Annotated in this window: 57 protein-coding genes (2 of these 57 running past the window's edge); 26 read left to right on the top strand and 31 right to left on the bottom strand. The window is 71.5% G+C overall.

Features of this window, described 5'->3' with window-relative positions; genetic code table 11:
* Positions 1–411, top strand: the end of a protein-coding gene (locus ACIBG7_RS23190) for a DNA polymerase ligase N-terminal domain-containing protein (protein ID WP_357926702.1). It extends 510 nt beyond the left edge of the window; the window shows 411 of its 921 coding nt (coding positions 511–921); the start codon falls outside the window, past its left edge; it ends in the stop codon at positions 409–411.
* Here ACIBG7_RS23190 and ACIBG7_RS23185 read toward each other — a convergent pair.
* From ACIBG7_RS23185 to ACIBG7_RS23140, 10 genes are all read right to left on the bottom strand, one after another.
* Positions 347–742, bottom strand: a complete 396-nt coding sequence (locus ACIBG7_RS23185) for a hypothetical protein (protein WP_397337555.1) — start codon at positions 740–742, stop codon at positions 347–349. The genes ACIBG7_RS23190 and ACIBG7_RS23185 overlap by 65 nt on opposite strands.
* 48 nt (positions 743–790) lie before the next feature.
* A complete protein-coding gene (locus ACIBG7_RS23180) occupies positions 791–1,117 on the bottom strand; it encodes a hypothetical protein (RefSeq protein WP_357926707.1) in 327 nt (108 codons plus the stop codon).
* Between the two features lie 94 nt (positions 1,118–1,211).
* Entirely contained in the window at positions 1,212–2,129 is a 918-nt protein-coding gene (locus ACIBG7_RS23175) for an aldo/keto reductase (protein WP_397337553.1), read from the bottom strand.
* Complete coding sequence (locus ACIBG7_RS23170) at positions 2,126–2,431, bottom strand: L-rhamnose mutarotase (protein WP_357926713.1); 306 nt, start codon at positions 2,429–2,431, stop codon at positions 2,126–2,128. Before ACIBG7_RS23170 ends, ACIBG7_RS23175 begins: the two co-directional genes overlap by 4 nt.
* The gene (locus ACIBG7_RS23165) at positions 2,431–3,414 is read right to left on the bottom strand and encodes an ABC transporter permease (RefSeq protein WP_357926716.1); all 984 of its coding nucleotides are present in this window, start codon (positions 3,412–3,414) and stop codon (positions 2,431–2,433) included. The genes ACIBG7_RS23170 and ACIBG7_RS23165 overlap by 1 nt, the downstream gene beginning before the upstream one ends.
* A complete protein-coding gene (locus ACIBG7_RS23160) occupies positions 3,411–4,889 on the bottom strand; it encodes a sugar ABC transporter ATP-binding protein (RefSeq protein ID WP_357926719.1) in 1,479 nt (492 codons plus the stop codon). Before ACIBG7_RS23160 ends, ACIBG7_RS23165 begins: the two co-directional genes overlap by 4 nt.
* Positions 4,890–5,912 (bottom strand): sugar ABC transporter substrate-binding protein, encoded by a 1,023-nt coding sequence (locus ACIBG7_RS23155; RefSeq protein WP_357926720.1) that lies wholly within the window; start codon positions 5,910–5,912, stop codon positions 4,890–4,892.
* A gap of 2 nt (positions 5,913–5,914) precedes the next feature.
* Positions 5,915–6,637 (bottom strand): SDR family NAD(P)-dependent oxidoreductase, encoded by a 723-nt coding sequence (locus ACIBG7_RS23150; protein WP_397337552.1) that lies wholly within the window; start codon positions 6,635–6,637, stop codon positions 5,915–5,917.
* Complete coding sequence (locus tag ACIBG7_RS23145; protein WP_357926725.1) at positions 6,634–7,911, bottom strand: L-fuconate dehydratase; 1,278 nt, start codon at positions 7,909–7,911, stop codon at positions 6,634–6,636. Before ACIBG7_RS23145 ends, ACIBG7_RS23150 begins: the two co-directional genes overlap by 4 nt.
* Positions 7,908–8,747: a fumarylacetoacetate hydrolase family protein gene (locus tag ACIBG7_RS23140; protein WP_397337551.1), complete on the bottom strand. Its 840-nt coding sequence runs from the start codon at positions 8,745–8,747 to the stop codon at positions 7,908–7,910. Before ACIBG7_RS23140 ends, ACIBG7_RS23145 begins: the two co-directional genes overlap by 4 nt.
* A gap of 234 nt (positions 8,748–8,981) precedes the next feature.
* On the opposite strand from ACIBG7_RS23140, the gene ACIBG7_RS23135 reads away from it, so the two are divergent.
* From ACIBG7_RS23135 to ACIBG7_RS23115, 5 genes are all read left to right on the top strand, one after another.
* Entirely contained in the window at positions 8,982–11,255 is a 2,274-nt protein-coding gene (locus ACIBG7_RS23135; protein ID WP_397337550.1) for a glycosyl hydrolase family 95 catalytic domain-containing protein, read from the top strand.
* A 137-nt stretch (positions 11,256–11,392) separates the two neighbouring features.
* Entirely contained in the window at positions 11,393–12,526 is a 1,134-nt protein-coding gene (locus ACIBG7_RS23130) for a cytochrome P450 (RefSeq protein WP_397337549.1), read from the top strand.
* Positions 12,527–12,530: 4 nt separating this feature from the next.
* Positions 12,531–12,968: a GNAT family N-acetyltransferase gene (locus tag ACIBG7_RS23125; RefSeq protein WP_357926737.1), complete on the top strand. Its 438-nt coding sequence runs from the start codon at positions 12,531–12,533 to the stop codon at positions 12,966–12,968.
* Between the two features lie 189 nt (positions 12,969–13,157).
* Complete coding sequence (locus ACIBG7_RS23120) at positions 13,158–13,976, top strand: hypothetical protein (RefSeq protein ID WP_397337548.1); 819 nt, start codon at positions 13,158–13,160, stop codon at positions 13,974–13,976.
* A 646-nt stretch (positions 13,977–14,622) separates the two neighbouring features.
* Positions 14,623–15,138 carry a GNAT family N-acetyltransferase gene (locus tag ACIBG7_RS23115; protein WP_397337547.1) on the top strand — a complete coding sequence of 172 codons (516 nt, stop codon included), beginning with the start codon at positions 14,623–14,625 and terminating at the stop codon, positions 15,136–15,138.
* A 241-nt stretch (positions 15,139–15,379) separates the two neighbouring features.
* Here ACIBG7_RS23115 and ACIBG7_RS23110 read toward each other — a convergent pair whose 3' ends face one another.
* Positions 15,380–16,402, bottom strand: a complete 1,023-nt coding sequence (locus ACIBG7_RS23110; protein WP_397337546.1) for a GDP-mannose 4,6-dehydratase — start codon at positions 16,400–16,402, stop codon at positions 15,380–15,382.
* Positions 16,403–16,644: 242 nt separating this feature from the next.
* Between ACIBG7_RS23110 and ACIBG7_RS23105 the strand changes: the two genes are divergently transcribed.
* From ACIBG7_RS23105 to ACIBG7_RS23090, 4 genes are all read left to right on the top strand, one after another.
* A complete protein-coding gene (locus ACIBG7_RS23105) occupies positions 16,645–17,892 on the top strand; it encodes a glycosyltransferase family 4 protein (RefSeq protein WP_397337545.1) in 1,248 nt (415 codons plus the stop codon).
* Between the two features lie 43 nt (positions 17,893–17,935).
* A complete protein-coding gene (locus tag ACIBG7_RS23100) occupies positions 17,936–18,646 on the top strand; it encodes a methyltransferase domain-containing protein (RefSeq protein WP_357926750.1) in 711 nt (236 codons plus the stop codon).
* Positions 18,643–19,692 carry a prenyltransferase gene (locus ACIBG7_RS23095; RefSeq protein ID WP_397337544.1) on the top strand — a complete coding sequence of 350 codons (1,050 nt, stop codon included), beginning with the start codon at positions 18,643–18,645 and terminating at the stop codon, positions 19,690–19,692. The genes ACIBG7_RS23100 and ACIBG7_RS23095 overlap by 4 nt, the downstream gene beginning before the upstream one ends.
* A 157-nt stretch (positions 19,693–19,849) precedes the next feature.
* On the top strand, positions 19,850–20,851 hold the full coding sequence (locus tag ACIBG7_RS23090; RefSeq protein ID WP_397337543.1) for a DUF1702 family protein: 1,002 nt from the start codon (positions 19,850–19,852) through the stop codon (positions 20,849–20,851).
* A gap of 32 nt (positions 20,852–20,883) precedes the next feature.
* Here ACIBG7_RS23090 and ACIBG7_RS23085 read toward each other — a convergent pair whose 3' ends face one another.
* Complete coding sequence (locus ACIBG7_RS23085; RefSeq protein ID WP_397337772.1) at positions 20,884–21,501, bottom strand: class I SAM-dependent methyltransferase; 618 nt, start codon at positions 21,499–21,501, stop codon at positions 20,884–20,886.
* Positions 21,502–21,562: 61 nt separating this feature from the next.
* On the opposite strand from ACIBG7_RS23085, the gene ACIBG7_RS23080 reads away from it, so the two are divergent.
* The 4 genes from ACIBG7_RS23080 (at position 21,563) to ACIBG7_RS23065 (ending at position 24,819) form a co-directional block, all read left to right on the top strand.
* Complete coding sequence (locus tag ACIBG7_RS23080) at positions 21,563–22,006, top strand: pyridoxamine 5'-phosphate oxidase family protein (RefSeq protein ID WP_357926761.1); 444 nt, start codon at positions 21,563–21,565, stop codon at positions 22,004–22,006.
* Positions 22,003–22,194, top strand: a complete 192-nt coding sequence (locus ACIBG7_RS23075) for a ferredoxin (protein WP_357926764.1) — start codon at positions 22,003–22,005, stop codon at positions 22,192–22,194. Before ACIBG7_RS23080 ends, ACIBG7_RS23075 begins: the two co-directional genes overlap by 4 nt.
* 6 nt (positions 22,195–22,200) lie before the next feature.
* Positions 22,201–23,286: a Zn-dependent alcohol dehydrogenase gene (locus ACIBG7_RS23070; protein WP_357926767.1), complete on the top strand. Its 1,086-nt coding sequence runs from the start codon at positions 22,201–22,203 to the stop codon at positions 23,284–23,286.
* Between the two features lie 102 nt (positions 23,287–23,388).
* Entirely contained in the window at positions 23,389–24,819 is a 1,431-nt protein-coding gene (locus tag ACIBG7_RS23065) for an alpha/beta hydrolase (RefSeq protein WP_397337542.1), read from the top strand.
* On the opposite strand, the gene ACIBG7_RS23060 is transcribed toward ACIBG7_RS23065, so the two are convergent.
* Both ACIBG7_RS23060 and ACIBG7_RS23055 read right to left on the bottom strand, forming a co-directional pair.
* Positions 24,752–25,297: a DinB family protein gene (locus ACIBG7_RS23060; protein WP_397337541.1), complete on the bottom strand. Its 546-nt coding sequence runs from the start codon at positions 25,295–25,297 to the stop codon at positions 24,752–24,754. The two genes, ACIBG7_RS23065 and ACIBG7_RS23060, sit on opposite strands and share 68 nt — an antisense overlap.
* Positions 25,298–25,303: 6 nt before the next feature.
* Positions 25,304–25,708, bottom strand: a complete 405-nt coding sequence (locus ACIBG7_RS23055) for a VOC family protein (protein WP_357926776.1) — start codon at positions 25,706–25,708, stop codon at positions 25,304–25,306.
* Positions 25,709–25,787: 79 nt separating this feature from the next.
* Here ACIBG7_RS23055 and ACIBG7_RS23050 point away from each other — a divergent pair, with 79 nt between their 5' ends.
* Positions 25,788–26,720, top strand: a complete 933-nt coding sequence (locus ACIBG7_RS23050; RefSeq protein WP_397337540.1) for a helix-turn-helix transcriptional regulator — start codon at positions 25,788–25,790, stop codon at positions 26,718–26,720.
* A gap of 9 nt (positions 26,721–26,729) precedes the next feature.
* Here the strand turns inward: ACIBG7_RS23050 and ACIBG7_RS23045 are convergent, their stop codons facing one another.
* Positions 26,730–27,602 (bottom strand): alpha/beta hydrolase, encoded by an 873-nt coding sequence (locus ACIBG7_RS23045; protein ID WP_357926780.1) that lies wholly within the window; start codon positions 27,600–27,602, stop codon positions 26,730–26,732.
* Between the two features lie 153 nt (positions 27,603–27,755).
* On the opposite strand from ACIBG7_RS23045, the gene ACIBG7_RS23040 reads away from it, so the two are divergent.
* The 3 genes from ACIBG7_RS23040 to ACIBG7_RS23030 all read left to right on the top strand — a co-directional run bounded on the left by ACIBG7_RS23040 (position 27,756) and on the right by ACIBG7_RS23030 (position 32,736).
* On the top strand, positions 27,756–28,475 hold the full coding sequence (locus ACIBG7_RS23040) for an ABC transporter ATP-binding protein (RefSeq protein WP_397337539.1): 720 nt from the start codon (positions 27,756–27,758) through the stop codon (positions 28,473–28,475).
* Entirely contained in the window at positions 28,472–30,922 is a 2,451-nt protein-coding gene (locus ACIBG7_RS23035; protein WP_397337537.1) for an FtsX-like permease family protein, read from the top strand. The genes ACIBG7_RS23040 and ACIBG7_RS23035 overlap by 4 nt, the downstream gene beginning before the upstream one ends.
* Before the next feature lie 77 nt (positions 30,923–30,999).
* Positions 31,000–32,736 carry a GNAT family N-acetyltransferase gene (locus ACIBG7_RS23030; protein WP_397337536.1) on the top strand — a complete coding sequence of 579 codons (1,737 nt, stop codon included), beginning with the start codon at positions 31,000–31,002 and terminating at the stop codon, positions 32,734–32,736.
* Between the two features lie 151 nt (positions 32,737–32,887).
* Here ACIBG7_RS23030 and ACIBG7_RS23025 read toward each other — a convergent pair whose 3' ends face one another.
* Positions 32,888–33,250, bottom strand: a complete 363-nt coding sequence (locus ACIBG7_RS23025; protein WP_397337535.1) for a toxin-antitoxin system YwqK family antitoxin — start codon at positions 33,248–33,250, stop codon at positions 32,888–32,890.
* Positions 33,251–33,317: 67 nt separating this feature from the next.
* The gene (locus ACIBG7_RS23020) at positions 33,318–34,139 is read right to left on the bottom strand and encodes an NAD(P)H-binding protein (RefSeq protein ID WP_397337534.1); all 822 of its coding nucleotides are present in this window, start codon (positions 34,137–34,139) and stop codon (positions 33,318–33,320) included.
* A gap of 108 nt (positions 34,140–34,247) precedes the next feature.
* Between ACIBG7_RS23020 and ACIBG7_RS23015 the strand changes: the two genes are divergently transcribed.
* On the top strand, positions 34,248–35,027 hold the full coding sequence (locus tag ACIBG7_RS23015; protein ID WP_397337533.1) for a hypothetical protein: 780 nt from the start codon (positions 34,248–34,250) through the stop codon (positions 35,025–35,027).
* Here the strand turns inward: ACIBG7_RS23015 and ACIBG7_RS23010 are convergent.
* Positions 35,016–35,666 (bottom strand): Type 1 glutamine amidotransferase-like domain-containing protein, encoded by a 651-nt coding sequence (locus ACIBG7_RS23010; protein WP_397337532.1) that lies wholly within the window; start codon positions 35,664–35,666, stop codon positions 35,016–35,018. The genes ACIBG7_RS23015 and ACIBG7_RS23010 overlap by 12 nt on opposite strands.
* Before the next feature lie 66 nt (positions 35,667–35,732).
* On the opposite strand from ACIBG7_RS23010, the gene ACIBG7_RS23005 reads away from it, so the two are divergent.
* Positions 35,733–35,942 carry a hypothetical protein gene (locus ACIBG7_RS23005; protein ID WP_397337531.1) on the top strand — a complete coding sequence of 70 codons (210 nt, stop codon included), beginning with the start codon at positions 35,733–35,735 and terminating at the stop codon, positions 35,940–35,942.
* 9 nt (positions 35,943–35,951) lie between these two features.
* On the opposite strand, the gene ACIBG7_RS23000 is transcribed toward ACIBG7_RS23005, so the two are convergent.
* From ACIBG7_RS23000 to ACIBG7_RS22970, 7 genes are all read right to left on the bottom strand, one after another.
* On the bottom strand, positions 35,952–36,953 hold the full coding sequence (locus ACIBG7_RS23000; RefSeq protein ID WP_357926802.1) for a sugar phosphate isomerase/epimerase family protein: 1,002 nt from the start codon (positions 36,951–36,953) through the stop codon (positions 35,952–35,954).
* Entirely contained in the window at positions 36,950–38,056 is a 1,107-nt protein-coding gene (locus tag ACIBG7_RS22995) for a Gfo/Idh/MocA family protein (RefSeq protein WP_397337529.1), read from the bottom strand. The genes ACIBG7_RS23000 and ACIBG7_RS22995 overlap by 4 nt, the downstream gene beginning before the upstream one ends.
* Positions 38,056–39,120, bottom strand: a complete 1,065-nt coding sequence (locus tag ACIBG7_RS22990; RefSeq protein WP_357926808.1) for an ABC transporter substrate-binding protein — start codon at positions 39,118–39,120, stop codon at positions 38,056–38,058. Before ACIBG7_RS22990 ends, ACIBG7_RS22995 begins: the two co-directional genes overlap by 1 nt.
* Positions 39,117–40,112 (bottom strand): ABC transporter permease, encoded by a 996-nt coding sequence (locus tag ACIBG7_RS22985; protein ID WP_357926811.1) that lies wholly within the window; start codon positions 40,110–40,112, stop codon positions 39,117–39,119. Before ACIBG7_RS22985 ends, ACIBG7_RS22990 begins: the two co-directional genes overlap by 4 nt.
* Positions 40,109–41,593 carry a sugar ABC transporter ATP-binding protein gene (locus ACIBG7_RS22980; RefSeq protein ID WP_397337528.1) on the bottom strand — a complete coding sequence of 495 codons (1,485 nt, stop codon included), beginning with the start codon at positions 41,591–41,593 and terminating at the stop codon, positions 40,109–40,111. Before ACIBG7_RS22980 ends, ACIBG7_RS22985 begins: the two co-directional genes overlap by 4 nt.
* A gap of 8 nt (positions 41,594–41,601) precedes the next feature.
* Positions 41,602–42,780, bottom strand: a complete 1,179-nt coding sequence (locus ACIBG7_RS22975) for an ROK family transcriptional regulator (protein ID WP_357926817.1) — start codon at positions 42,778–42,780, stop codon at positions 41,602–41,604.
* Positions 42,781–42,875: 95 nt separating this feature from the next.
* Positions 42,876–43,742 carry an SDR family oxidoreductase gene (locus ACIBG7_RS22970; protein WP_357926819.1) on the bottom strand — a complete coding sequence of 289 codons (867 nt, stop codon included), beginning with the start codon at positions 43,740–43,742 and terminating at the stop codon, positions 42,876–42,878.
* A 191-nt stretch (positions 43,743–43,933) separates the two neighbouring features.
* Between ACIBG7_RS22970 and ACIBG7_RS22965 the strand changes: the two genes are divergently transcribed.
* Positions 43,934–44,944 (top strand): dihydrodipicolinate reductase, encoded by a 1,011-nt coding sequence (locus tag ACIBG7_RS22965; protein WP_357926822.1) that lies wholly within the window; start codon positions 43,934–43,936, stop codon positions 44,942–44,944.
* Between the two features lie 25 nt (positions 44,945–44,969).
* Here the strand turns inward: ACIBG7_RS22965 and ACIBG7_RS22960 are convergent, their stop codons facing one another.
* The 5 genes from ACIBG7_RS22960 to ACIBG7_RS22940 form a co-directional block, all read right to left on the bottom strand.
* Entirely contained in the window at positions 44,970–45,461 is a 492-nt protein-coding gene (locus ACIBG7_RS22960) for a flavin reductase family protein (protein WP_357926825.1), read from the bottom strand.
* The gene (locus ACIBG7_RS22955; RefSeq protein WP_357926828.1) at positions 45,458–45,967 is read right to left on the bottom strand and encodes an NAD(P)H-dependent oxidoreductase; all 510 of its coding nucleotides are present in this window, start codon (positions 45,965–45,967) and stop codon (positions 45,458–45,460) included. Before ACIBG7_RS22955 ends, ACIBG7_RS22960 begins: the two co-directional genes overlap by 4 nt.
* A gap of 107 nt (positions 45,968–46,074) precedes the next feature.
* Positions 46,075–47,139 carry an MBL fold metallo-hydrolase gene (locus tag ACIBG7_RS22950; protein ID WP_397337527.1) on the bottom strand — a complete coding sequence of 355 codons (1,065 nt, stop codon included), beginning with the start codon at positions 47,137–47,139 and terminating at the stop codon, positions 46,075–46,077.
* Complete coding sequence (locus ACIBG7_RS22945) at positions 47,136–48,407, bottom strand: MFS transporter (protein WP_357926832.1); 1,272 nt, start codon at positions 48,405–48,407, stop codon at positions 47,136–47,138. Before ACIBG7_RS22945 ends, ACIBG7_RS22950 begins: the two co-directional genes overlap by 4 nt.
* Entirely contained in the window at positions 48,404–48,964 is a 561-nt protein-coding gene (locus ACIBG7_RS22940) for a winged helix-turn-helix domain-containing protein (protein ID WP_357926835.1), read from the bottom strand. The genes ACIBG7_RS22945 and ACIBG7_RS22940 overlap by 4 nt, the downstream gene beginning before the upstream one ends.
* A 73-nt stretch (positions 48,965–49,037) precedes the next feature.
* Between ACIBG7_RS22940 and ACIBG7_RS22935 the strand changes: the two genes are divergently transcribed.
* The 5 genes from ACIBG7_RS22935 to ACIBG7_RS22915 all read left to right on the top strand — a co-directional run bounded on the left by ACIBG7_RS22935 (position 49,038) and on the right by ACIBG7_RS22915 (position 55,285).
* On the top strand, positions 49,038–49,682 hold the full coding sequence (locus tag ACIBG7_RS22935; RefSeq protein WP_397337526.1) for a B3/4 domain-containing protein: 645 nt from the start codon (positions 49,038–49,040) through the stop codon (positions 49,680–49,682).
* A gap of 204 nt (positions 49,683–49,886) precedes the next feature.
* Entirely contained in the window at positions 49,887–53,516 is a 3,630-nt protein-coding gene (locus ACIBG7_RS22930; protein ID WP_397337525.1) for a multifunctional oxoglutarate decarboxylase/oxoglutarate dehydrogenase thiamine pyrophosphate-binding subunit/dihydrolipoyllysine-residue succinyltransferase subunit, read from the top strand.
* Positions 53,517–53,585: 69 nt separating this feature from the next.
* Positions 53,586–53,765, top strand: coding sequence for a DUF6104 family protein (locus tag ACIBG7_RS22925; RefSeq protein WP_357926846.1), 180 nt, complete (start codon positions 53,586–53,588; stop codon positions 53,763–53,765).
* Between the two features lie 51 nt (positions 53,766–53,816).
* Positions 53,817–54,617, top strand: a complete 801-nt coding sequence (locus ACIBG7_RS22920; protein ID WP_357926849.1) for a DUF4097 family beta strand repeat-containing protein — start codon at positions 53,817–53,819, stop codon at positions 54,615–54,617.
* Positions 54,614–55,285 carry a helix-turn-helix transcriptional regulator gene (locus tag ACIBG7_RS22915; protein WP_357926853.1) on the top strand — a complete coding sequence of 224 codons (672 nt, stop codon included), beginning with the start codon at positions 54,614–54,616 and terminating at the stop codon, positions 55,283–55,285. The genes ACIBG7_RS22920 and ACIBG7_RS22915 overlap by 4 nt, the downstream gene beginning before the upstream one ends.
* A gap of 22 nt (positions 55,286–55,307) precedes the next feature.
* On the opposite strand, the gene ACIBG7_RS22910 is transcribed toward ACIBG7_RS22915, so the two are convergent.
* Positions 55,308–55,317, bottom strand: the final stretch of a protein-coding gene (locus tag ACIBG7_RS22910; protein WP_357926856.1) for an oxygenase MpaB family protein. Its footprint extends 773 nt past the window's final position; only the last 10 of its 783 coding nucleotides appear in the window; its start codon lies beyond the right edge, outside the window; it ends in the stop codon at positions 55,308–55,310.

The raw sequence follows: 55,317 nt of genomic DNA, 5'->3' as shown, positions 1-55,317 counted from the left end.
CGGTACGCGGCCGAGTTCGCCTGGGGCGGCCGGCGCACGATCGCCACCATCGACGGCGGCCGGACTAACGTGAAGCTCCTGCGCCCGCTGGCCGAGCGGTTCGGCAGCCGCGCGGCGATGCTGGACGGGGAGCTGGTGACGCTGCAGGGGGTGGAGGTCTTCGTCTGTTTCGACGTGCTCTACGACGACGGCGTGAGCCTGGTCGGCGAGCCGTACACCCGGCGGCGCGAGCTGCTGGAGGAGCTGGACGTGTCGGGTCCCCGCTGGCTCACCGCCCCGGCGTGGGCCGGGGAGTTCGCGGCGGTCCGGCAGGCCGCCCGCGAGCAGCGCCTGCCCGGCGTCGTCCTCAAGCGCCTGGATTCCCCGTACGTCCCGGGCGAGTCGAAGCACTGGCTCCATCTGCCGAGCTGACCGGCTCGTCCACGAACTCGCCGAGCAGGCGCAGCTCGAAGGTCTCCTCCAGCTCCAGCAACGCCTCCGGCGGCACGTGCCCGGCCGGGTAGGTGAGGTTGAGCCAGATGAGCGGCAGGACGCCACCGGTGCCGGCGAGGGCCCGCACCGGGTCGATCAGTTCCTGCTCCAGCTCCGATTCCCGGCTGAAGGCCGCGGCCCGGAAGCGGAGGTCGGGGTGGCGGTCGGTCAGGGCTCGGAGGTGGTCGCGCATCCGCAGCAGGATCTCGTAGTCGGCCGCACGGTCCCCCGTGCAGCGCGTGCTCACGTACTCGCGGCAGGCCAACGGCATAGCTGAGGATAACGGGCGCCCCTGCCAGGCCGGGGCGCCCGTGGACGGTCAGCGGGTGCCGGTGCAGGTGAGGGCGTCGGAGGCGGCCCGGCTGGCGGAGGTGATGGTCACGCCGGGCATGAGGTGGGCACACGCGGCCATGGGACTGCCCGCGCCCACGAACTGGAAGCCGCCGCCCCACTTGGAGGCGTAGCAGTTAAGGCCGTAGACCTCGTAGAAGCCGATCCAGGCCGTGGAGTTGACCTGGGAGCTGCAGTACCCGCCGATGCTGAGCGGGCCGTGGGTGGCGGTGACGGTGTCGGCGTGGGCGGCTGTGGGCAGTGCTAGGGCGGTGAGCGCCCCGGCGGCGAGCAGGGTGAGGATCCGGCGCTTCATGCTGCCTCCCTGGGGGTTGTTGATCAGATTGTTAAATAGGAAACTTTCCTAAGCAATATCTGTCGCACCCCAGGTCGGCGCTATTTTCCTTCACTCACTCACTGGCGACGGAAGAAAGTTCCGGCCACAGCGCCTCGGGCACCGGCGCGGCGGCCAGCGCCGCGTTGGCCCGGATCTCGGCCGCCGACTTGGCGCCGACGACGATCGAGGAGACCGCCGGGTGCCGCAGCGGGAAGGCCATGGCGGCCTGCGGCAGCGAGACGCCGAACCGCTCGCAGGTCTGCGCCAGCCGCCGGGCCCGGTCGAGCAGGGCGGGCGGCGCGGGCAGGTAGTCGAAGGTGCCGGCGGGCTCGGGCGTGGCCAGCAGGCCGCTGTTGAAGACCCCGGCGGCGATCACCTGCACCCCCCGCGCGGCGCACTCGTCGAGCAGGGGCAGGCCGCTCTGGTCGAGCAGGGTGTAGCGGCCGGCGAGCATGACGACGTCGAGGTCGGTCTCCTGGACGAACCAGAGCGGGACCTTCCACTGGTTCATCCCGATGCCGATCGCGCGGATCAGCCCCTCCGAGCGCATCCGGTCGAGCTCGGGGTAGGCCTCCTCCAGCGCCTGCTCCACGTGGTCGTCCGGGTCGTGGATGAGCGCGAGATCGACGGCCGGGACGCCGAGCCGTACCAGCGACTCCTCCAGGGAGCGGCGCACGCCGGCGGCGGAGAAGTCCCAGCGGCGGCGCAGGTCGCTCCGGACGGCGAAGCCGGCGGTGTCGGGCTCGACCGGATAGCCGGGCTCCAGGAGCCGGCCGACCTTGGTGGACAGCACGTACCCGGAACGCTCGCGCAGGGCCGCGCCGAGCCGCCGCTCGGACAGGCCGAGGCCGTAGTGCGGCGCGGTGTCGTAGAGCCGGACGCCGCTGTCCCAGGCGGCGTCCACGGTCGCGCGGGCCTGGGCGTCGTCCACCTCGGCGTAGAGGTTGCCGATGGGGGCGGCGCCCAGCCCGAGCCGGGGCAGGTCGATCACCCGAGCTCCCACACCTGCCGGAGCCCGGTGGACTCCTGGTCGAAGTCGCCGTCGAGCAGCCGGTTCATCTGCCGCTGCCAGGCGATGTCGGCCGGTTCGTGCTTCATCCCGGCCTGGAAGGCGGCCCAGTCCTCGACCTCGACGTAGTGGAAGAGGTCGAGGCCGTCGCGCCAGATGCGCCAGACGTGCACGCCGTGCCGGCGCAGCGCCTCGTCGAGGTCGGCGGGGACGACGGCGTGCTCGCGGTCGTAGATCTCCTCGCAGCCGGGCTTGAGCCGGGTGCGGATGGCCAGGCGTTGCATCAGTCCTGTGCCTTTCCGCCGGCGACCCGGCTGATGATGAGCGCGATCAGGATGATCAGACCGTAGACCACCGGCTGCCAGAAACCGGACACGCCCTTGAGAGTCAGGAGGTTCTGGACCAGGCCGATGACCAGGACACCGGTGAGGGCGCCGAGGATGGTGCCCTTGCCGCCGTCCATGCTCACGCCGCCGATGACCGCGGCGGCGAAGACCATGAAGATCCAGCCGTCGCCCTGGCCGGAGCCGATGGCGCCGAGCCGGCCGGTCTCCAGGATGCCGGCGAGCGCGGCGAGCACGCCGCCGAGGATGAAGACGCCCCAGAGCACCCGGTCCACCCGGATGCCGGCGGCGCGGGCGGCGTCGGCGTTGCCGCCGATGGCGTACAGCGAGCGGCCGACGCGGGTGTAGGCCAGGGCGAAGATGCCGCCGGCGAACAGGATCGCGGCGATCCAGATGGCCGCGGGCAGGCCGAGCCAGGTGGTGCTGCCCAGGTAGAGGATGGATTCCGGCAGCTTGAAGAGGGTCTTGCCCTCGGTCGGCCCGAGCTGCAGGCCGCCGATGACGATCATCATCGCGAGGGTGACCACGAAGGCCGACAACTGGAACCTGAGGATCAGGAAGCCGTTGAACGCGCCGATCGCCGCGCCGATGAGCAGGCAGAGCGGGATCACCAGCGCCGCGGGCAGCCCCAGGCCGAAGCCGCCCGCGGAGGCGGGCACGACCAGCATCACCGCGATGGCCGGGGCCATGCCGACGGTCGCCTCCAGCGACAGGTCGAACTTGCCGGAGATGAGGATCAGCGCCTCGGCCAGGACGACCAGCGAGATCGCGGCCTGCTGCTGCAGGACGTTGGTGAGGTTGCCCGCGGTCAGGAAGAACGGGTCCAGGATCGCGCCCACGATGAGCAGGAGCACGATCACCGGGACCAGCGTGAGGTCCCTGAACCTGGTCAGGCGCAACCTGGGTGCCGTCAGTGTTGTCACTCTTCGATGCCTTCCATCACGGCCACGAGTTCGTGGTCGGTCCATCCACGTGGCACGTCCTTCACGATCCGGCCGTGGAACATCACCAGGACGCGGTCGCAGATGCGCAGGTCGTCGAGCTCGTCGGAGACGACGACCGCGCCGGCCCCGCGCTCGGCGGCGTCCTCCACCGCGCCGAGCAGGGCCTGCTTGGCCTTCACGTCGACGCCGGCGGTGGGGTTCATGACGACCAGCGCGGCGGGCTCGTCCACCAGCGCGCGGGCGAAGACGACCTTCTGCGCGTTGCCGCCCGACAGGTCGCCGACGGGCTGCTCGGGGCCCTCGGTCTTGATGTCCAGATCCTTGATCATCTGTACGGCTCGCGCCCGCCGCCGGGCCGGGCTGATCACCCCGAACCGGCCGAGCTTGCCGGCGATCGGGATGGTGGCGTTCTCCCCCACCGACAGCAGCGGCACGAAGCCCTCGTGGTGCCGGTCCTCGGGCACGAAGCCCAGCCCGGCCGCCAGGAAGGCGGGCACGTCGCCCGGTTTGGGCTGGGTGCCGTTGACCGTGACCGTCCCGGCGTCCGGCCGGCGCAGCCCGACCAGGGTCTCGGCCAGGCCGATCTTGCCGCTGCTGGCGGAGCCGGCCAGGCCGATCACCTCGCCGGAGCGCACCTCCAGGTCGACGCCCTCGTAGCGGCCGGCCAGCGACAGCCCCGAGGCGGCCAGCACCACGCCGGACCCGGGGGTACGGCTGCGCGCCTGGTAGGCCGCGGTGGCCTCGCCGGTCATGGCGTCGACCAGTTCCTGATGCGGCAGGTCGGCGACCGGGCGGGTCATGATGTGCCGGGCGTCGCGGAAGACCGTGACGCTCTGGCAGATCTCGTACACCTCCTCCAGGTGGTGCGAGATGTACATCATCGTCACGCCCTGCGCCTTGAGCGCCCGCATGCGGACGAACAACCGCTCGATCGCCGGGCCGTCCAGCCGGGCGGTGGGCTCGTCGAGGATGATGAAGCGCGCGCCGAACGACAGCGCGCGGGCGATCTCGACGAGCTGGCGCTGCTCCACGCTGAGCTCGCCGGCGAGGCGCTCGCCGTCCACGTCGACCTCGTAGGTGTCGAGCAGCTCGCGGGCCTTCGCGCGCAGGGCCCGCCAGTTGATGATCCTCCCGGTGGTCTGCCGGTGCAGGAAGAGGTTCTCGGTGACCGTCAGGTTCGGGATGATCGTCGACTTCTGGTACACGCAGGCGACTCGTCGCCGCCAGGCGTCCCGGTCGGCGAGGGCGGGCGCGGGCGTTCCGGAGAACAGCACCTCGCCCTCGTCCGGACGCTGGAGCCCGGTCAGGATCGACACGAGCGTGGACTTGCCCGCGCCGTTCCTGCCCACGAGGGCGTGCGTCTCGCCCTCGGCGATCGAGAGGCCGGCGCCGTTCAGCGCCGTCGTGGGACCGAAGCGCTTGGTGATGGACCGGGCTTCAACGTGAATGTTCATCTACTTGACCGTGTTGCCCCAGAGCTTCGGGTCGTCGACGTTCTCCTTGGTGACCAGCGGCGCGGGAAGCTGGTCCTCCAGGCCGTTCGGCAGCTCGATGATCGTGCTGTCGTGGTCGGTCGGTCCCGGCTTGAACGTCTTGCCGTCCACCGCGGCCTTGGCGTAGAAGAGCGCGTACTTGGCGTACAGGTCGGCCGGCTGCGAGACGGTGGCGTCGATCTCGCCCTTGCGGATGGCCTCGAACTCCTGCGGGATGCCGTCGTTGGAGACGACGAAGACGTGCTTGGGGTCCTCCGGCGCGACCAGCAGGCCCTTGGTCTTCAGCACCTGCAGCGTCGGGGCCAGGTGCACGCCGCCGGCGTGCATGTAGACGCCCTTGATGTCGGGGTGCTGCTCCAGGCGGGTCTGCAGCATCGAGGCGGCCTTGCTGCCGTCCCACTCGGTCGGCTCGTCGAAGACCTGGATGCCGGGGAACTTGCCCTTCATGCACTCGTGGAAGGCCTCGGAGCGGTCGCGGCCGTTGATCGAGCCGAGCGCGCCCTGGAGCTGCACGACCTTGCCCTTGCCGCCCAGCTTCTCGCCGAGGAACTCGCAGGCCTTGGTGCCGTAGGCGCGGTTGTCGGCGCGGACGACCATGTAGACCTTGCCGGTGTCGGGGCGGGTGTCGACCGTGATGACCGGGATCTTCTTGGTCTCGAGCTGCTGGAGCGTGGTGGCGATGGCCGCGGTGTCCTGCGGGGCCATGACGATCGCCTTGGCGCCCTGGCCGGTCAGCGTCTGCACGTTGCTGACCAGCTTGGAGACGTCGTTCTGCGAGTTGGTGGCGTTGAGCAGGTCCACCTTGAGCTCGCCGGCCATCGTCGGCACATACTTGATGTAGGAGTTCCAGAAGTCGGAGTCGGCGCGCGGGTGGTCGATGCCGACCTTGCCGCCGCCGGCCGCCGCGGTGCCGTCCGAGGTGGACCCGCAGGCCGCCAGCAACGTCACCATCGCCGCGCCGGCGAGAACGGAAGTGAGCTTCATGCTTACCCTTCCACGGGCCGCAGCCGCAGCCCTTGCATGCCACCGTCGACCGCCAACGCGGTTCCAGTCGTGGCTCCGGATTCAGGACCAGCGAGGAAGGCGATCGCCGAGGCGACCTCCGCCGCGCTGACCAAGCGGCCCATGGGCTGCCTGGCGTTGAGTGCCTTGCGCTCGGCTTCGGGGTCGGTGGCCGAGTCGAGCAGCCTCTGCACCCAGGGGGTGTCGGCAGTGCCGGGGTTGACGCAGTTGACTCTGATTCCTTCGCGGACGTGGTCGGCGGCCATCGCCAGGGTCAGCGACAGCACCGCGCCCTTGGTCGCGCTGTAGAGGGCCCGCATGGGCAGGCCCGCGGTGGCGGCGATCGAGCAGGTGTTGATGATCGCCGCGTGCTCGGACCTCCGGAGGTACGGCAGAGCCGCCCGGCTGACCCGGACCAGCCCGAGCACGTTGACGTCGTAGACCTTGAGCCACTCGGCGTCCGGGTTGTCCTCGACGGTGCCCTGGGCGCCGATGCCGGCGTTGTTCACCACGATGTCGAGCCCGCCCAGGCGCTCGGCGGCCTCAGCGACAGCCGTACGGACCTGCTGGTCGTCGGTCACGTCGCACCGGATGCCGTCGGCGGGCGGGACCAGGTCGAGTGCCACGGCCTGCCAGCCCCGGGCACGGAAGGTCTCCACGACGGCCAGGCCGATGCCCGAGCCGCCGCCGGTCACGATCGCTCTCATTGGTCCCTCCAGACGTCGCCGCCGGGATAGCTGTGGGCCGCGATCGACTCGGCGTGCATCTGCGCGCTGAAGCCGGGGGTGAGCGGCGCGCGGTAGTTGCCGTTCTCGATCACGACCGGGTCGACGAAGTGTTCGTGCAGGTGGTCCACGTACTCGATGACCCGGTTGTCCATCGTGCCGGTGACCGCGACGTAGTCGAACATCGACAGGTGCTGGACCAGCTCGCACAGCCCGACGCCGCCGGCGTGCGGGCAGACCGGGACGCCGAAGCGGGCGGCCAGCAGCAGGATGGCGATGTTCTCGTTGACGCCGCCCACCCGGGCCGAGTCGAGCTGCAGGTAGGACAGGGAGCCCGCCTGGAGCATCTGCTTGAAGATCATGCGGTTCTGGACGTGCTCGCCGGTGGCGACCTTGATCGGGGCGATGGCGCGGGCGATGGTCGCGTGGCCGAGCACGTCGTCGGGGCTGGTCGGCTCCTCCACCCAGTGCGGGCGAAACTCCCGCAGCGCGGTGACCCACTCGATCGCGGTGCCGACGTCCCAGCGCTGGTTGGCGTCGATGGCGATCGGGAAGTCGGGGCCGCAGACCTCGCGGGCGGTGCGGAAGCGGCGGATGTCGTCCTGGAGGTCGGCGCCGACCTTGAGCTTGATCTGGGTGAAGCCCTCGTCGAGGGCCTCCTTGCACAGCCGGCGCAGCTTGTCGTCGTCGTAGCCGAGCCAGCCGGGCGAGGTGGTGTAGGCCGGGTAGCCGTGCCGCTTGAGGTGCTCGATCCGCTCCCGCTTGCCGGGTTCGGCCCGGCGCAGGATCTCCAGCGCCTCCTCCGGGGTGAGGGCGTCGCTGAGGTAGCGGAAGTCGATCAGGTCGACGAGCTGCTCGGGGGTCAGCTCGGCGAGCAGCAGCCACAGCGGCTTGCCCTCGCGCTTGGCCTTGAGGTCCCAGAGCGCGTTGACGACCGCGGAGATCGCCATGTGCATGACGCCCTTCTCCGGGCCGAGCCAGCGGAGCTGGGAGTCGTAGACCAGCTCCTTGTACAGCGCGCCGAGGTCGTCGGCCTCCCGGCCCACGACGTAGGGGCGCAGCGCGTCGATCGCCGCGGTCTGCACGTCGTTGCCGCGGCCGATGGTGAAGGCGAAGCCGTGGCCCTCCAGGCCGTCGTCGCTCTTGAGCACCACGTAGGCGGCGGAGTAGTCGGGGTCGGGGTTCATCGCGTCGGAGCCGTCCAGCTCCCGCGAGGTCGGGAAGCGGATGTCGTGCGTGACCAGCTCAGTGATCATGCCTGGCCCACCGTCTGGCGCTGCCGGCCGAGACCGTCGATCTCCAGTTCCATCACGTCTCCGGCCTTGAGGTAGGGGAAGCCGCCGAGGGCCACGCCCGCCGGGGTGCCGGTGTTGATCACGTCGCCCGGCTCCAGCACCATGAACTGGCTGAGGTAGCGGACGATCTCGGCCACATCGAAGATCATGTTCTTGGAGGAGCCGTCCTGGCGCAGCTCGCCGTTGACCCACAGGCGCAGGCCGAGGTCCTGGGGGTCGCCGATCTCGTCGGCGGTCACCAGCCAGGGGCCCAGCGGGTTGAAGGTCTCGCACGACTTGCCCTTGTCCCACTGGCCGCCGCGCTCCAGCTGGAACTCGCGCTCGGAGACGTCGTTGGAGATGGCGTAGCCGGCGACGGCGGCCAGCGCCTCCTCGCGCGATTCCAAGTAGCGGCAGGTCCGGCCGACGACCACGGCCAGCTCGACCTCCCAGTCGGTCTTCACGCTGCCCCGGGGCACCAGGACTTCGTCATGAGGTCCGATCACCGTGTTGGCCGCCTTCATGAAGACGACCGGCTCCTCCGGGACCGCCGCGCCGGACTCGGCGGCGTGGTCGCGGTAGTTCAGCCCGATGCACACCACTTTGCCGGGACGGGCCACGGGTGCGCCGATGCGCAGCCCCTCGGCCTCGATCACCGGGAGGGACCCCTGCTCCAGTGCCCGGCGGACGCGCTCCACACCGCCGGAGGCGAAGAACGCCCCGTCGAGCTCGGCCTCCCCGATGTCGCGCAGGCGTCCGGCGGCATCCAGCACGGCCGGCCGTTCCTGCCCGGCAGGTCCTACTCGCAGCAACTTCACAACAGCATCCCCTAGCCCATACATCGGATGTCTTGAGGCTTGATGCTGCTATGGTCGGACCAATCATGTCAAGACCCGCACAGGAGATACCTCCGATCTGTGACCTGGGTAAAGTTGGACACATCTGCCCAGGTCGGGGGCTATGTGCGTTATACATCGGATCACAACGCGGGTAACAGCCGTGTTTCCAGGGGCCCCCGCCCGCTGCCCGCTCCCCTGTCGCCGGAGGATTCATTGGCCGCCACGCTCTGGTACGACCAGCCCGCCACGTCGTGGGAGAACCAGTCGCTGCCGATCGGGAACGGGGCGCTCGGCGCGACCGTCTCCGGCGGCGTCGCCGGCGAGCGGCTCCAGTTCAACGAGAAGACCCTGTGGACCGGCGGCCCCGGCTCCCGGGACGGCTACAGCTCCGGCGACTGGACGAGCCCGCGGCCCGGGGCCCTGGCCGAGGTCCAGGCGCGGCTCGACCGCGACGGCCGGATGCCGCCCGAGGAGGTGGCCCGGATGCTCGGCCGGCCGCGCATCGGCTACGGCGCCTACCAGACCTTCGGCGACCTGCACCTCGACACCGGCCACCACGACGCCACCGGCTACCGCCGCGAGCTGTCGCTCGGCGAAGGGGTGGCACGGGTCGCTTACACGGCGGGCGGGGTGCGTCACACGCGCGAGTACTTCGCCAGCCACCCCGGCCACGTGATCGCCGGCCGGCTGGCCGCCGACCGGCCCGGCGGGCTCTCCTTCACCCTCCGGCACACCTCGCCGCGCGACGACCAGCGGGTGACGGCTCGCGACGGACGGCTGACCATCCGCGGGGCGCTGGCCGACAACGGGCTCCGCTTCGAGGCGCAGGTCCAGGTGGTGGCCCTTGGCGGCAGCCGGCGTGACGAGGGCGACCGGGTCGTGGTCGCCGGGGCCGACAGCGCCTTCTTCGTGCTCTGCGCCGGGACCGACTACGCGCCGGTCCACCCCGGGTATCGAGGGGAGGATCCGCATGATCGGGTGACTCGCGCGGTGGACGCGGCGGTGGCGCAGGGGTACGAGGCGCTGCTGCGGGCGCACGTGGCCGATCACCGGGCGCTGTTCGACCGGGTCACGCTCGATCTGGGCGGGGGCTTGCCCGCCGTACCGACCGATCGGCTGCGGGCGGCCTACACCGGCGGCGGCTCGCCCGACGACCAGGCGTTGGAGGCGCTCTTCTTCGCTTACGGCCGCTACCTGCTCATCGCCTGCTCGCGCGCCGGCTCGCTGCCGGCCAACCTGCAAGGGGTGTGGAACGAGGCCACCGACCCGCCCTGGGCGGCCGACTACCACACCAACATCAACCTGCAGATGGCCTACTGGCCGGCCGAACCGGCCAACCTGGCCGAGACGGCCGCGCCCTACGACGCCTACGTGGCCTCGCTGGTCGAGCCGGGGCGGCGTACCGCGGCCGGGATGTTCGGCTCGCGCGGCTGGGTCGTGCACAACGAGAGCAACCCGTACGGTTTCACCGGCGTGCACGACTGGGCCACGGCCTTCTGGTTCCCCGAGGCCGCCGCGTGGCTGACCCAGCAGTTGTACGACCACTACCGTTTCGGGCTCGACCGGGACTACCTGCGCACGGTCTACCCGATCATGCGCGAGGCCGCGCTGTTCTGGGTGGACAACCTGCGCCCCGACCCGCGCGACGGCCGGCTCGTCGTCTCGCCCAGCTACTCCCCCGAGCACGGCGACTTCTCCGCCGGGGCCTCGATGTCCCAGCAGATCGTCTTCGACCTGTTCACCAACGTCCTGGAGGCCGCCGCCGCGCTCGGCGAGGACGAGCCCGAGGTACGGCAGGCGCTGGCCCGGCTCGATCCGGGGCTCCGCGTCGGCGGGTGGGGGCAGCTCCTGGAGTGGAAGGGCGACTGGGACGACCCGGACGACACCCACCGGCACGTCTCGCACCTGTTCGCCCTGCATCCCGGCCGGCAGATCGAGCCCGGCTCCGCGCTCGCCGAGGCGGCACGGGTCTCGCTGGCCGCGCGCGGCGACGGCGGCACCGGCTGGTCGAAGGCATGGAAGATCAACTTCTGGGCCAGGCTCCGTGACGGCGACCACGCCCACCGGATGCTCGCCGAGCAGCTCCGCGGCAGCACCCTGGACAACCTGTGGGACACCCACCCGCCCTTCCAGCTCGACGGCAACCTCGGCGCGACCGCGGGGATCGCCGAGCTGCTGCTCCAGTCGCAGACCGGAGTCGTCGACGTGCTGCCCGCCCTGCCCTCGGCCTGGCCGGCCGGCTCGGTGACCGGGCTGCGCGCCCGTGGCGCGGTGACCGTGGACGTCACCTGGAGCGGGAGTACGGCAAGCGAGATCGTCCTGCGCACGGGATCGACCGGGCCGCTCCGGGTACGGAACTCGATGCTGACCGGCCCCTACCGCCTGCTCGACGACGCCGGCGAGCGGGTCGGGCACACCCGATCCGGCTCGACGATCACCTTCGCCGCGGGCGCCGGGCGGTGCTACCGGATCGTGGCCGGCGCTTGACGGTCGTACAGGACGGAGGTAGAACACGTTACAACGTGGTGAGTCTACCAAGCGCTTGATCAAGTAGCGCGGTGAGGTGGCCCGGTATGCACATCGACCTCGTTGACCAGGACCAATACGCCCACTCTGGCCCACCCTTGGCGCAGCTCGCCTGGCTCAGAGAGCACCACCCGGTCTACTGGCACGAGGGAGAACCAGGTTTCTGGGCAGTCACCAGGCACGCTGACGTCACCCACGTCTCACGCCACTCGGAGCTCTTCTCCTCCGCCAGGAAACTGGCGCTGTTCAACGAGATGCCCGAGGACCAGCGCGAGCTCCAGCGCATGATGATGCTCAACCAGGACCCGCCCGAGCACACCCGCCGGCGCTCCCTGGTCAACCGCGGCTTCACCCCGCGCACCATCGGCGCGCTGGAGCAGCACATCCGCGACATCTGCGACGACCTGCTCGACCAGTGCACCGACGAGGCCGACTTCGTCACCCAGGTCGCCGCCCCGCTGCCCCTGTACGTCATCTGCGAGCTGCTCGGCGCGCCGGTCTCCGACCGCGACAAGATCTTCACCTGGTCCAACCGCATGATCGGCGCCCAGGACCCCGACTACGCCAGCACCCCCGAGGAGGGCGGCGCGGCGGCCATGGAGGTCTACGCCTACGCCGCCGAACTCGCCGCCCAGCGGGCCGCCGCCCCGCGCGACGACATCGTCAGCAAGCTCCTGCGGCCCACCGACACCGGCGAGCGGCTGACCGACAACGAGTTCGAGCTCTTCGTGCTGCTCCTGGTCGTCGCCGGCAACGAGACCACCCGCAACGCCGCCTCCGGCGGCATGCTCGCCCTGTTCGACCACGCCGACCAGTGGGCCCGCCTCGTCGCCGACCCGGGCCTGGCCGGCACCTGCGCCGAGGAGATCGTCCGCTGGGTCTCCCCGGTCAACCTCTTCCGCCGCACCTCCACCTGCGACCAGGAACTCGGCGGCGTGCCCATCAAGGAGGACGACAAGGTCGTCGTCTTCTACTCCTCCGCCAACCGCGACGCCGCCGTCTTCACCGACCCCGACGTCTTCGACATCGGCCGCGACCCCAACCCGCACATCGGCTTCGGCGGCGGCGGCGCGCACTTCTGCCTCGGCAACCACCTCGCCAAACTCGAACTGCGCGTGCTGTTCGAGCAACTCGCCCGCCGCTTCCCCCGCCTGCAGCAGACCGGCGAAGCCCGGCGGCTGCGCTCGAACTTCATCAACGGAATAAAGGAGTTGCCCGTCCGCCTAGGGTGACCTTGTGCACGTCATCGATATCTCGCCCGACCAGCGCCTGCTCGACCTGCAGCGCGCCGCCTACGCCGTCGAGGCCGCCCTCATCGGCGACGACCGTATCCCGCCCCTGCACGAGCCCCTCGCCGACCTGCTCGCCGCGCCGCTCACCTGGGTCGGCGCCTTCGACGGCGACGCCCTGCTGGGGGCCATCGCCTGGGAGGCCGACGAGGACGCGCTGGACATCAACCGGCTCGTCGTCTCACCCGCGGCCTTCCGCCGCGGCATCGGCCGGCTCCTCGTCGCCACCGCCCTGGACCGTGCCGCCGGCCGTACGGTGCTGGTCTCCACCGGCCGCGACAACGCCCCCGCCCGGCGGCTCTACGAGGGGTACGGCTTCACCTGGCTGAACGACGTCGAGGTCATCCCCGGCCTCTGGATCACCAACTACCGCTTGGCTCCCTGACCTTCTTGCCGGGACCCTTCCACCACCTCGGGCCCTGTTCCCCTTTCCTGCCGCCTCGCTCCTGCCTCTTTCCTGGCCAGGCCACCCCCGTTCACTGCTCATCCACAGATCCACCCCGGGTGCCCCCTTATCCCCAGAACCCCGTTCGGCGGCCAGCCCAACCACCCCACTCCCCGCATCCTTGACCGCGTGTCCCTCCTGACCCGAGCCCGCCTCCTCACCACCCTCCTCCCCGAGGCCGTCGCCTGCCGCCAGACAGCCGCCCACGTATGGGGCCTGGCCACCCTCCCTTGGTCCAAGCCCGAAACCGACATCCCCGTAGACCTGATCACCCCCACCCCCCTGGACATCCCCGGCTGCCGCACCCACCAAGACCCCCTCCCGCAAGCCGACGTCACCACCCACACCGGCATCCGAGTCACCACCCAGGAACGCACCGCCCTCGACTGCGCCCGCCACCTCCCCCGCCACACCGCGGTAGCCGCCCTCGACCAGTTCCTCCGCCTGGGCCTCGACCTCGACACGTTGGCCCGCCAGGTCAGCGGCTTCTGGCGCCTGCGCGACACCCTGGCCATGGCCGACGCCGGCGCCGCCTCCCCACGCGAGAGCTGGCTGCGCGTCACCCTGATGGAAGCCTGCCTCCCCCGCCCGACCACCCAGATCCACGTCCCCCTGTCCGCGGACCGCAGCGCCTACCTCGACCTCGGCTGGCCGGACTTCAAGGTCGCCGTCGAATACGACGGCAACGAACACCACTCCACCCCCGGAGCCCGCGCCCGTGACCAACGCCGCCGCGACGCCCTCCGCGCCTTGGGCTGGCGCGTCATCACCGTCGACCGCACCATCCTCCCCGCCCGCACCGCCGACCTGCTCGAGGTCGTCACCGACGCCCTCATGGAACGCGGCTGGCAACCCGGCCCAGCCCGCATGACCGCCATCCTGTCCCGCATCCGCGCCGCCCGCCGCCCCACCACCCACCGCCGCAGAACCTGGCGCACCTTCCGCTAGCCCCCTCGACCCGCACCGCTGCCCCTCGGACAAGCGGGTGACCGTCAGGAAGACAGAGCGGGCCCGTCACCCGCATAGAGCCAGACGGGCCACAGACGGAGTACGGCGGGCCGCTCGGACCCAGGTGGGCCTAAGGTCGCCCACAGCGCGGCTAGCGGAGTACGGCGGAGCGGCCGGAGTGGATGGGCTGGGTGAGCGGGCGAGGTGAGCGGGCGGCTGAGCGGACAGGCATGGGGCGGCGGGGTGGGCGGGCGCTAGTTGGATGGAATTGGGTGCATCCGAGGTGGAGTCGGCTGTATCTGGAGTGGGCCCCAGGTTCGTCGCGGGGAGACAGCGGCTGGCGCGGTCGGGATGATGGTGGCGTGAGAAATGGAGCTTCCCGGTTCACCCACCTGATGCTTGCGAGACAGGACGTGCGACCCGATGTCGGTCGGAAAGGCCGAGTGGCGCCGACCACCAGAGTGCCCGGGGTTACCGGAGTGCCTGAGGTCGTTCGCAAGGAAGGACCCACCCAAGGACCCGCTGCCGGGCGACGGGATGAGGGTGACGCCACCCTGGAGGGCCGCGGCGCAAAGGGCACCGAGGGTTGGCGGTTTCGGCTGATGGGGTGCGGGTGGGTTGGCGGCGGGGACGAGAGGGTGGCGGCGTGAACGGGGTCACAGCCGAGGTCATCAACACGGAGCGATTGGAGTTGCTACCGCTGCGAGTGGAGGACGCCGAGGAGATGGCTGAGGTGCTGTCGGATCCGGCGCTGCACGCCTATATCGGTGGGACGCCGGATGATGCCCAAGCGTTGAGAGCCCGGTATGAGCGCATGACCACGGGCTCACCCGATCCGGCGATCACGTGGTTGAACTGGGTGATCCGGCTCCGCGACGAGGCCCGCCTGACGGGCACCGTACAGGCGACGGTCAGCCCCGCCGGGGAGGAGCGGATCGCGGAGATCGCATGGGTGGTGGGAAGCCCGTGGCAGGGACGCGGCATCGCCAAGGAAGCGGCTCGCGGGCTTGTCGAGTGGCTCGGTCGGCAGGGGGTGCAGGTGGTCGTCGCGCACGTCCATCCCGAGCATGAGGCGTCCGCCGCGGTGGCCGCGGCGTGCGGGCTGGCACCTACGGACATTTGGCACGACGGTGAGGTCAGGTGGGAGCGGACGATCGGGTGACGGGCGAACCACCCAACGGGACTCGGCGGACGGCGGCCCGCTGAGATCGTCCCCGCTTGTCCCGGACTGAGTGGGTAATCAGCCAGCGGGGATCAGCTCCCATGTCCCCTAAGACCAAGCGGGCAGGCCGCCCGCGTCGATCAGGCCGCCCATCCCTCACACCAAGCGGACCGGCGATCCGCCACACCAGGCAGATGAGCAACCCGCCTTCGAGAGGCCCCGCGCATCCAGGTAGCCGAGGTCAGGGCCAGGAGGAGTCCTGGTCGGGGTCGCCGCCGGCGGACAGGAGGCGGAGGTCGGATTCCACCATCATGGCCACGAGCTCGTCGAAGGACACCGTGGGTTCCCAGCCGAGCTGGACGCGGGCCTTCTTGGGGTCGGCGCAGAGGAGGTCGACCTCGGCGGGCCGGTGAAGGGTGGAGTCGCACACGACGTACTGCTCCCAGTCCAGGCCGGCGGCGGTGAAAGCAGCCTCGACGAGTTCGCGGACGGACTTCATCCGGCCGGTGCCGATGACGTAGTCCTCCGGGGTGGCGGCCTGGAGCATGAGGTGCATGGCCCGGACGTAGTCCCCGGCAAAGCCCCAGTCACGACGGGCTTCGAGGTTGCCGAGCCGCAGCTCGGAGGCAAGGCCGAGCTTGATCCGGGCGACTCCGAGGGAGACCTTGCGGGTGACGAACTCGGCCCCGCGCCGCGGGGACTCGTGGTTGAAGAGGATCCCGGAGACGGCGTACATGCCGTAGGACTCACGGTAGTTCTGCGTGAGGAAGTGCCCGTAAGCCTTGGCGACGCCGTACGGAGAGCGGGGGTGGAAGGAGGTGCGCTCGGTCTGCGGGGTCTCGCTGACCTGGCCGAACATCTCGGAGGACGAAGCCTGATAAAAGCGGATCTGTCCGGAGGCGGCCGACCCACGGGAGATGCCGGAACACACCCGGATGGCCTCAAGCATGCGCAACACGCCCATGCCGGTGACCTCGGCGGTGAGTTCGGCCTGCTCCCACGACATGGGGACGAAGGAGATCGCGCCCAGGTTGTAGACCTCGTCGGGCTGGACCCGCTCGACGGCGGAGATGAGCGAGCCCTGGTCGAGCAGGTCGCCACGGACGATCTGCACGTCCGCCAGGAGCTTGCGGGTGCGGGACACGCGGGGGTTGGCCTGGCCGCGGGCGAGGCCCCACACCTCGTAGCCGAGCCCGAGCAGGTGCTCGGCCAGATAGGAACCGTCCTGGCCGGTGATGCCGGTGATCAGAGCGCGCCTGGCCAACGGGGTCCTCCCACTGTCGTCTGTTGGCACGGAATGTACCGGCACCGAGGTCGATCAAGCATCCGGCCCCAGTAGAACCTGTTCCACAGAATAACCCTCGGTCAAGGCAATGTCGCAGTTCGCAAGGGCTGCGACAGCCACTGGGAACAATTCCACGTGACGTACTGAATGGTAGCCTTTTCCGACTAAGGTCATCTTCCACGGTACCCACCCCGGACCCGGGGCCTACCGGTGAGAAAGGGGTGTCCGTGAGCGACGACAAGCTGCGGATCGCACTGCTGTCCTACCGCAGCAAGCCGACCTGTGGCGGGCAGGGCGTCTACCTCCGGCACCTCAGCAGGGAACTGGTCGCGCTGGGCCACCACGTCGAGGTCTTCTCCGGCCAGCCGTACCCCGAGCTCGACGAGGGCGTCCTCCTCACCAAGGTCCCGAGCCTCGACCTCTACCGCGACGAGGACCCGTTCCGCACCCCGAAGCTGGCCGAGTACCGCGACTGGATCGACTGGCTCGAAGTCGGGACGATGTGGACCGCGGGCTTCCCCGAGCCGCTGACCTTCACCCTGCGCGCCTACCGCGAGCTGAAGAAGCGGGTGGGCGACTTCGACGTCGTCCAGGACAACCAGACCCTGGGCTACGGCCTGCTCGGCATCCAGAAGCTGTTCCCCGTGGTCGGCACGATCCACCACCCGATCAGCGTCGACCGGCGCATCGAGCTGGAGGCGGCGCAGGGCTGGAAGAAGCTGACCATGCGCCGCTGGTACGGCTTCGTGAAGATGCAGGCCAAGGTCGCGCCGAAGCTGAGCCCGATCCTGACGGTGAGCGAGTCGTCCCTCGCCGACATCCACCGCGACTTCAACGTGCCGCAGGCCAACATGCGGCTGATCCCGCTCGGCGTGGACACGCGCTACTTCCACCCGCGCCCGCACCTGCCCAAGCGGCCGGGCTCGATCGTCGCCGTGGCCAGTGCCGACTCGCCGATGAAGGGCGTGGCGACGTTGCTGCGCGCGGTGGCGAAGCTGGCCACCGAGCGCGACGTCAACCTGACCGTGGTCAGCAAGCCGACCCCGGGCGGCCCGACGGAGAAGCTGGTGCAGGAGCTGTCGCTGAGCGACCGCGTCCGCTTCGTGCACGGCATCTCCGACACCGAGCTGGGCGAGCTGATCGCGACCAGCGAGATCTCCGTGGTGCCGAGCCTGTACGAGGGCTTCTCGCTCCCGGCCGTGGAGCACATGGCCTGCGGCACGCCGCTGGTCGCCTCCCGCACCGGCGCGCTGCCCGAGGTGGTGGGCGACGCCGCGGTGCAGGTCGCGCCGGGCGACGCCGAGGAGCTGGCCGCGGTGCTGCGCCGGCTGCACGACTCGCCCGAGGAGCGGGCCGCGGTCGGGCAGAAGGGCTACGACCGCGTGATGGAGCGCTACACCTGGAACGTGGTGGCCAAGCGGACCGTCGAGGCACACCGCGAGGCCATCGCCGCCTGGAAGCGTCCCTAGAGACCACCCCGTCGAAATCGTCCTGAGGACAGGAGTTCGGTAAGTGCTGACCGTCGACTTCGCCAGGTTGCCCGTGGGGCCCGGCTTGCGTGTACTCGACCTGGGCTGCGGCGGCGGGCGGCACGCCTTCGAGGTGTTGCGCCGCGGCGCCGACGTGGTCGCCTTCGACATGGACCAGGCGGAGCTGGAGAGCGTCAAGGCGATGTTCCTGGCGATGGAGGAAGCCGGCGAGGCGCCCAGGGGCGCGAGCGCCGAGACGGTCCACGGCGACGCCCTGGAGATGCCGTTCGAGGACGCCTCGTTCGACCGGGTGATCGCCGCGGAGATCCTGGAGCACATCCCGGACGACATGGCCGCGATGCGCGAGCTGTTCCGGGTGCTCAAGCCGGGCGGCACCGCCGCGATCACCGTGCCGAGCTTCCTGCCCGAGCGGATCTGCTGGGCGCTGGACGAGGCCTACCACACGGCGCCCGGGGGACATGTCCGGATCTACACGCTCGCCGAGCTCAGCGCCAAGCTGAAGGCCACCGGATTCGAGATCGGCGGCCACCACCACGCGCACGGGCTGCACGCGCCGTACTGGTGGATCAAGTGCGCGGTCGGCGTCGACAACGACGAGCACTTCCTGGCCAAGGCCTACCACGAGCTGCTGGTCTGGGACATCATGAAGCGCCCGGCCGTCACCCGGATCGCCGAGGAGCTGCTCAACCCGCTCATCGGCAAGAGCGTGGTGCTCTACGTAAAGAAGCCATGATCTCGTCCGAGCAGGTCGTCCAGACCGCCAAGAGCATCGCGGCGATCCAGCAGGCCGACGGCGGCGTGCCGTGGCCCGAGGGCCACGTCGACGCCTGGAACCACATCGAGTGCCTGATGGCCATGTCGGTGGCCGGGCTGACCGACGAGGTACGGCAGGGCTACGCCTACCTGCTGCGGCACCAGCGCCCCGACGGCTCGTGGCCGGCCAAGCTCCAGGACGGCGAGCCGCTGGAGTCCAACGGCGAGTCCAACCACGCCGCCTACCTGGCCGTCGGCGTGTGGCACGAGCTGCTCGTGACCGGCGACGAGGACTTCGCCGCCCGGTTGTGGCCGGCGGTGAAGCTCGCCCTGGACTACGTGGTGGGTCTGCAGACCGATCGCGGTGAGATCGTCTGGGAGCGTGACGCGCGGGGCCGCGCCTCCGACTACGCCCTGCTGACCGGCTGCTCGTCCATCCACCAGGGCCTGCGGTGCGGGGTGGCGCTGGCCGAGCGGTTGCGCGACCCGCAGCCGCACTGGGAGTTGGCGGCCGACCGGCTGGCGCACGTGGTCAGGGCGCATCCCGAGGCGTTCGCCGACAAGAGCCGCTTCTCGATGGACTGGTACTACCCGGTGCTCGGTGGTGCGGTGCGCGGGCCGGAGGCCTTCGAGCTGCTGCACCGCGACTGGGCCACCTTCGTGGTGCCGGGGCTCGGCATCCGCTGCGTGTCCGACCAGCCGTGGGTGACCGGGGCGGAGACGTGCGAGCTGGTGCTGGCTCTCGACGCGCTCGGCGACCAGGGCCGGGCGCGGGCGCTCTTCGGCGACATGCAGCACCTGCGGCACGAGGACGGGTCGTACTGGACCGGCTGGCAGTTCGCCAACCGCAAGCACTTCCCGCACGAGCGCTCGGGGTACACCGCCGCCGCGGTGATCCTGGCCGCCGACGCGCTGCAGGGCTTGACGGCCGCCGCGGGCATCTTCCGCGACGCCGCCGCCCCCGCCGCCCCCGCCGCCCCCGCCACGAACCCGGACGCCTGCGGCTGCACCCCAGCCCGCGCCTAGCCCAAAAGGACCGCCTGCGGCTGCACCCCAGCCCGCGCCTGGCCCAAACGGGGTGCACCCCCGGGCCGGGCGGAGCGCAAGCCGCTTTGCCGATTCTTTAGCGCTCCCCTCCGGAGTGCCGCCGCCCGACCCGGCCAGGCCCTGACTAGCTTCGGGAGTGGCCACAAACGGCGTCTTCGGGGGAACAGTGGGCGCACCATCGCTCTTGGACCAGCTCTGGACCGAACCGACACCTGCCGCTCCACGCGGCCTCCGGCGCCTGCTGGCCTTGGACGCGGATCGGGCCGGGCTCGCCCGGCGCCGCTTCCGCCTCCGGCCCGGACCAGCCCGCGAGACCCTGGAGCGAGCCGAGCGGTCGTGCATCCTCGGCTTCAACTCGGCGCTCGCCGAACAACCGCATCTGATCGACCAGCTACCCCCTGACCAGCGAGGGTTCGCCTGCGAAGGCGCCGCGGCGGCGTCCGCGCTCCTCGACCTGGTCACCCTGACCCGGGGCCGGCGCCTGCACGAGCTACTGGCCGGCCCCGCCGTACATCACCCCCATGCCGTGTATGTCGGGGCGGGGCGGGCGTATGCCCGCCTGCCCCTGCGGCCGGGGTTCGCGCGGTTGCATCCGCTGCATCGCTGGGCCGCGCTGGACGGGCTCGGCTTCGAGCACGGCCTGGCCGACGCCGACCGGGCGGTGGGCGAGCGGGTGCAGCCGCGGGTGCGCGGGCGCGACGAGCAGGCCCTGGCGGACCAGGGGCTCGGGCGGCTGCTGTGGGTGCACGAGTGCGCGGCGCCCGACGACGTGGCGGCACGGATCGGGTCCTTTCCGGCGCCGCGCCGGGGTGATCTGTGGAGCGGGGCGGGCTTCGCGGCGACACAGGTGGGCGGGGCGGACTCCGAGGAACTCAGTGCGCTGGCCTTCCACGCCTCGGCCGACGGGTTCCGCGCGCACCTGGCTCAGGGCAGTGCCTTCGCCGCCGCGGCCTGGTTGAGGTCGGGACACCTGCCGCTGCACACCGTGCAGGCGTCGATCCTGCTGGCCGGGGCCGAGCCCGACGAGGCGGCGGCCCGGGTGGACCGCGCGCTGATCGGCCTGGGGCACGACCCGCGCACGGCCGAGGACTACCTCGCCTGGCGAGCGCACACCCGCCGCGCCTTCACCCGCCGCTGACCGAAAGCTCGCTACTGACCAGGAACCGCTGGTCAGCCGACCCGTTCCAGGACCCGGAGCGACCCCTCGACCCGGACCTCCTTGAACCCTTCCTTCAGCGCCCGCAGGTAGACCCGGTAAGGCGCCTGCCCACCGTCCGCCGGATCGGGGTAGATGTCGTGAAAAATCAGCACCCCTCCCGCCAGCACATGCGGCGCCCACCCCTCATAGTCCCGGGTCACCGGCTCCTCGGAATGCCCGCCGTCGATGAAGAGCACCGCCAGCGGCGTGTTCCAGAACGCGGCCACCCGGGCCGAGCCGCCCACGATCGCGACGACCTCCTCCTCCAGCCCCGCCTCGGCGATGGTCGCGCGGAAGACCGGCAGCGAGTCCATCTTGCCGAACCGCGGGTCGACCAGCGTCGGGTCGTGGTGCTCCCAGCCGGGCTGGATCTCCTCCGATCCCCGGTGGTGGTCGACGGTGATCACCACCGACCCGGCCAGCCGGGCCGCCGCCCCGAGGTAGATCGCCGATTTGCCGCAGTAGGTGCCGATCTCGCAGATCGGCCCGCGCGAGCCGTACCGCAGGGCCGTCTCGAACAGGGCCAGCCCCTCGGCCTCGGGCATGAAGCCCTTGGCGAGCGAGGCGGCGCGGCGCAGGTCAGCAGGCATCTCCGTCATACAACCGAACATTACTCTTGAACCTCATTCTGGAACCTGTTCTACTGGCCTCGTGAATCAGCGCGCCCGCATCGCGATGACCGAGGAGCAGGTCGCCGCCCTCCTCGCCGAGTCCAGGAAGCTGCAGTTGGCCACGATCAACCCGGACGGGACGCCGCACCTGGTCACCATGTTCTACGCCCTGGTGGACGGCAAGATCGGCTTCTGGACGTACGGCAAGGCGCAGAAGACCCGCAACCTGGAGCGCGACCCCCGGGTGAGCTGCCTGATCGAGACGGGCGAGGACTACAACGAGCTCCGCGGCGTGCTGCTGTACGGCGTCGCCAAGCGTGTGGATGCGGTGCTGGACGTCGGCCTGGAGATCGTCCGCCGGATGACCCCCGGCGTCGACGACGAGGCGCTGCTGCCGTACGTCGAGCAGACCGGCCGCAAGCGGCTGGCCTTCGTCGTGGAGCCGACCAGAGTGGTCTCGTGGGATCACCGGAGGCTGGCATGAAGGTCAAGGTCGACTATCTGGTCTGCGAGGCCAACGCGGTCTGCATGGGCCTGGCGCCCGAGGTCTTCGAGGTGGACGACGAGGACCAGTTGCACATCCTGCTGCCCGAACCGCCCCCGGAGCTGTCCGACCGGGTGCGCCACGCCGTCCGGTCCTGCCCCAAAGCCGCTCTCTCACTGGAGGAGTAACCCCTCATGCGCGCCGCCGTCGTATCCGCCGCAGGCGATGACAAGCTCGACATCCGCGACGATGTCACCCTCACCCCGGTGGGACCGGCCGACGTCCGGGTCAGGATCAAGGCGACCGGCGTCTGCCACTCCGACCTGTCGGCCATGAGCGGCGTGCTCCCGCAGCCGATGCCGCTGGTGCCCGGGCACGAGGGCGCGGGCGAGGTCGTCGAGGTCGGCGAGCACGTCACCTCGGTCAAGCCGGGCGACCACGTGATCATCAACTGGCGGCCCGCCTGCCAGGAGTGCGACCTGTGCGTGGGCGGCCAGCCGTACCTGTGCATGAAGTACGTGATCGAGTCCTTCAGCGTCCCCAGGCTGCGCTACAACGGCGACACCCCGCTGTACGGCATGGCCGGCTGCGGCACCTGGGCCGAGGAGTCGATCGTGCCCTGGCAGGGCGCGATCAAGATCGACCCGGAGGTCCCCTACGAGGTGGCCGCGCTGATCGGCTGCGGCATCACCACCGGCGTCGGCGCGGTGCTCAACACCGCGAAGGTCCGGCCGGGCTCGACGGTCGTGGTCATCGGCTGCGGCGGCGTGGGCCTGTCGGTCATCCAGGGCGCCCGCGTCTCCGGCGCCCGGGTGATCCTCGCGGTCGACCCGCTGGAGTCCAAGCACGAGCTGGCCCGCAAGGTCGGCGCGACGCACGCGGTCACCCCCGAGGGCCTGATGGAGGCGATCGGCTCGCTCACCGGCGGCACGGGCTTCGACTACGGCTTCGAGGTGGTCGGCAAGGCCGCCACCATCCAGTCCGCGTGGCAGGCCACCCGGGCGGGCGGCGACGTCATCGTCGTGGGCGCCGGCGCGATGGACGACATGGTCTCCATCTCGGCCTTCAGCCTGCTCTTCGAGGGCAAGAACCTGCTCTCCAGCCTGTACGGCGAGGCCGACGTGCGGCACGACTTCCCCTACTTCGCCAAGCTGTGGAAGTCCGGCCAGCTCGACCTCGACTCGATGATCAGCTCCCGCATCCGGCTGACCGACCTGAACGACGCGGTCGCGGCCCTCAAGGGCGGCGACGTGCTCCGCCAGATCGTGGTCATGGACTGAGCCTGGGAGCCAGCTCCTAAGCGACAAATCCTCCTTCTGTGCCATATAGCGCCCCAATTTCCGGGAGACGCTGGAAGGGCAGGCACAGAAGGAGGAAATCGCATGAGACTCGTAGCAGCACTCACCGCTCTGACCCTCACCCCCGCGACCGCCCCGGCCCAGGCCGACGCCCCCCGCTGGCAGCCCTGCGGACCCGACGGCCAGGTCTGCACCACCGTGCAGGTGCCCGTCGACTGGGCACGGCCCGGCCAGGGCGCCCTCACCCTGCGCGTCGCCAAGCTCCCGGCCACCGGCGAACGCCGCGGCAGCGTGCTCTACCTGCCCGGCGGCCCCGGCAAGGACGGCATCCAGCAGTTGGAGGAGGCCCGGGCCGTGCTGGCCGGCTTACGCCGCGGCTTCGACGTGGTCACCTTCGAGACGCGCTACCAGAAGACGATGGCCCTGCCCCAGCCGTCCTGCGCCGCCTCGGCGCCCCTGCTGACCGAGCCCCGCGACCGCGCGGACTTCGCCCGGCAGGCCGCGGCGCTGAAGCAGCTCGCGGTCAAGTGCGCGGCCGACGGCGGCGGCCTGATCGCCCGCGCCGACTCGGCCTCGGCCGCCCGTGACGCCGACGCGGTCCGCCGCCTGCTCGGCGAGCGGCGGGTCGGGATCACCGCGGAGTCGTACGGCGGCATCACGGCCACCGCCTACGCCCGGCTCTTCCCCGGCCGCGTCAGCGCCCTGCACCTCGACTCGACCGTCGACCTGACCCGGCCGGTGCGGTTCGGCACCGCCGCCGAGAAGATGTTCGACCGCTTCGCCGCCTGGTGCGCGGCCAACCCGTCCTGCCGGCTGCACGGCCAGGACGTGCGGGCGGTCTGGCGCGAGCTGATCGCCCGGGCCGACGCCGATCCCTTCCCTGGTCCAGGCGGCGCCCGGCTGACCGGCTTCCACCTGCAGATGGCCGCCACCGGCTTCGTCGTGCCCGGCAACTGGCCCGCCTTCGCCAAGGCCGTGGCCAAGGCGCGCGACGGCGACGCCTCCGACTTCGCCATGCAGTCGGCGGGACTGTCCGGCATGGCGAGCCGGCCCAAGAACCGGGCCGCCTGGTGCGGCGACGGCTTCGGCCTCCGGACCTACCGCGACTACCTGCGCACGCGCGAGGAGTCGCTGGCCGACTCGCCGTCCTTCGGGCGGGCGGGGACGTGGCTCGGCCTGATCTGCTCGGGCTGGCCGTACCGGCCGCCGAACCCGCCGCGGCCCATCCCCGGCGACCGGCTCCCGGCGGCGCTCGGGACCGCGTCCTGGACCGACTACCAGGCGACGAGCAGCCTGGCCGGGAGGATCCCCGGGTCGGTGACCGTACGCCAGGACGGCCCCGGGCACGTGCTCTACGTCTCCGGCGCCAGCCCGTGCGTGGCCCGGCACGTCGAGAACTACTTCCTGCGCGGCGAGCTGCCCGCTGCCGGGACGCTGTGCCCGGCGGTCACCGTCGGAGATGGAGGTCGCGGAGCAGCGACACCTCAGCCCCGTGATGGATCGCCTCGCGGTTGATGTGCAGCACGAGGTCGGCGAGCGGCCGCTCGGCGTACATTCCCTCGGCCTCGCCGCACGGGCGAAGCAGGCCGCCCTCCCCGAGGGCGGCCACCCCCGTGTTCCACGCCGCATAGGCCGCGTCGAGCTGGGTGAGCGCCTGCTCGGCGCTGCCGGTGTAGTCGAAGGTGTCGTAGGACACCGGCGGCCCGCCGAAGTGCGCGGCCACCCGCAGGCCGAAGACGCCGACGACGAGGTGCGCCAGCCGCCAGGCGATCGTCGTCACCGGCGGCGGATCCGCCTCGGGAGCGTAGTCGATCACGTACGCGCCCGACCCCACCGCAAGGGCAGGGTCGGCCGCCTCCCGCCGGCGCACGTTCCAGCTTCCGGGCACGGGCTCCCAGAGGTACTCCTCGTCCGAGAGCCCGTCGAACCGCGGGCGGAGCTGGTTGGTCCAGTGCCAGTCGAGCTGGTCACGTAGGTGCGCGTTCCAGTCCATGGCCGGTCACTTGCCCAGAACCTCCTGGTAGTGAACGTTGTGCATGACGCCGAGGATGTTGCCGAACGGGTCGACGACCGAGGCGGTCACGAAGCCCGGCCCCTGCTCGGTCAGCGGCATGTACGGCTTGGCCCCCAGCTCCAGCAGCCGGTCGAGCGCCGCCTGGACGTCGTCGACGTACCAGTGCAGGACGATGCCGCCGGGCGCGTCCGGTCCCGGAGGGGCGTAACGCCGGTCGATGATCCCGAGCTCGGTCTCGTAGTCGCCGAACCGCCACTCGTAGTAGGCGGCGGGCTGGCCGTTGCCGGGCCGCTCGAAGTAGGGCTGGGCGCCCAGCAGCTCGCTGTACCAGGTCTTGGCCGCTTCCATGTCGTCGGCCCAGAGGTTGACGGTGGCCGGTCCTCGCAACATGTGGTTGCCCCTTTCGCTCTCTACGACCATAGGATCCGGTGCGGAACCTCCGGTTCCTCAATGCCAGGAGGAATGCGGAATGTTGGAGACCTCGGTCCGGCTCCTGCGGTTGCTCGCGCTGCTGCAGTCACGCCCCGGCTGGAGCGGCGGCGACCTGGCCGGGCGGCTCGGCGTGACCACCCGCACGGTGCGCAACGACGTCGAGCGGCTGCGCATCCTCGGGTACCAGATCCACTCCACGACCGGCACCGCGGGCGGCTACCGCCTGGGCGCGGGCAACTCGCTGCCGCCGCTGCTGCTCGACGACGAGGAGGCGGTGGCGGTCGCGCTCAGCCTGCGCGCCGCGGCGGCCGGCACGGTCACCGGCATCGAGGAGACCTCGCTGCGGGCGCTCACCAAGCTGCGGCAGATGTTGCCCTCCCGGCTGCGGCGGCGGCTCGACGCGGTCGGCGAGGCGACGGTCTCGGTCGCCGGTCGCGGGCCGACCGTCGACGCCGAGACGCTCACCAGGATCTCGGCCGCGATCCGCGACCACGAGCAACTCCGCTTCGACTACTCCGGGCGGGAGGGCGGCACCGCCCGGCGGGCCGCCGAGCCGCACCGGCTGGTGTTCACCGGCCGCCGCTGGTACCTGCTGGCCTGGGACGTGGAACGCGCCGACTGGCGCACCTTCCGCACCGACCGCATCGCGCTCCGCACGCCCAACGGGCCGCGCTTCACCCCGCGCGAGCCGCCCAGCGAGGCCGGGCAGCACGTGGTGCGCTCGGTGGGATCGACGGTGTGGCGCCATCCGGCGCGGATCCGGTTGCACGCGCCGGCCGAGCGGCTGGCCGAGTTGCTGCCGCCGGCGGCGGGACTGCTCGACGACGACGGGGTGCTGGAGACCGGCGGCGACTCCTTCCAGTCGCTCGCCGCCTTCCTGGGCGGGCTCGGCGTGCCGTTCACCGTCCTCGACCCGCCCGAGCTGCGCGCCTACCTGCACGACCTGGCCGCCCGCTACGCCCAGGCGTGAGGCGGCGGGTCAGCGGTCCCCGTCGAGGATCTCGCGCAGGCGCGCGGCGAAGGCCTCCGGCTCGCCCGCCATCCCGAACTCGCCGCCGGCGAACCCGGCGTGGTGGCTGGGGAAGACGGCCGGCTCGACCCCGAGCCGCTCGGCCACGGCCGCACCGCCACGACCGGCGAGGGTCTCCGCCGACTCGACACCGACCGCCGGGACGATCCGGGTCGAGGCCGCGCGCAGGGCCTCGATGTCGGGCTCGTAGTGCGTGCAGGTGATGAGGTTCTGGCCGAGCAGCGCGTCGTCGCGCGAGCCGTCGTCCTCGGCCACCGGGAAGCCGGGCGGCAACGAGGCGGGCAGCGAGGCGAAGTCCGCCGGGATGTCGCCGGTCAGGCTCACCAGGAGCATGAACTTGGCCAGGCCCGCGGCGGCGCCCTTCTCCTGGTAGGCGCGCTCGGTGTCACGGACCGCCGCCAGCGCGGTCTCACGGTCGGCCAGCAGTTGCACGACCGGCGGCTCGTGCGGGACGAAGACGCGGACCTGCTCCGGGTGCCTGGCCACCAGCGCGAGGCCGTTCACCGCGCCGCCGCTGCTGGCCAGGATGTCCACCGGGCCCACGCCGAGCGCGTCGATCAGCCGGTGCAGGTCGTCGGCGTGCTGGTCGGGGGTGGACACGACGACGCCGTCGGTCTTGCGGCTGCGCGAGACGCCGCGCGGGTCGTAGGTGACCACCGTGCGGTCCTCGAACAGGCCGGCCAGGGTGGTGAACCCGCTGGCGTCCATCGGCGAGCCGATCAGCAGCAGCGTGGGCCGGTCGGACGGGGTGACCGGCTCCCGCACATCGTAGGTCAGCACGGCGCCGGGCACGTCAAGGGTGTAGGTCTTGGGCTCGCTCATGGGTTCCGCTCCTCTGTCGTCCACGTTCGCCAGGTAGACCGGCGAGGGCGCCGGAACTCATCGCACCCCCGGACATTTCTTCCTGCCAGCCCTACCCCGATCGGGCGGTTGGCAGGATTTCCGCTGGTCAGCCCGCTTCCTAGGGTTGTTCCTATGATCGACCACGTCGTCACCCTCACCGGGGTGACCAAGAACTACGGTGCGCTGACCGCCCTCGACAACGTCTCCATCGCCTTCCCCAAGGGCCGTTTCGTCGCCGTCATGGGTCCCTCCGGCTCGGGCAAGAGCACGCTCATCCAGTGCGCCGCCGCGTTGGACACACCCACCTCGGGGTCGGTCGTGATCGGCGGCGTGGACGTCGGTCCGCTCTCCGAGACCAAGCGCACCGAACTGCGCCGCGAGCGCATCGGCTTCGTCTTCCAGTCCTACAACCTGCTGCCCTCGATCACCGTCGAGGAGAACCTCACCCTTTCCCTGCGGCTGGCCGGCCGGCGTCCCGACCGGGCGTGGCTGGCCGAACTGGTCGAGCGCGTCGGCCTACAGGACCGCCTCCGGCACCGGCCCGCCGAGCTCTCCGGCGGCCAGCAGCAGCGCGCCGCGATCGTGCGGGCGCTGGCCGGCCGGCCCGACGTCGTCTTCGCCGACGAACCCACCGGCGCGCTCGACCTGCGCGCCGCCGCCCAGGTGCTCGACCTGCTGCGCTCGCTCGTGGACGACCTCGGCCAGACCGTCGTCATGGTCACCCACGACCCCGCCGCTGCGGCCCGCGCGCACGACGCCCTGGTCATGGCCGACGGCCGGGTGGTCGAGGTGCTCCGCACGCCCACCGCCGACGCGCTGGCCACCAAGCTGACCCGGCTGGGTGCGCTGTGATCAGAACCGCTCTGGCCATGTCCGGCCTCGCCGGGCTCGTGGTCGCCTTCTTCGCCGTCTTCGGCGGCATGGCTCTCGTCACCGGCACCGGTGTGATCATCGAATCGGGGCTGCGCTCCCCGCTCACCGGCCAGCGGCTCACCGGCGCGGACGTGCTGGTGTCCAGGCCGCAGACCGTCCGCGCGCCCGAGGACCTGCCGGTCGCCCTGCCCGAGCGGGCCGTCGTGCCCGCCGCGCTGGCGGGGGACCTGGCCGAGTTGCCCGGGGTCGCCGCCGCCGTGTCCGACCTCAGCTTCCCCGCCGCGCTGCTGACCGGACCGGCGGCCGTGCCGGTGTCCGGCCACGGCTGGTCCTCGGCCGCGCTGGCCCGCCAGAGCGGGCCCGCCCTCCAGGGGCGGGCGCCGCAGGGTCCCCGCGAGCTCGCCGTCTCCGCCGATCTGGGCGTACGGCAGGGCGCCACCGTCGAGGTGGTCGCGGGCGGGTCGAGAGGCGCCTACCGGGTGACCGGCCTGGTCTCGGCTCCCGGCGTCTACTTCGCCGACGACGCCGCCGCGGGCCTCGCCGGCCGTACCAGCGGCCCCCGAGCCGGCACCACCGACCTGATCGCGCTGCGCGCCGCCCCCGGCACCTCCGCCGAGGCCCTGGCCACGGCCGTCCGTGCCCGCGTGGGCGACGGTTATGTGGTCAGCACCGGCACCGCCAAGGGTGACGCCGAGTCCCCCGGCACCGCGGCGGCCCGCACGCTGCTCATCGCCCTGCCCAGTTCGATCGGCGGCATCAGCCTGATCATCGTCGGCTTCGTGGTGGGCGGCGGCATCTCGCTGTCCATCACCCGGCAGCGCCGCGACCTCGCCCTGCTGCGCGCCGCGGGCGCCACGCCCCGGCAGGTCCGGCGGCTCGTCGCGGTCCAGGGCACGGTCGCGGCGCTGGCCGCCCTGCCCTTCGGCGCCGCCGCCGGGTACGTGCTGGCCGGCCGGCTCGGCGACCTGCTGGTGCACGTCCAGATGTTGCCCGAGCGGCTGCCGCTCACCTACAGCCCGCTGCCCGCCCTCGGTGCGGCGCTCCTGCTGCTGGGCGTGGTCCGGCTCGCCGCCTGGGCCGCCTCGCGGGGGCCTTCGCGGATGCCGGCCACGGCGGCGGTGCGTGACTCGCAGAGCGAACCCCGCACGCCGTCCAAGGCGCGCTTCGTCATCGGGCTGGTCATCATCGCCGGAGCCTTCGGCCTGTCGGCGCTGCCGCTCTTCCTGCGGCAGGAGTTCGCCGCGATCGGGCCGACCATGGCCGCCCTGCTGTCGGTGGTCGGGCTCGCCCTCGCCGGGCCCCGGCTGGTGCAGTTCGCCACCGGGGTGCTCGGGCGGGTGCTGCCGCGCCGTACGCCCGCGCCGGTCTGGCTGGCGGTGAGCAACACCCACGGCTACGCCCTGCGGACCGCCGGGGCGGTCGCCGCGCTCGGCATGGTGGTGACCCTGACCACGAGCATGTCGCTCACGCACACCACGGTCATGCGGGCCACCGACGAGGAGAGCTCGAAGATCATCACGGCGGACGCCGTCGTCACCCTGCCCGCGGCCGGCGGCCTGCCCGCCGAGCTCCTGGCCGACCTCAAGGCCACGCCGGGCGTCCGGGCGGTGACCACGATGGGCACGACCACGGTCATCTCGGAGGACCTCGTCCTGGGCGACGGCTCGGAGAACCTGACCTCGCGCTCGGCCGCCGTGCTGGGCCCCGACGCCGGCGCGCTCGTGGACCTGGGCGTCACCGGCGGCAGCCTGCGCGACCTCAAGGGCGCCACGATCGCCCTCGACGCCGACCCGTCGCAGGTCGGACGCCATCGCAACCTCATCCTCGGCGACGGCACCAAGGTCAAGGCCCGGATCGCCGCCACCTACGACCGCGCGCTCGGGCTGGGACCGGTCGTCCTGGCGCGGGACCTGGTCGCCGGGCACACCACCACCGGCCTGCCCGCGACCGCCCTGGTCAAGCTCGACGACTCCGCGTCCCTGGACCGGGTCGCCGCCCGATGGCCCGGCCTGGAGATCGCCAGTGGCGCGGTCTCGCCCCGGGCCGCCGAGAACTCGGCGCAGTTGTGGATCAACCTCGCCGTCCTGGCGGTGCTGCTCGGCTACGTCCTGGTCTCCGTCGCCAACCGGCTGGTGGCCACCACCGCGGCCCGAGGCCCGGAACTGGCCGCGATCAGACGCCTCGGCGCCACGCCGCGCCAGCTCAAGTCGATGATCCGCTGGGAGGCGCTGCTCCTCGCGCTCACCGCCGCGGTGATCGGCCTGGCCCTGAGTGCCGTGCCGCTGATGGCGCTCAGCCTCGGATTCCTGGGCCGGCCGCTGCCGGCGGGCCCGCTCTGGCTGGCCCCGGCCTCGGCCGCGGCGGTCTGCGTGGTCGTCTGGCTCGCCCTCGACCTCACCGCCAGGAGGCTCATCCGGCGTACCTGACCGGCTCGGCCGGGGGGCGGTGGACGGTGCCGATCACGGCACGGGAGACTGATGGGCGAATTGAGGAGGAACCAGGCATGTTGACCGTTCTCGAGATTCCCCAGTGGCAGGGCTCCGGCTCCCCCACCGCCACCCGGCTGGTCGCGGGCGCCGCCCGCCTGGCCGCACTGATCGCCCCCGGCGCCCGCCACCTGCACGTGCCCGTCGACGGCTCGCTGGCCGAGACCGCCGCCCGGGTACGGCAGGCGTTGCCCGAGGACGGCTTCGTCGTCACCATCGGCGGCGACTGCGGCGTCGAGCTCGAACCCATCGCGGCGGCCCTGCGCCGGTACGGCTCGCGGCTGGCGGTCGTCTGGTTCGACGCCCACGGCGACCTGAACACCCCCGCCTCCTCCCCGTCCGGGGCCTTTCACGGCATGGTCCTGCGCACTCTGCTGGGCGACGGCCCGGCCGACCTGGTGCCCACGCCCGCGTTGCGGCCCGAGCAGGTGGCGCTGGTCGGCGCCCGGGCGCTGGACGCCGGTGAGCTCGACTACATCCGGGACACCGGCATCGGCGGCCTGGAGACGTTGCCCGAGGACGCGGTCGTCTACGTGCACATCGACCTCGACGTGCTGGCGGGCATCCGGTCGGTGGGCTACCCCGAGCCCGGCGGCCTCACCCCGGCCGCCCTGGCCGAGACGGTGGCCCGGATCGCCGAGCAGTACGAGATCGTCGGCCTGGGCATCACCGAGTACGCCCCGTCCGACCCGGCGACCGAGATCGACTGGATCGACGGCGACGACTCCGTTGACCAGAGCTCCACTGGCACCGGCAACCAGGGCAACGGCGGGGACCTCCCGGCTTCCGGGAGCGACCGCGACGGCGGGGGCCTTTCGGGCACAGGGGGCGACGGCGGGGACCCCCCGGCTTCCGGGGGCGACCGCGACGGCGGAGGTCTTTCGGGCGCAGGGGGCAACGGCGGAGGTGCCTCGGATCCCGGTTCCGTGTCGGAGCGCTGGGATGACGGGGGTGACTTCGCCCTGCTGAGCCGGCTGGTTCCCGAGCTGGTCCGGTTGTGCCGGGCCTCGGGGCCGTGGCAGATCGAACGCCGTGCCGCCAACGCCTGGCCCGCCGGGCAGGTGACCACCGCCGACGGCTGGCTGCTCCGGCACACCCCCGACGTCCCCCGCCGCCGCAGCAACTCCGCCCTGCCCCAGCTCGGCTCGGACCCCGCGCTGAGCGAGGTGCTCGGCGACGCCGCGCCCTTCCACCCCGAGCCCGCCCTGGCCGCCCTCGACCGCTTCTACGCCGGCCGCTCCCTCCCGGTGATCGTCCAGGTCACCCCCAGCGAGCACCGGCGCGGCCTCGACGACCTGCTCGCCGCCGCCGGTTACGCCGTGGGCGCGCAGGTGCTGATCCTCACCGCCGACGCCCGGCCGATCGCCGCCCTCGACACCGGAGCCGCCGCCCCCGTGGACGACCGGACCCGCTGGGCCGAGCTCTTCGAGGCGGTCACCGGCGACTCCTCGGCCATGGCGGTCATCGACCGGATCGTGCCCAAGTCCACCCTGGTCGCCAAGGACCGCGCCGGCCTGGGCCTGGCCGTCTCCGAGGACGGCTGGACCGGCCTGTTCTGCATGGCCACCCACCCCGGCTCCCGCCGCCAGGGCGTCGCGACCGCCGTGCTGGCCGCCGCCGCCCGGTGGTCGGTGGAGCAGGGCGCCGACCGGCTGTATCTACAGGTCGAGGAGGAGAACCAGGCGGCACGCGCGGTCTACGAGGGCCTCGGCTTCACCCTCGCCTACCGCTACCACTACCGCGTGCGCCCCTGAGAACCCCGCCGCCAACCACCATCACCACCGGGTGCGCCCCTGAGAACCCCGCCGCCAACCACCCTCACCACCGCGTGCGCCCCTGAGAACCCCGCCGCCAACCACTCCCACCATTGCGTGCGTCCCCCGAAGGACCCGCCGCCCTGCGACCTCAGCTCGCGGTTCGCAGGCGGTGGGTCTTGCGCTGGGTCTCGTTGCCGGCCTTGTCGTAGGTGACCCACTCGCCGGTCTTCTTCCCCAGGACGAAGACCCCCTCGTCGAGCACCGCCCCGGTGTCGTGCCAGCGCCGCCACGGCCCGTCCTGGACGCCGTCGACGAAGGCCCCGCGCTGGAGCGGCCCGCCGTCCTCCCGGAACCACTCCCATTCCCCGACGAGCTGGCCGGCCTGGTAGCTGCCCCTGGCCTTCACCCGCCCGTTGCGGTAGTAGAACGTCCACGGCCCCTGACGCCGGCCGTCAGGGGCGTAGTCGCCTTCGCCGGAGAGTTTGCCGTCCTTGAAGCGTTCCTCAGCCATGCCGGCGAGCATACGAGCGCCCGCCGACAGTTTCCGTCGTGCCGATCAGCGGCCGATCAGCGGCCGATCAGCGGAAGGACGCGGCGTTCTCCTGCGCCCAGACCGCGAACGAGCGAGCCGGCCGCCCGGTGACCTCCTCGACGGTCGGGACCACCGTGTAGCCGACCTCCGGGGTGTTGCCGAGCGCGTCGATCAGGAACTCGATGGTCTCCGCGCCCATGCCGAACCCGGCCCACATCTCCCGCGCCTGCTCCTCGCTCAGCTCCTCGAAGGTGATCTCCTTGCCCACCGCGGCGGCGAGCAGCTCGACCTTCTCGGTGGTGCGCAACGCCTCGGGACCGGTCAGCGTGTAGGTGCGCCCGCCGTGCCCGCCGTCGGCCAGCACCTTGGCCGCCACCGCCGCGATGTCGCGCTCGTGCACCATCGCGCTGAGCCGGCTGCCGAACGGCTCCCGGATGACGCCCTGGTGGCGCACGCTGTCGGCCCACCACTGGAGCGTGTTGGACATGAACTCCACCGGGTGCAGCAGCGTCCACTCGATCCCGGTCTCGGCGAGCGCCGCCTCCATCTCGCCGTCCTCGCGTCCGCCCAGGACGGTGACCCGCCGCACGCCCGCCTCGGCGAGCAGCTCCACGATGCGCTTGCCGTACGGCAGGGGCGCGTAGTCGTCGCCCGCGAAGTTGATCAGGTGCACGCCGGTGACGCCGTCGAACACCCCGGCCAGCGTGTCCGGCTCGCCCAGGTCCCCGCCGACGACCTCGACGCCCGCGGGCAGCTCGGCCTTGGCCGGGTTCCGGGTCAGCGCCCGCACCTGGTGACCGGCTTCGAGCAGCTCGGCGACGACGAGGCGGCCGACGGTCCCGGTGGCGCCGGTGACGAGGAAGGTCATGATGTCTCCTACGGATCCTTGCGGAACGGAACGATTGATTCCACTATAGCAGAACGGAACGCTTCATTCCAGCGGGAGTTGTCGGCACCGACCCGTAAGGTGCCGCGCATGACGGCCTGGATCCCGATCCGCGACCGGATCATCGCCCGCGACCCCCACGGCGTGGCCGGCCTGGTGCTCGCCTTGTCCCCTGAAGGCCGCACCGAGGTCGCCCGCCACCTGCCGGCCCTGCGCGACGAGCTGAACGAGGCCGACCCGGACGCCTGGGGAGACGAGGACAACGAAGGCGGGGACGGCATCGGCGGTCACGGCGCGGCCCTGCGTGTCGCGGGTGCGGGCGCGCTGCCGGGCCCGGCCGCGGTGGCCGCCTGGCTGACGCGGCGGGAGTTCGTCGCGCACTGGAGCGAGGAGATGGCCCCGGTGATCCGCGTCCTGACCGCCCGGCCCGCCGCCTGGCAGGCCGACCTCGCCACCCGCCTGACCCGGAAGATCCGCCGCGCCGACGACCGCAACGCGGCCCCGCTGGCGCTGGCCCTGCTGCGGGCCTGCGGCGCACCGCCGCCCGAGCACGACCCCCTGGTGGCCGCCTGGCTCCGCACCCGGCCCTCTCTCGACGACCCCCTGTTCGCACCCCTGCTGCCGCGGATCTTCGAGGCCGAAGGGGCCGGGCGGGCCTTACGTTCCGATCGCGTGGCCGGCCCGTGGCTGGCCCTGCTCCCCCGGGCGTCGGCCAACGGCCGGGTCTCCCGTGCCGCCCTCCTGGACGGCTGCCTCGGCCGCTTCCTGCGCGGCGGCGCGGAGACCGACCTGCGCTTCTTCATCCGGCTGCACCAGGCGCTCGCCGTCCGCGTCCACAGCACGTACGGCAAGCCGTACTCAGATCAGTGACATCTCAGTGCCCCTGACGACCAGGGCCTGGCCGTCCCGGAGCGTGCGGTGGGGCACGCCGTCGCGCCGGTAGGCCGCCGCGACGGCGTTCAGCGCGGCCGACTCCGGATGTCCCGGGGAGTCCACGTGCGGGACGAAAGCGAAGTCGAGAATCCCCAGCCCCGCCCAGACCACCGGCTCGCCGTACGCCGCGGGCACGGCCTCCGCGTCGTCACACGCCTCCAGCCCGCGCAGGCTGGGCGCCAGCACGCACGGGCCGGCGCTGTACCCGGCATAGACCAGCGCGTCGGCCCGGATCAGCGCGGTCAGCGCGGCGTCGGCCCCACTGCGCGCCAGGGCGTACCGCAACATGAACACGTTCCCGCCCCGCACCCACACCACCGGAAAGCGCGCGAGCTCGGCGGCCACCGCCCTACCCGGCCGGTCGAAGAAGTCGCGCAGATCGAGCTCGACCGCCCGCAACCCCAGCGCCGCCAGCGCCGTGACCTCCCGCTCGACCCCCGCCACCCGCTCCGCCGGAGGCTGGGCGTCCATGGCGTTGGCGATCACGGCCACCTCGCCCGAGGCGCGCCCGTCCAGCAGGTCCAGCAACGCCTCCGGGTGCTCGCCCATCCGGAACGAGGACAGATACATCCGCATGCCCAGACCCTACGGCGAGCCGGTCGGTAGGGCCGGTCGCGCGACCCGATCACCGGGAGGACGGCTGTGATTGTCGACTTCCGCACCTACCACCTGCAGCCCGGCTCGCTGGACGAGCACCGCGAGCAGGAGGAGGCGTTCTACGGCAGCGCCGCCTGGCGGGAGGGTCCCCGCGAGGCGGTCGTGTCCCGGATCGAGAGCTACCACTCCATCGTGCTGGACCTCCCGGAAGAGGCGGCCCGGGTCTTCCGGCGCGACTGGCCCGTCACCCCCTGAGGGTGCGGGTCAGGAGGAGAAGGCCGCGTCGAAGGCCGCCGTCGGCGGGGTGATGGCGTTGAGCTTGCGGATGTAGGCCAGCGCCTCGGGCGCCCCGTCGAGCCGGTCCATCCCGGCGTCCTCCCACTCGATCGAGATGGGCCCGGTGTAGCCGATCTGGTTGAGCGCGCGGAAGCAGTCCTCCCAGGGCACGTCGCCACGCCCGGTGGAGACGAAGTCCCAGCCTCGCCGCAGGTCGGCCCAGGGCAGGTGGGACGACAGCCGGCCCCGGCGGCCGTCGCCGACGCGCACCCGGGTGTCCTTGCAGTCGACGTGGTAGATCCGGTCGGCGAAGTCGAGGATGAAGCCGACCGGGTCGAGGTCCTGCCAGACCATGTGGGAGGGGTCCCAGTTGAGGCCGAAGGCCGGGCGGTGGCCGATGGCCTCCAGGGTGAGCTTCGTGGTGACGTAGTCGTAGGCGATCTCCGAGGGGTGCACCTCGTGCGCGAAGCGGACGCCGACCTCGTCGAAGACGTCGAGGATGGGGTTCCAGCGGTCGGCGAAGTCCTGGTAGCCCGCCTCGACCATCGAGGCCGGGACCGGCGGGAACATCGCGACGGTGTGCCAGATCGAGGAGCCGGTGAAGCCGACGACCGTGTCCACGCCCAGGGCGGCGGCGGCGCGGGCGGTGGTCTTCATCTCCTCGGCGGCGGCCTGCCGTACCGACTCGGGGTCTCCGTCACCCCACAGGTGCGCGGGCAGGATGCCCTGGTGGCGGGCGTCGATCGGGTGGTCGCAGACGGCCTGGCCGACGAGGTGGTTGGAGATGGCCCAGACCTTGAGCCCGTACTTGTCGAGCTGGGCCCGCTTGGCGCGGACGTAGCCGGGGTCGGCGGCGGCCTGCCGTACGTCAAAGTGGTCGCCCCAGCAGGCGATCTCCAGGCCGTCGTAGCCCCACTCGGCGGCCAGCCGGCACACCTCGTCGAAGGGCAGGTCGGCCCACTGTCCGGTGAAGAGCGTGACTGGTCTCATGAAATCTCCCGGTAGGCGCCGTTGCTCTGCTCGACCGCCTCCAGCACCCGCTGGACGCGCAGCCCGTCGGCGAAGGACGGGGTGGGGTCGGCGCCGGCGGCGATCGCTTCGAGGAAGTCCTTGATCTCGTGGGTGAAGGTGTGCTCGTAGCCGAGGCCGTGGCCGGGCGGCCACCACGCGCCCACGTACGGGTGCTCGGGCTCGGTGACCAGGACCCGGGCGAAGCCCTGGCCCTCGTTCACCCACAGCTCGTTCATCGCCTCGAAGTCGAAGGCGAGCGAGCCGAGCGAGCCGTTGACCTCGATGCGCAGGGCGTTCTTGCGCCCGGTGGCGAAGCGGGTGGCCTCGAAGGTGCCCAGCGCCCCGCCCGACAGCCGGGCGACCCAGGCGGCGGCGTCGTCCACGGTGACCGGGCCGGTGCCGGAGCCGTCGGGCAGCGGGCGTTCGCGGACGAAGGTCTCGGTGAGGCCGGTGACGCCCACGATGTCCTGGCCGACCAGGAACTGGGCGGTGTCGATGATGTGGGCGCCGATGTCGCCGAGCGCCCCGGACCCGGCGAGGTCCTTCTGCAGCCGCCAGACCAGCGGGAAGTCGGGGTCGACGATCCAGTCCTGGAGGTACTGCGCGCGCACGTGCCGGATCTCGCCCAGCCGCCCGTCGGCGATGATCCGCCGGGCGAGGGCGACGGCCGGGACGCGCCGGTAGTTGAAGGCGACCATCGACCGGCCGGCCGACTTAGCCGCCGCCTCGACCATGGCCTCGGCCTCGGCCACCGTGTTGGCCAGCGGCTTCTCGCACAGCACGTGCTTGCCGGCGGCCAGGGCCGCGACGGCGATCTCGGCGTGGGAGTCGCCGGGCGTGCAGATGTCGATGATGTCGATGTCGTCGCGCTCGATCAGCGAGCGCCAGTCGGTGGCGTGCTCGGCCCAGCCCAGGCGGTCGGCCGCGGCCCGGGCCGCCTCCTCCGACCGCCCGCAGACCACCCGCATCGCGGGGGCCACGGGCAGGTCGAAGAAGGCGGTCACGTTGCGCCAGGCCTGGGAGTGCACGCGCCCCATAAACGCGTAACCCACCATCCCCACGCCCAGCGTCCTGTCAGTCATCAAGATTCGAACCCCAGAGGCAGGTACTTCTCGACGTTGTCCTTGGTAATGGTCTCGGATGCGAGGGTGATTGACTGCGGAACCTGGTTTTCCACCAGGTCGCTCATCCCCTTGCCCTGCGCGATCAGCCGCGCGAGCTTGATCGCGGAGGAGGCCATGGTGGGACTGTAGGTGACGGTCGCCTCCAGCACCGAGCCGCCGCTCTGGATCTCCCGCATGGCGTTGGCCGAACCGGCGCCGCCGACCATGAAGAACTCCTTGCGCCCCGACTCCTTGATCGCGGCCAGCACGCCGACGCCCTGGTCGTCGTCGTGGTTCCAGAGCGCGTCGATCTTCTTGTGCGCCTGGAGCAGGCTGGTGGCGACCTGGTTGCCCGTCTCGACGGTGAACTTGGCGTCCTGCTTGGCGGTGACGCTGAAGCCGTAGGTCTTGAGCGCGTCCTCGAAGCCCTTGCTGCGGTCCTGGGTCAGCGGCAGCGTGGCGATGCCCTGGATCTCGACGATCACCGGGTTGGTGACGCCCTTGTCCTTGAGCTTCTTGCCGACGTAGTGCCCGGCGGCCACGCCCATGCCGTAGTTGTCGCCGCCGATCCAGGTGCGGTAGGCGAGCTTGTCGGGGAAGATCCGGTCCAGGTTGATCACCGGGATGCCGGCGGCGGTGGCCTGCAGCGCCACCTGGTTGAGCTGCTGGCCGTCGTTGGGCAGCAGGACCAGCGCGGCGACCTTCGCCTGGATGAGCGACTCGACGGCCGAGATCTGCGCGTTGATGTCGTTGGTCGGCTCGACCGGCTTGAACTCGATGTCGGGGTACTGCTTCGCGGTCGCCTCGGCGTTCTTGGCGATGGCCGCGATCCAGCCGTGGTCGGCCGCGGGGGCGGAGAAGCCGATGACGACCTTCTGGCCCGGCTGGTCGTTGCCGGTGGCGGCGGCGGCCGGCGCGGTGGTGTTCTGCGCCGGTTGCGGCTGGGCGGCGGGCTCGTTGCTGGTGCAGGCCGAGACTAAGGCTCCGGCGCCGAGTACGGCTCCGCCGACCAGGAAGCCCCTGCGCGCGACGTTCTCTTTCATGGTGACCGCTCCTTGAGGTTCCGCCGCTGGAGAAGGACGGCGATGACGATGATCAGACCCTTGGCGATCAGCTGATCGCTGGTGTTGAGCCCGTTGAGGATGAAGAGGTTGGTGATCAAAGTGAAGATCAGCAGCCCGAGGATCGAGCCGATGATGGTTCCCCGTCCCCCGGTCAGCAGCGTGCCGCCAATGATGACCGCGGCGATCGCGTCCAGCTCGTAGAGGTCTCCGTGGGTGGAGGAGCCCGTGGTGGTCCGCGCCATGATCAGTACCGCGGCGATGCCGCAGCACAGTCCCGACAGCGCGTAGAGCAGCATCGTGTGCCGCCTGACGTTGATGCCCGCCAGCCGGGCGGCCTCCGGGTTGCCGCCGACGGCGTAGGTGCGGCGGCCGAAGGTGGTGCGGTTGAGCACGACCCAGCCGACCGCCACGACCAGCGCGAAGATGTAGACCAGCAGCGGGATGCCCAGCAGCCGGGTGGTGGACAGCTCGACCAGGGCGGAGTTGTCGGGGTGGACGAGCTGGGTCTTGCGGTCGGACATGCGCTGGGCCAGGCCGCGGGCGGCGACCAGCATCGCCAGGGTGGCGATGAAGGGCACGAGCCGGCCGTAGGAGATCAGCAGCCCGTTGACCAGTCCCGCGCCGGTGCCCACCAGGACGGCGCAGATGACCATGACGACCGGCCCGGAGCCCTCCAGCTCGAGGACGTCCTGCCCGAAGGTCTGGGTCGCCAGCGTGGTGGCCCAGACCGAGGCCAGGGCCATGATCGCGCCGACCGACAGGTCGATGCCGCCGCCGATGATCACGAAGGTCGCGCCGACCGTGATGACGCCGATGGTGGCCGCCAGCGACAGGATGCTGACCAGGTTGGAGGTGGTGGCGAAGCTGTCCGGGACGGTGACGAGGCCGACGACGGCCAGCAGGACGATCGCGACGACCAGTCCGAGATGCCTGGCTTGCCCCAGGTCGGCGAAGACGCGCCTGGCGTTCATGCCCGCGCACTCCCTTCCATGATCATGTCGAGGACGGCGTGCTCGTCCAGGTCGGTCGCGGCGCCCTCGTGGATCAGCTCGCCCTCCCGGATCACCAGCACCCGGTCGGCCAGGCCGAGCACCTCGGGCACCTCGCTGGAGACCAGGAGCACGCCGATGCCCTGGTCGGCCAGTTGCCTGATCACCGCGTACAGCTCGGCCCGCGCGCCGACGTCCACGCCGCGCGTCGGCTCGTCGAGCAGCAGCAGCTTGCGTGAGCCGAGCAGCCAGCGGGCCAGGACCGCCTTCTGCTGGTTGCCGCCGGACAACGTCTTGATCGGGCGTTCGGGGTCGGCCGGGCGGATGCCGAGGGCGTCGGTCAGCCGGTCGGCCTCGGCGCGCTCGCGGGCGCGGTCCAGCCAGCCGAACCTGGCGAACTCCGGCAGGCTGCCCAGGGTGATGTTGGCGGTGACGCTCTGGTCGAGGAGCAGTGCCTGGCTCTTGCGCTCTTCGGGGGCCAGGCCCATGCCCAGGCGCACGGCGTGCTGCGGGCCGCTCCGCCGTAAGGGGCGGCCCTCGAAGTGCACGCGGCCGTGCGGGCGGCGCGCGCCGTACACCGCCTGGAGGATCTCCGAGCGGCCGGAACCGACCAGCCCGGCCAGGCCGACGATCTCGCCCGCCCGCACCGAGAACGACACGCCGGGGCCGGTCAGGTCCTCGACCCGCAGGACCTCCTCGCCCGGCGGCCCGGCGCCGCGCGGCGGGAAGACGTACTCCATGGTGCGCCCGGTCATCAGCGAGACCAGCTCGCCGGTCGGGGTGTCGGCGGGCAGGCCGACGGCGACGGTCCGGCCGTCCTTGAGCACCGTGACGCGGTCGCCGATCTCGCGGATCTCCTCCAGCCGGTGGGAGATGTAGACCACGGCCACGCCCTGCTCGGTCAGCTCCCCGATGATCCGGAAGAGGTTGGCCACCTCGTCGTGGGCCAGGGCCGCCGAGGGCTCGTCCATGACGATCAGCCGGGCGTCGTGCGAGAGCGCGCGGGCCATGCTGACCACCTGCTTGGCGGCGGCCGGCAGCCGGCCCACCTCGGTGGTGGGGCGGATCTCGGGGTGGCCCAGCTTGCTCAGCACCTCCGTGGCCGCCCTTGCGGCGTGGCCGCGCCGGGTGAAGCCGAAGCGGGCGTGCTCGTGGCCGAGGAAGATGTTCTCGGCCACGCTGAGCCCGTCGACCAGGTCCAGTTCCTGATAGATGGTGGCGAATCCCAGCCGGAGCGCCTGGTGCGGGTTGGCGGGGCTGATCGGCTCGCCCTGGAAGACGATCTCGCCCTGGTCGGGGCGGTGCACGCCGGCCAGGATCTTGATCAGCGTGGACTTGCCCGCTCCGTTCTGCCCGAGCAGGCAGTGCACCTCGCCGGCGCGGACCTCGAGGTCCACCCCGTCCAGTGCCCTGACCCCCGGGAACTCCTTGACGATCCCCCGCATGCGTAACAGCTCAGCCATGCTCTGTCCTAGGCGTTGACGAGGCGGTTGACGTTTCCCGGTGACAGGTAGTGCTCGATCGCGAGGATGCCGGCGCCCAGCGCCGCCGCGTCCTCCCCGGTACGGCTCGGCACGATGGTCAGGTGGTGCGTGGCCAGCGGCAGCGACCGCCGGTAGACGGTCTCCCTGATGCCGGCGAGCAGGTGGTCGTGGACCCTCGCCAGCACGCCGCCGATGACGATGGCCTCGGGGTTGAAGAAGTTGACCAGCCCGGCCAGGACCTCGCCGATCAGCCGGCCGCCCTCTCGGACCAGGCGCAGCGCCTGGGTGTTGCCGCTCTGCACGAGCGCCACCACGTCGGCGCCCGATTCGGCGTCCAGCCCCAGCTCGCTCAGCCGGCGCGCGATGGCCGCGCCGCCGGCGACGGCTTCCAGGCAGGCGCTGTTGCCGCAGCGGCAGCCGGCGTCCTCGTGGCCGCTCACCCGGATGTGCCCGATGTCGCCGGCCGAGCCCTGCGCGCCGCGGTGCAGCCGGCCCTCGGCCACGATGCCGCAGCCGATGCCGGTGCCGACCTTGACGAACAGCAGGTAATCCAGGTGCGGGAAGGCGTTGCGGTGCTCGCCGAGCGCCATCACGTTGACGTCGTTGTCCACCAGTACGGCGGTGCCGGCGAAGAACTCCGGGATGGGGTAGTCGTTCCAGCCGGGCATGATCGGCGGGTTGTTGGGCCGGCCGGTGGCGAACTCCACCGGGCCCGGCACGCCGATGCCCATCGCTTTGAGCGACTCGCGCGAGCGTCCCACGCTCGCCAGCAGTTCGCTGACGCGCCGCTCGACGTGGGGCAGGATCACCTCGGGGCCCTCGGCGATGCTCAGCGGCTCCTGGTGACCGGCGACGACCTCGCCGGTCAGGTCCATGACGGTGATGCGGCAGTGGGTGGCGCCCAGGTCGACGCCCGCCACCGCGTTCTCCTCGGTGTGCAGGCGGAGCTGGCGCGGGGGGCGGCCGCCGGTGGACTCGCCGCCCTGCGTCTCCTCCACCAGTCCGCATTCGATCAGCGCGTCCACCCGCTGGGCGATGGTGGATCTGGCCAGTCCGGTGATCCTGGCCAGATCCGATCGCGTGGTGGCGGAACCCGCGCTGATCAGTGTCAGAACGTCGCCGGCCGAGCCGGGCAGCGGACGTTCCTCCCCTGAGGTGAGGCTCATGCCGCGACCATAACGGCACATTTATGGCCTAATCAAGGGATCTTTCGCGGATATCCGCCAGACTTATGTCGATCGTTGGAGTAAGCCGGTCACGATCAGAGCATCGCCTTCATCGAGTCGGCGGCGGTGAGCACGTAGGGCTGCTCGGCCATGATCGCCTCCCAGCCTGCGGCGATGTCCTCGGGCGACTCGGCCCGCGCGCCCGGTCCCTCGGCCACGAAGACCCGGGCGATCCGGCCGCCGCCCACCGAGAAGACCTCGCCCGAGGCCGCGCAGTCCTCGTGCGCGAGGTAGGCGACCAGCGCGGAGACCCGCTCGGGGGTGAACCTGCTCTCGAACTCGGCCGGCAGCAGCGACTCGGTCATCCGGGTCCAGGCGATCGGCGCGATGGCGTTGGCCTTGATCCCGTTGCGCGCGCCCTCGATGGCCAGGGTCTTGGTGAGGCCGACCAGGCCCATCTTGGCGGTGGAGTAGTTGGCCTGGCCGAAGTTGCCGAACAGGCCGGCCGGGCTGGAGGTGTTGACGATCCGGCCGTAGCCCTGCTCCTTGAGGTAGGGGTAGGCGGCCCGGCTGACCAGGTAGGAGCCGCGCACGTGCACGGCGAGCACCGAGTCGAACTCCTCGACCGTCATCTTGCCGAACGACTTGTCGCGCAGGATGCCCGCGTTGTTGATGACGATGTCGACCCGGCCGAAGGCGTCGATCGCGGCCTGGACGATGGCCTCGGCGCCCTGCGGCGAGGCCACGTTGTCGGGGTTGGCGATCGCTTCGCCGCCGTTCTTCCTGATCAGCTCGACCACCTCGGCGGCCGGGCCGGCCGAGGCTCCCGTGCCGTCCAGCGCGCCGCCGAGGTCGTTGACGACCACCTTCGCGCCCCGCTCGGCCAGCAGCAGCGCGTGCGCCCTGCCCAGGCCGTGCCCACCGCCGGTGACGATCGCGACCTTGTCCTCGAACCGCAACATGCAACCCTCCGAAGCCCGTGCCGAAAGAGAACATCATTCTAGTACGGGCCCTGATCGTTGCGGATAGTGATCGGGCACCTCTTTCTCTGCTAGAGTTCTGGACCCCCGCAAAGGGGCGGGCGCGCCCCTTTACCCCCGTCGGGGCTGGAGGACTTATGCCCTTCCGCGTGGTCCAGTGGGCAACTGGCGCCGTGGGCCGATATGCCCTGCGTGACATCCTGGCCCGGTCCGATCTCGAACTGGCCGGCGTCCTCGTCTACGACCCCGACAAGATCGGCGCCGACGCCGGCGAGATGCTCGGGATGCCGCGCGCCGGGGTCGCCTGCACCGACGACCTCGAACAGATCCTCGCCCTCGACGCCGACTGCGTCCTGCACATGCCGCTGCCCGCCTCCTACTTCGGCGGCCACCTGCACAACGACCTCGAGACCATCTGCGCGCTGCTGGCCAGCGGCAAGAACGTCATCACCACCACCGGCTTCGTCTACCCCAAGTCGTACGGCGCGGCCGTCGTGGAACGTATCGAGGCCGCCTGCGCCCGGGGCGGCAGCTCGCTGCACGGCACCGGCATCAACCCGGGCTTCATGAGCGACTACCTGCCGCTCGCCCTCACCGGCCTGTCGAGCCGCATCGACCACCTCTACGTGCGCGAGTCCTCCGACTTCCGCGGCCACCCCTCGCGGCAGATCGTCGTCGACCTGATCGGCTTCACCCGCTCGGCCAAGGACTACACCGCCGCGGTGCGCCCCTACCGCGCCTTCCAGCGCGCTCTCTTCGCCGAGAGCGTCGAGCTCGTCGCCGACGCGCTCGGCGTCACCCTCGACGAGGTCGAGGAGACCGACGAGTTCGAACTCGCCACCGAGGAGTTCGAGATCGCCGCCGGGCTCGTCCGCGAGGGCACGGTGTGCGCCTCCCGGTGGATCTTCTCCGGGCTGGTCCGCGGGCGGCCCTTCATGACCATCGAGTGCGTCTACAAGGCCGACTCCACCAAGGTCGAGCGCTGGGCCGAGCCCGGCTTCACCATCCACATCGAGGGGGTGCCGCAGATGACCCTCAAGGTGGAGGAGGTCTCCCACGGCCTGGCCGCGGCGGCGGCGCACGCCGTCAACTCGGTGCCCGCGGTCGTCGCGGCCCCGCCGGGCATCCACACGCTGCTCGACCTGCCCCTGCCCACCGGCCGGGGCACCGTCCGCCTGGCCTGACCCCTTTCTGTACGGCTTGCCGTACCTAAAGCGGGTTCTCCCGGAAGTGTCCGAAGCGCCCGCGGTGGTAGAGCAGCGGCCGGGCCGGGTGGATCTCGGCCTCGATGACCTCCCCGACCACCAGCACGTGGTCGCCGATGTCATGGTTGGCGTGCGGCCGGCAGACGAGGTGGGCGGCGGCCCCGGCCAGCAGCGGCGCCCCGAACCGGCCGGGCCGCCACCGGGTGGGCCCGCCGAAGCGGTCGATGCCGCGCCGGGCGAACCGGGTGGCCAGCCCCGCCTGGTCACCCGCCAGCACGTTGACCGCGAAGTGGTCGGCCAGCCGGAGCCACGGCCAGGTCGTGGAGTCGCGGTCGATGGAGAACTGCACGAGCGGCGGGGCGAGGCTCGCGGAGGAGAAGGACGTGGCCGTGAGCCCGACCGGCACGTTCTCGGAGAGCGCCGTGACGATCACCACGCCGCTGGCGTGCTGGGCCAGGGCGCTGCGGAAGGTGTCGCGGTCGACGGTGACGGTCATCGCAGCACCGCTCCCGCCTGGATCTGCGGGGCGACGCGGGCGGCCCAGTCGTCGAGCAGGGCGGGGTCGGCCAGCCGCGACTCGGCCACGGCGAGCCCGGGGGTGGGCACGTGCGCGCCGAGCTCGACCAGCAGGGGACGGAAGTGGGTCTCGACGGCCAGGGAGTGCTTGGGGTCGGCCATGACCAGCAGCGGCAGCGCGCTCTGCCCGGCCAGCGCGTCGCCCGGCAGCCGGTCGAGGAAGGCCTTGAGCAGTCCGGTGTAGCTGGCCTTGTAGGTGGGGCTGGCGTAGATCGCGATCTCGGCCTCGGCGACCAGTTCGAGGGCGATCTCCAGGGCCGGGTGCGCGCCGGGCGAGAGCACCACCCCCGCCAGCGCGGACAGGTCGACGGTGTCGCGCGGCCCGGCGTAGCCGAGGCGCGCGGCCAGGGCGTCGGCGGCGCGGTGCGCGACCTCGCGGGTGCGGGAACCGGCCCGCGGGTTGCCGACGACGGTGACGAGACTCATGCGGCCTCCAGCCCGTATGCCCGCGCGGCGTGCGGCCCGCGCCGGGGGTGAACCTCGCTCATGCCCACGACGCTACGAAACGGGGACCGTTAAGTCAACATTTCCTACTAGCTTTCCATGGAATACCAGATGTCCACGTCACCGGCCTGATGCCGGACCCGGCCCCGAGCCTCCAGCCACGCCAGGTGCGCCAGCGTCTCGTTGTTGGCCGCGCGCCGCATGAACGCCGGGATCGTCTCCCACGGCCGCGACCAGGTGAGCCGGGTGGCGATCGTCCAGCAGTCGGCCCCGCCGGTGTCGGCGACGACCTTCTCGATCTCCGCCAGCCGCTCCTCGTGGTGGGCCATCACGTAGTCCACCCGCTCGGCCAGCTCCAGGAACCGGTACTCGTGCGCGGGCAGCACCTCGTCCACCTCGAAGCGGCGCACCGCGGCCAGCGACTCGAGGTAGTCGGCCAGCGGGTTGGGCCCCGACTGCGGGTGCACGGCGACGATCGGCGTGATCTTCGCCAGCACGTGGTCGCCGGAGAACAGCAGCCGCCGCCCCGGCGAGACGAAGCAGAGGTGGCCGGGCGAGTGCCCCGGCGTCCAGATCGCGCGCAGGTCCCAGCCGGCCAGGCCGACCTGCTCGCCGTCCTCGATCAGCCGGTCGGGCAACGCCGTGGAGACCATGTGCCTGATCATCATCGACGCCCCGGCCAGCTCGTCGAGCGTCTCCCCCGGCACGCCGGACCGGACCAGCAGGGCGCGTTCCCGCGCCACCAGCGACTCGATGAACTCGTCGTCGTACCGCTCCCGCAGCAGCCCGGCGTCGGCCGGGTGGAGGGCGATCCAGGCACCCGACACCTCCCGGATGCGCCCGGCGAGCCCGTAGTGGTCGGGGTGGATGTGCGTGACCAGCACGCCCTTGACGTCGGTGATCTCGTAGCCGGCGACGGCGAGCCCGGCGCACAGCGCGCCGAACGCCTCGTCGGTGTTCCAGCCGGCGTCGATGATCGCCACGCCGTCCGGCAACTCCAGGGCGTAGACCAGGACGTACCGCAGCGGGTTGATCGGGATCGGCACCGGGATGGACCACAGGCCGGGGCGGACCTTCTCCACCGCGGGCAGTTCGCCGCCCAGCCACGCGGCTCGCTGGGTCTCGCTGGCCGGGGTCACCACGAACTTCGTCATCCACCCATTGTTACAGAATCATGTTCTGCCGCACGTGCCGCCGGCATCCGGACGAAGAGCAGCAGCGAGACCAGCAGCAGGCCCGCGGCGACCGCCCAGGACGCGGCCACCCCCTGCGCCGCGGCCAGCGCGCCCAGCGGGATGTTCACCAGCGCGCCCCCGGCCTGCAGCGACAGCGAGTTGACCGAGGTCACCGTGCTGCGCTGCTCGGCGGTGACCGCGTGGTGCGTCATCTCCTGCACGAACAACCCGGCCAGGCTGAGCCCGACGAAGAGCACGACGTAAGCGCCCGACGCGCTCACCAGTCCGGCGGTCCCGTCCAGGTGCGCGGTCAGGGCGAGCGCCGACAGCGCGCAGCAGGCGATCAGCGCGCCGGTCAGCACGCCGCGCACCCCCGCGCCGCTCCCGCCGAGCAGCCGGCCCGCCCAGGGCGCGAGGGCCGCCCCGGCGGCGCTCCCGGCGAAGCCCAGCGCGGCCACGACCGCGTAGAAGGTGCTGCCCAGTCCCGCCGCCCCGGCCAGCTCGGCCAGCCGGCCGGGGGTGAGCAGCTCGACCGAGGTGAGGGCGACGCCGTTCACCACCGAGTAGGCCACCAGCCGCCGCAGCACCGGGCCGCGGGCGGCCAGCCGTACGCCGGAGACCACCGTGGCGGGCACCTCGCGCAGCACCGCGGCCGCCGACCGGCGCGGGTGCGGCGGCTCGGGCAGCGCGAACAGCACGGTGACCAGCAGGACGAGCGCGGCCCCCGCGGCGAGCAGCACCGGTACGGCCAGCACCGCGGAGTCCTCGCCCGGCGCCAGCAGCGGCACCAGGCCGCCCAGCCCGACGCCCAGACACAGGGCCAGCGAGCCCATCGAGTTGCCCAGCGCCAGCCCGGGCCGCAGATCGGCCTCCGGCCCCTCGACGGCGTGCAGGGTGTCGACGTACCACGCCTCGGCCGGGCCGCTGGACAGCGCGCGGGCGACGGCCTTGAGCACGATCGCGGCGGTGAACGCCCAGATGTCCTGCGCGACGGCCGTCAGCAGGAAGGCCGCGACGGCGAAGGCGGCCGAGGCGGCCAGCACCCGGCGGCGGCCGATCACGTCGGACAGGCCGCCGGTGGGCAGCTCCAGGCTCAGCGTGACGACCGAGAAGACGGTCATGACCAGGCCGACCTGCGCCAGGCTCAGCCCGCGCGAGGTCATCAGCAGCACGCTCACCGGGATGGAGAGCGCCACCGGGAACCAGAGCAGGAAGCTCACCAGGCCGTAGCGGCGGCGCGGGTTCACGACGGATCACCGCCCATCCGGCGCGGGTAGGCGGCGATGTAGACGCTGACCTGCTCGGCGCCCTCGGCGTAGTCCCGTTCCAGTTCCTCCTTGATCTCCGCGATCCGGTCGAAGAGCCGCTGGACGCCCTCGGGATTGAGGTAGGCGAAGAAGTCCGACATCCCGGGCGTGGCCCGCCACTCCGGCGGCCAGTCGGTGTCGCGGTGTTCCCGCATCGCGCGGGCCAGGCCGTCGAGCTGACGGGCCTCCATGATCGCGACAGCCTCACGCCCTTCGGGGGTGGCCGACATCTGCGCCGGGTCCCAGGAGGTGAACTGGTGACGGGCCCGCCAGCGGCGCTCGCGGCCGTCTTCCGAGGGGTCCTCCTCGATGAAGCCGTACTTGGCCAGCTCGCGCAGGTGGTAGCTGGTCGAGCCGGAGCTCTCGTCCACCTTGCGGCCGAGCTGGCTGGCGGTGGCCGGGCCCTCGGCGCGCAGCAGGCCGAGCAGGCGCACCCGCAGCGGGTGCGCGACGACCTTCAACACCTGGGGGTCACTGATCAGGTACTGGTGCTCCATGACCCCAGAGTAAACCGCAAAGACAATTTTGCAAAGAGTATTCTGCGATAGTTCGGAGCTCTAACCTGGAAGCATGCTTGACGACATCCGCGTGGACGAGGCGATCTTCCAGCTCCGGCCCGACTTCGCCTGCCTGGCCATCACCGCGTACGGCCTGCGCAACGGCCCCACCGACGAGCGCTCCCGCGCCTGGCTGGAGGAGGCCTCGGCCCGCCCCGTGCAGGCCGAGAAGATCGAGTCCTGGCGCGAGGCGTACAAGACCTTCGGCGCCAAGCCCTCCCGCACCCGGCCCAGCGTCGACGCGCTCACCCGCCGGCTGCCGCTGCCGGAGATCAACCAGGTGGTCGACGCCTACAACTCCATCAGCGTCAAGCACTGCCTGCCGATCGGCGGCGAGGACCTCGGCCACTACGAGGGCGCCGCCCGGCTGGTCGTCGCCACCGGCGAGGAGGCCTCCGAGGAGGCCCTGGGTACCCCCGAGCCGGGCGAGGTCATCTGGCGCGACGACGTCGGCGTCACCTGCCGCCGCTGGAACTGGCGTCAGGTCGCCCGCACCCGGATCACCGAGGAGACCACCGACGCGCTCTTCCTCCTGGAGCGGCTCGAACCGCTGTCGATGGAGGAGCTGAAGGAAGCCGGCGAGGAGCTGGCCGACCTCCTGAGCAAGCTGTCCCCCGACGTCCGGATCGTCACCAGACTCATCACCTCGGGGAACTAAACACGGGTTTCCGATGTTGATACCGAATGGTGACAATGGCTGCACCACCCGGATTGACTAGGGGCGCGTGACCACTTTGGATCGTCCTGAGGGGGCGGATCGAGGTCGGCACGTTCCTCGGGCGCATCCTGCCAGTTCGGGCGAGTAGCCTTGGACAGGTTCTCTAACATCAACGCCGATCTGCGGAAGAGGGCGATTTCCGCCGTGTCGTCTGAGTCGTCGCGGACAAACCCGCTGGCAAGCTTTGGGCAAAACGAGTGGCTTGTCGACGAGCTGTACCAGAAGTATCTCCAGGACCCCGAGTCGGTCGACAAGGCTTGGTGGAACTTCTTCGCTGACTACAACCCTGACTACGGACCGGGCCGACCCCCGGTCAGGGAGGCGGCGAACGGCCCGGTGACCACCGCGCCCGCTCCGGCTCCCGCTCCTACAACCGTGGAGAAGCCGAAGGTGAGCACGCCGATCCCGGCCGGCGCTGAAGAGGTCAAGCTCCGGGGCGCCGCAGCGCGCACCGCGGCGAACATGGACCTGTCGCTGTCGGTCCCGACCGCGACGAGCGTCCGGGCGATCCCGGCCAAGCTGCTCATCGACAACCGCATCGTGATCAACAATCACCTGAAGCGCGGTCGCGGCGGCAAGGTCTCCTTCACCCACCTGATCGGCTACGCCATCGTCAAGGCGCTCCGGGCGATGCCGGAGATGAACTACTCCTACGCCGAGGTCGAGGGCAAGCCCACGCTGGTCAAGCCCGAGCACGTCGGCTTCGGCCTGGCGATCGACGTCCAGAAGAGCAACGGCGACCGCCAGCTCCTCGTGCCCTCCATCAAGGGCGCCGACGACATGGACTTCCGCCAGTTCTGGATGGCCTACGAGGACGTGGTCCGCAAGGCGCGCGCCGGCAAGCTCGGCGTCGACGACTTCCAGGGCACCACGATCTCGCTGACCAACCCCGGCACGATCGGCACCGTGCACTCCGTCCCGCGCCTCATGCCCGGACAGGGCACGATCATCGGCGTCGGGGCGATGGAGTACCCGGCCGAGTACCAGGGCGCCTCCCCCGACACGCTGAGCCGCCTGGCCGTCTCCAAGGTCATGACGCTCACCAGCACCTACGACCACCGGATCATCCAGGGCGCCCAGTCGGGCGACTTCCTGCGCACGATCCACCGGCTGCTGCTGGGCGAGGACGGCTTCTACGACGAGATCTTCGAGTCGCTCCGCATCCCGTACGAGCCGGTCCGCTGGGTCCAGGACATCTCGGCCTCCCACGACGACGACGTGGCCAAGTCCGCCCGGGTCATCGAGCTGATCCACGCCTACCGGGTCCGCGGCCACCTCATGGCCGAGACCGACCCGCTGGAGTACAAGCAGCGCAAGCACCCCGACCTCGACATCCAGTCGCACGGCCTGACGCTGTGGGACCTGGAGCGCGAGTTCGCCACCGGCGGGTTCGGCGGCAAGCCGCTGGCCAAGCTGCGCGAGATCCTGGGCGTGCTGCGCGACTCCTACTGCCGCACCATCGGCATCGAGTACATGCACATCCAGAACCCCGAGGAGCGGGCCTGGATCCAGGCGCGGGTGGAGAAGCCGTACAAGGCCCCCGACCGCGCCGAGCAGCTCCACATCCTGGGCCGGCTCAACACCGCCGAGGCCTTCGAGACCTTCCTGCAGACGAAGTTCGTCGGCCAGAAGCGCTTCTCGCTGGAGGGCGGCGAGTCGCTCATCCCGCTGCTCGACTCGGTGATCGACGCCGCCGCCGACGACGCGCTCGACGAGGTCGTCATCGGCATGGCCCATCGGGGCCGCCTCAACGTGCTGGCCAACATCGTGGGCAAGTCCTACGCCCAGATCTTCGGCGAGTTCGAGGGCAACATCGACCCCCGCACCGCGCACGGCTCCGGCGACGTGAAGTACCACCTCGGCGCCACCGGCGAGTTCTCCGGCCACAGCGGCAAGGCCATCACGGCCTCCGTGGTCGCCAACCCCTCCCACCTGGAGGCGGTCGACCCGGTGCTGGAGGGCGTCGTCCGCGCCAAGCAGGACCTCCTGGAGCGCGGCGAGGAGGGCTTCACCGTCCTGCCGATCCTGGTCCACGGCGACGCGGCCTTCGCCGGCCAGGGCGTCGTGGCCGAGACGCTCAACCTGTCGCAGCTTCGCGGCTACCGCACCGGCGGCACCGTGCACGTGGTGGTCAACAACCAGGTGGGCTTCACCACCTCGCCCGCCTCCTCGCGGTCGAGCGTCTACGCCACCGACGTCGCCCGGATGATCCAGGCGCCGATCTTCCACGTCAACGGCGACGACCCCGAGGCCGTCGTGCGCGTGGGCAAGCTGGCCTTCGAATACCGGCAGGCGTTCCGCAAGGACGTCGTGATCGACATGATCTGCTACCGGCGCCGTGGCCACAACGAGGGCGACAACCCCGCCTACACGCAGCCGCTGATGTACGACATCATCGACGCCAAGCGCTCCACCCGTAAGCTCTACACCGAGGCCCTGATCGGCCGCGGCGACATCACGGTCGAAGAGGCCGAGCAGGCGCTGCGCGACTACCAGGCCAAGCTGGAGCAGGCCTTCACCGAGGTCCGCGAGGCGGCCAAGAAGCCGCAGGAGAGCAGCGGCGAGCTGCGCGTGCCGCCGACCGAGGTCGTCAAGTGGTCGCACACCGACACGCCCACGGCGATCTCCGACGAGACGCTCAAGCGCATCGTCGACACCCAGCTCAACCTGCCCGAGGGCTTCACCGTCCACCCGCGGCTGGGCCCGATCATCCAGCGCCGCGGCCCGATGGTCGAGCAGGACCAGATCGACTGGGCCATGGGCGAGACCATCGCCTTCGGCTCCCTGCTGATCGACGGCCACCCGGTCCGCCTGGTCGGCCAGGACTCCCGCCGGGGCACCTTCGTCCAGCGCCACGCCGTGCTGGTCGACCGGGTCACCGGCGCCGAGCACACCCCGCTCAAGGCCTTCAACCAGGGCACCACGAAGTTCTACGTCTACGACTCGCTGCTGAGCGAGTTCGCGGCGCTGGGCTTCGAGTACGGCTACAGCACCGTGCGTCCCGACGCCCTGGTGGCGTGGGAGGCGCAGTTCGGCGACTTCGTCAACGGCGCCCAGACGATCATCGACGAGTTCATCTCCTCGGGCGAGCAGAAGTGGGGCCAGAAGTCGGGCGTCGTCCTGCTCCTGCCGCACGGCTACGAGGGTCAGGGCCCCGACCACTCCAGCGCCCGCATCGAGCGCTTCCTGCAGGTCTGCGCCCTCGACAACATGACCGTCGCCCAGCCGACCACGCCGGCCAACTACTTCCACCTGCTGCGCTGGCAGGTCGAGTCGGGCCGGCACAAGCCGCTGGTGGTCTTCACGCCCAAGTCGCTGCTGCGGCACAAGCTGGCGACCTCCAAGGCGGCCGACTTCACGCAGGGCACCTTCCAGCCGGTCATCGGTGACACCACCGTCGACCCGGCCCAGGTGACCAAGGTCGTGATGGTCTCCGGCAAGCTCTACTACGACCTGGTGCAGGGCCGCGACAAGGCCGGCCGCCAGGACGTGGCGATCGTCCGCCTGGAGCGGCTCTACCCGTTCCCGCAGGAGGAGCTCGACGCCGAGCTCGCTCGCTACGGGTCCGGCGTCGAGCTGGTCTGGGCGCAGGACGAGCCGGTCAACATGGGGCCGTGGCCGTACCTCACGCTCAAGCTGGCCGAGAACCCCGACCTGTTCGGTGGCCGCAGCCCGCGCCGCGTGAGCCGTACGCCCAACAGCTCCCCCGCGGCCGGCTCGCACGCCGCCCACGACCGGGAGCTCGAAGAGATCCTGCACCAGCTCTTCGGCTGATCGAGTCACCAGGTCAAGGCCCCGCTCCGGCGGGGCCTTCGCCGTTTTCCGGCCCTAGACTCTTCAACCATGTACTTCACCGACAGGGGGATCGAGGAGCTCGTTTCGCGGCGTGGCGAGGAGGAGGTCAGCCTCACCTGGCTGGGCGAGCGGCTGCGCGAGTTCGTCGACCTGAACCCGGAGTTCGAGACGCCCGTGGAGCGGCTGGCGACGTGGCTGGCGCGGCTCGACGACGACGAGGACGAGTAGCGATCCGCGATATATCTTGAGTTTCCAGGCAACGCGACATATCGTGTATGCATGGAGTGGACCATTGACGAGCCGGGGCAGCTCACCTTCGACTCGGTGACCGCGCTCAACGTGCGTACCGTGGCCGGCCGGCTGGACGTGCTCGCGAGCGACGACGGGCCTTCGGTGCTGGAGGTCACGGAGATCAACAGCTCCCCCCTCATCGTCACCCACGAGGAGGACGGCACGCTGACCATCGCCTACCAGGACCTCACCTGGGACGGCGTGCTGTCCTGGTTGCGCGGCCCGGCCAAGCGCAGTTGCAGCCTGACCATCACCGTGCCGAAGACGTGCCCGGTCAACGCCGGCGTGGTGACCGCCTCGGCGGTCGTGGCCGGCTTCGAGCGCCGCACCCGGGTGCGCAGCGTCTCGGGCGAGGTCACCCTCGACGGGGTCAGCGGCGACGTGGCCGCCGAGACCGTCTCGGGGCCGCTGGAGAGCCGCGCGATGGAGGGCGACCTGAACTTCAAGAGCGTCTCCGGCGACCTCACCGTCGCCGGCGGCTTCCCGCGCCGGCTGAAGGCGACGACCGTCTCCGGCCGGATCACCGCCGACCTGCGGCTGCGCCCGACCGGCCACGTCACCATCAACACCGTGTCGGGAGACGTCCTGGTACGGCTGCCGCCCACCGTGGACACCGACATCACCCTGCGCTCGACCACGGGCCGGCTCGACTCCGCCTTCGACGGGCTGTCGGCCTCCCAGCGGCCCGGGTCCAAACACCTGTCCGGGCGGATCGGCGGCGGCATGGCCGAACTCTCGGTCAAGTCGGTCTCCGGCCGGGTGACCCTGCTCAAGGGAGACAAGGAATGAGCCCCGTCTTCGGGCACGGCCGGCTGCGCCTGTACCTGCTCAAGCTGCTGGAGGAGAGCCCGAGGCACGGCTACGAGGTGATCCGGCTGCTCCAGGACCGCTTCCTGGGCGTCTACTCGCCCTCCCCCGGCACGATCTACCCGCGCCTGGCCCGGCTGGAGGAGGAGGGCCTGGTCACGCACGAGGTCATCGACGGCAAGAAGGTCTTCTCGCTCACCGACCAGGGCCGCGCCGAGCTGAACGAGCGCCTCGACGAGCTGGCCGAGCTGGAGCAGGAGATCTCCGCCTCGGTCCAGGACATCGCGCGCGAGGTCAAGGAGGACGTGCGCTCGACCGTCCGGTCCCTGCGCGAGGAGCTGGCGCAGGCGGCCAAGAACGTGCGCAGCAGCGGCACCTCGCAGTGGACCCGCTGGCAGGACGAGAGCGACCGGTGGAGCCGCGAGTGGCGGCGCATCTGGACCGACGCGTGGAGCACGCTGGGCGGGGGTTACGACGACGACGCCGAGGAGCGGGCGCAGCTCGACGCCGACCTGGGCGAGCTGCTGGCCGACTTCGTCGCCCGGGTCCGCCAGGACGCCTCCGCGGGCAGGCTCACCCGCCGCTCCCTGGAGGAGGCCCGGCGGGCGCTCGACGAGGCCGCCGCCCGGATCGGCGACACCCTGCGCTGAGGGCGCTGAGGGCGCTGAGGGACTAGCCCCGG

Origin of the sequence: Nonomuraea sp. NPDC050328 (genome assembly GCF_044459405.1) — a bacterium.
Classification (GTDB): Bacteria; Actinomycetota; Actinomycetes; order Streptosporangiales; family Streptosporangiaceae; genus Nonomuraea.
This window is presented reverse-complemented; position numbering and strand designations above follow the sequence as displayed.

Bases quoted from the DNA above. Each gene is read 5' to 3' on its own strand.
- ACIBG7_RS23185 (WP_397337555.1), bottom strand. From the start codon at position 742: ATGCCGTTGGCCTGCCGCGAGTACGTGAGCACGCGCTGCACGGGGGAC.
- ACIBG7_RS23180 (WP_357926707.1), bottom strand. From the start codon at position 1,117: ATGAAGCGCCGGATCCTCACCCTGCTCGCCGCCGGGGCGCTCACCGCC.
- ACIBG7_RS23170 (WP_357926713.1), bottom strand. From the start codon at position 2,431: ATGCAACGCCTGGCCATCCGCACCCGGCTCAAGCCCGGCTGCGAGGAG.
- ACIBG7_RS23160 (WP_357926719.1), bottom strand. From the start codon at position 4,889: ATGAACATTCACGTTGAAGCCCGGTCCATCACCAAGCGCTTCGGTCCC.
- ACIBG7_RS23155 (WP_357926720.1), bottom strand. From the start codon at position 5,912: ATGAAGCTCACTTCCGTTCTCGCCGGCGCGGCGATGGTGACGTTGCTG.
- ACIBG7_RS23150 (WP_397337552.1), bottom strand. From the start codon at position 6,637: ATGAGAGCGATCGTGACCGGCGGCGGCTCGGGCATCGGCCTGGCCGTC.
- ACIBG7_RS23145 (WP_357926725.1), bottom strand. From the start codon at position 7,911: ATGATCACTGAGCTGGTCACGCACGACATCCGCTTCCCGACCTCGCGG.
- ACIBG7_RS23095 (WP_397337544.1), top strand. From the start codon at position 18,643: ATGATCTCGTCCGAGCAGGTCGTCCAGACCGCCAAGAGCATCGCGGCG.
- ACIBG7_RS23085 (WP_397337772.1), bottom strand. From the start codon at position 21,501: ATGCCTGCTGACCTGCGCCGCGCCGCCTCGCTCGCCAAGGGCTTCATG.
- ACIBG7_RS23075 (WP_357926764.1), top strand. From the start codon at position 22,003: ATGAAGGTCAAGGTCGACTATCTGGTCTGCGAGGCCAACGCGGTCTGC.
- ACIBG7_RS23070 (WP_357926767.1), top strand. From the start codon at position 22,201: ATGCGCGCCGCCGTCGTATCCGCCGCAGGCGATGACAAGCTCGACATC.
- ACIBG7_RS23065 (WP_397337542.1), top strand. From the start codon at position 23,389: ATGAGACTCGTAGCAGCACTCACCGCTCTGACCCTCACCCCCGCGACC.
- ACIBG7_RS23060 (WP_397337541.1), bottom strand. From the start codon at position 25,297: ATGGACTGGAACGCGCACCTACGTGACCAGCTCGACTGGCACTGGACC.
- ACIBG7_RS23055 (WP_357926776.1), bottom strand. From the start codon at position 25,708: ATGTTGCGAGGACCGGCCACCGTCAACCTCTGGGCCGACGACATGGAA.
- ACIBG7_RS23050 (WP_397337540.1), top strand. From the start codon at position 25,788: ATGTTGGAGACCTCGGTCCGGCTCCTGCGGTTGCTCGCGCTGCTGCAG.
- ACIBG7_RS23045 (WP_357926780.1), bottom strand. From the start codon at position 27,602: ATGAGCGAGCCCAAGACCTACACCCTTGACGTGCCCGGCGCCGTGCTG.
- ACIBG7_RS23040 (WP_397337539.1), top strand. From the start codon at position 27,756: ATGATCGACCACGTCGTCACCCTCACCGGGGTGACCAAGAACTACGGT.
- ACIBG7_RS23030 (WP_397337536.1), top strand. From the start codon at position 31,000: ATGTTGACCGTTCTCGAGATTCCCCAGTGGCAGGGCTCCGGCTCCCCC.
- ACIBG7_RS23025 (WP_397337535.1), bottom strand. From the start codon at position 33,250: ATGGCTGAGGAACGCTTCAAGGACGGCAAACTCTCCGGCGAAGGCGAC.
- ACIBG7_RS23020 (WP_397337534.1), bottom strand. From the start codon at position 34,139: ATGACCTTCCTCGTCACCGGCGCCACCGGGACCGTCGGCCGCCTCGTC.
- ACIBG7_RS23015 (WP_397337533.1), top strand. From the start codon at position 34,248: ATGACGGCCTGGATCCCGATCCGCGACCGGATCATCGCCCGCGACCCC.
- ACIBG7_RS23010 (WP_397337532.1), bottom strand. From the start codon at position 35,666: ATGCGGATGTATCTGTCCTCGTTCCGGATGGGCGAGCACCCGGAGGCG.
- ACIBG7_RS23000 (WP_357926802.1), bottom strand. From the start codon at position 36,953: ATGAGACCAGTCACGCTCTTCACCGGACAGTGGGCCGACCTGCCCTTC.
- ACIBG7_RS22995 (WP_397337529.1), bottom strand. From the start codon at position 38,056: ATGACTGACAGGACGCTGGGCGTGGGGATGGTGGGTTACGCGTTTATG.
- ACIBG7_RS22990 (WP_357926808.1), bottom strand. From the start codon at position 39,120: ATGAAAGAGAACGTCGCGCGCAGGGGCTTCCTGGTCGGCGGAGCCGTA.
- ACIBG7_RS22985 (WP_357926811.1), bottom strand. From the start codon at position 40,112: ATGAACGCCAGGCGCGTCTTCGCCGACCTGGGGCAAGCCAGGCATCTC.
- ACIBG7_RS22980 (WP_397337528.1), bottom strand. From the start codon at position 41,593: ATGGCTGAGCTGTTACGCATGCGGGGGATCGTCAAGGAGTTCCCGGGG.
- ACIBG7_RS22975 (WP_357926817.1), bottom strand. From the start codon at position 42,780: ATGAGCCTCACCTCAGGGGAGGAACGTCCGCTGCCCGGCTCGGCCGGC.
- ACIBG7_RS22970 (WP_357926819.1), bottom strand. From the start codon at position 43,742: ATGTTGCGGTTCGAGGACAAGGTCGCGATCGTCACCGGCGGTGGGCAC.
- ACIBG7_RS22960 (WP_357926825.1), bottom strand. From the start codon at position 45,461: ATGACCGTCACCGTCGACCGCGACACCTTCCGCAGCGCCCTGGCCCAG.
- ACIBG7_RS22955 (WP_357926828.1), bottom strand. From the start codon at position 45,967: ATGAGTCTCGTCACCGTCGTCGGCAACCCGCGGGCCGGTTCCCGCACC.
- ACIBG7_RS22950 (WP_397337527.1), bottom strand. From the start codon at position 47,139: ATGACGAAGTTCGTGGTGACCCCGGCCAGCGAGACCCAGCGAGCCGCG.
- ACIBG7_RS22940 (WP_357926835.1), bottom strand. From the start codon at position 48,964: ATGGAGCACCAGTACCTGATCAGTGACCCCCAGGTGTTGAAGGTCGTC.
- ACIBG7_RS22935 (WP_397337526.1), top strand. From the start codon at position 49,038: ATGCTTGACGACATCCGCGTGGACGAGGCGATCTTCCAGCTCCGGCCC.
- ACIBG7_RS22925 (WP_357926846.1), top strand. From the start codon at position 53,586: ATGTACTTCACCGACAGGGGGATCGAGGAGCTCGTTTCGCGGCGTGGC.
- ACIBG7_RS22920 (WP_357926849.1), top strand. From the start codon at position 53,817: ATGGAGTGGACCATTGACGAGCCGGGGCAGCTCACCTTCGACTCGGTG.
- ACIBG7_RS22915 (WP_357926853.1), top strand. From the start codon at position 54,614: ATGAGCCCCGTCTTCGGGCACGGCCGGCTGCGCCTGTACCTGCTCAAG.